This is a genomic window from Noviherbaspirillum agri, assembly GCF_054780595.1.
In genome coordinates this window covers 1-57,671 of record NZ_BAAGWA010000017.1, presented here as the reverse complement: position 1 = coordinate 57,671, position 57,671 = coordinate 1, and the positions used below count along the sequence as shown (strand labels likewise).

The 57,671-nt window shown below is 60.0% G+C and carries 45 protein-coding genes and 1 tRNA gene; 21 read left to right on the top strand and 25 right to left on the bottom strand.

Going from position 1 to position 57,671, the window contains the following annotated elements; translation table 11 throughout:
• Positions 1 to 153: 153 nt before the first annotated feature.
• From ACYVIA_RS19985 to ACYVIA_RS19960, 6 genes are all read right to left on the bottom strand, one after another.
• Positions 154 to 228: transfer RNA gene (locus tag ACYVIA_RS19985), tRNA-Val, on the bottom strand.
• A gap of 37 nt (positions 229 to 265) precedes the next feature.
• Entirely contained in the window at positions 266 to 985 is a 720-nt protein-coding gene (dnaQ, locus tag ACYVIA_RS19980) for a DNA polymerase III subunit epsilon (protein WP_460843934.1), read from the bottom strand.
• Positions 986 to 987: 2 nt separating this feature from the next.
• On the bottom strand, positions 988 to 4,083 hold the full coding sequence (locus ACYVIA_RS19975; RefSeq protein WP_460843933.1) for an efflux RND transporter permease subunit: 3,096 nt from the start codon (positions 4,081 to 4,083) through the stop codon (positions 988 to 990).
• Positions 4,084 to 4,095: 12 nt separating this feature from the next.
• Positions 4,096 to 5,238, bottom strand: a complete 1,143-nt coding sequence (locus tag ACYVIA_RS19970; protein WP_460843932.1) for an efflux RND transporter periplasmic adaptor subunit — start codon at positions 5,236 to 5,238, stop codon at positions 4,096 to 4,098.
• 75 nt (positions 5,239 to 5,313) lie between these two features.
• Positions 5,314 to 5,748 (bottom strand): ribonuclease HI, encoded by a 435-nt coding sequence (gene rnhA, locus ACYVIA_RS19965; protein WP_460843931.1) that lies wholly within the window; start codon positions 5,746 to 5,748, stop codon positions 5,314 to 5,316.
• A 1-nt stretch (position 5,749) separates the two neighbouring features.
• Positions 5,750 to 6,532 (bottom strand): class I SAM-dependent methyltransferase, encoded by a 783-nt coding sequence (locus ACYVIA_RS19960; protein ID WP_460843930.1) that lies wholly within the window; start codon positions 6,530 to 6,532, stop codon positions 5,750 to 5,752.
• Here ACYVIA_RS19960 and gloB point away from each other — a divergent pair, their 5' ends adjacent.
• Entirely contained in the window at positions 6,533 to 7,306 is a 774-nt protein-coding gene (gene gloB, locus ACYVIA_RS19955; protein WP_460843929.1) for a hydroxyacylglutathione hydrolase, read from the top strand.
• Positions 7,307 to 7,434: 128 nt separating this feature from the next.
• A complete protein-coding gene (locus ACYVIA_RS19950; RefSeq protein ID WP_460843928.1) occupies positions 7,435 to 8,973 on the top strand; it encodes a transglycosylase SLT domain-containing protein in 1,539 nt (512 codons plus the stop codon).
• 60 nt (positions 8,974 to 9,033) lie between these two features.
• Here the strand turns inward: ACYVIA_RS19950 and ACYVIA_RS19945 are convergent, their stop codons facing one another.
• The 4 genes from ACYVIA_RS19945 to ACYVIA_RS19930 are packed head-to-tail and all read right to left on the bottom strand — an operon-like array spanning position 9,034 to position 14,518.
• Positions 9,034 to 10,614: an ABC transporter ATP-binding protein gene (locus ACYVIA_RS19945; protein ID WP_460843927.1), complete on the bottom strand. Its 1,581-nt coding sequence runs from the start codon at positions 10,612 to 10,614 to the stop codon at positions 9,034 to 9,036.
• On the bottom strand, positions 10,611 to 11,648 hold the full coding sequence (locus tag ACYVIA_RS19940) for an ABC transporter permease (protein ID WP_460843926.1): 1,038 nt from the start codon (positions 11,646 to 11,648) through the stop codon (positions 10,611 to 10,613). Before ACYVIA_RS19940 ends, ACYVIA_RS19945 begins: the two co-directional genes overlap by 4 nt.
• On the bottom strand, positions 11,645 to 12,703 hold the full coding sequence (locus tag ACYVIA_RS19935; protein ID WP_460843925.1) for a microcin C ABC transporter permease YejB: 1,059 nt from the start codon (positions 12,701 to 12,703) through the stop codon (positions 11,645 to 11,647). The genes ACYVIA_RS19940 and ACYVIA_RS19935 overlap by 4 nt, the downstream gene beginning before the upstream one ends.
• A 15-nt stretch (positions 12,704 to 12,718) precedes the next feature.
• Positions 12,719 to 14,518: an extracellular solute-binding protein gene (locus tag ACYVIA_RS19930; protein WP_460843924.1), complete on the bottom strand. Its 1,800-nt coding sequence runs from the start codon at positions 14,516 to 14,518 to the stop codon at positions 12,719 to 12,721.
• Between the two features lie 342 nt (positions 14,519 to 14,860).
• Between ACYVIA_RS19930 and fabI the strand changes: the two genes are divergently transcribed.
• Positions 14,861 to 15,643 carry an enoyl-ACP reductase FabI gene (gene fabI / locus ACYVIA_RS19925; protein ID WP_460843923.1) on the top strand — a complete coding sequence of 261 codons (783 nt, stop codon included), beginning with the start codon at positions 14,861 to 14,863 and terminating at the stop codon, positions 15,641 to 15,643.
• 342 nt (positions 15,644 to 15,985) lie between these two features.
• On the top strand, positions 15,986 to 17,383 hold the full coding sequence (locus ACYVIA_RS19920) for a DEAD/DEAH box helicase (protein ID WP_460843922.1): 1,398 nt from the start codon (positions 15,986 to 15,988) through the stop codon (positions 17,381 to 17,383).
• Between the two features lie 111 nt (positions 17,384 to 17,494).
• Here the strand turns inward: ACYVIA_RS19920 and senA are convergent, their stop codons facing one another.
• The 3 genes from senA to egtD all read right to left on the bottom strand — a co-directional run bounded on the left by senA (position 17,495) and on the right by egtD (position 21,093).
• The gene (senA, locus tag ACYVIA_RS19915; protein WP_460843921.1) at positions 17,495 to 18,682 is read right to left on the bottom strand and encodes a selenoneine synthase SenA; all 1,188 of its coding nucleotides are present in this window, start codon (positions 18,680 to 18,682) and stop codon (positions 17,495 to 17,497) included.
• Positions 18,683 to 18,846: 164 nt separating this feature from the next.
• Complete coding sequence (gene egtB, locus ACYVIA_RS19910) at positions 18,847 to 20,091, bottom strand: ergothioneine biosynthesis protein EgtB (RefSeq protein WP_460843920.1); 1,245 nt, start codon at positions 20,089 to 20,091, stop codon at positions 18,847 to 18,849.
• Entirely contained in the window at positions 20,092 to 21,093 is a 1,002-nt protein-coding gene (egtD, locus tag ACYVIA_RS19905; RefSeq protein WP_460843919.1) for an L-histidine N(alpha)-methyltransferase, read from the bottom strand.
• 159 nt (positions 21,094 to 21,252) lie between these two features.
• Between egtD and ACYVIA_RS19900 the strand changes: the two genes are divergently transcribed.
• The 7 genes from ACYVIA_RS19900 to ACYVIA_RS19870 all read left to right on the top strand — a co-directional run bounded on the left by ACYVIA_RS19900 (position 21,253) and on the right by ACYVIA_RS19870 (position 29,971).
• A complete protein-coding gene (locus tag ACYVIA_RS19900; RefSeq protein WP_460843918.1) occupies positions 21,253 to 21,915 on the top strand; it encodes an ABC transporter ATP-binding protein in 663 nt (220 codons plus the stop codon).
• Positions 21,912 to 24,461, top strand: coding sequence for an FtsX-like permease family protein (locus tag ACYVIA_RS19895; protein ID WP_460843917.1), 2,550 nt, complete (start codon positions 21,912 to 21,914; stop codon positions 24,459 to 24,461). The genes ACYVIA_RS19900 and ACYVIA_RS19895 overlap by 4 nt, the downstream gene beginning before the upstream one ends.
• Before the next feature lie 101 nt (positions 24,462 to 24,562).
• Complete coding sequence (locus ACYVIA_RS19890) at positions 24,563 to 25,606, top strand: lipocalin-like domain-containing protein (RefSeq protein WP_460843962.1); 1,044 nt, start codon at positions 24,563 to 24,565, stop codon at positions 25,604 to 25,606.
• Positions 25,603 to 27,402 (top strand): ABC transporter transmembrane domain-containing protein, encoded by a 1,800-nt coding sequence (locus ACYVIA_RS19885; RefSeq protein WP_460843916.1) that lies wholly within the window; start codon positions 25,603 to 25,605, stop codon positions 27,400 to 27,402. The genes ACYVIA_RS19890 and ACYVIA_RS19885 overlap by 4 nt, the downstream gene beginning before the upstream one ends.
• 70 nt (positions 27,403 to 27,472) lie before the next feature.
• On the top strand, positions 27,473 to 28,267 hold the full coding sequence (locus ACYVIA_RS19880) for a thymidylate synthase (protein WP_460843915.1): 795 nt from the start codon (positions 27,473 to 27,475) through the stop codon (positions 28,265 to 28,267).
• Positions 28,267 to 28,749, top strand: a complete 483-nt coding sequence (locus ACYVIA_RS19875) for a dihydrofolate reductase (protein ID WP_460843914.1) — start codon at positions 28,267 to 28,269, stop codon at positions 28,747 to 28,749. Before ACYVIA_RS19880 ends, ACYVIA_RS19875 begins: the two co-directional genes overlap by 1 nt.
• A gap of 157 nt (positions 28,750 to 28,906) precedes the next feature.
• Complete coding sequence (locus ACYVIA_RS19870; RefSeq protein ID WP_460843913.1) at positions 28,907 to 29,971, top strand: glycosyltransferase family 9 protein; 1,065 nt, start codon at positions 28,907 to 28,909, stop codon at positions 29,969 to 29,971.
• Here the strand turns inward: ACYVIA_RS19870 and ACYVIA_RS19865 are convergent.
• The 4 genes from ACYVIA_RS19865 to ACYVIA_RS19850 form a co-directional block, all read right to left on the bottom strand.
• Complete coding sequence (locus ACYVIA_RS19865) at positions 29,957 to 30,805, bottom strand: glycosyltransferase family 2 protein (RefSeq protein WP_460843912.1); 849 nt, start codon at positions 30,803 to 30,805, stop codon at positions 29,957 to 29,959. The genes ACYVIA_RS19870 and ACYVIA_RS19865 overlap by 15 nt on opposite strands.
• Entirely contained in the window at positions 30,802 to 31,449 is a 648-nt protein-coding gene (locus ACYVIA_RS19860) for a DUF4254 domain-containing protein (RefSeq protein ID WP_460843911.1), read from the bottom strand. The genes ACYVIA_RS19865 and ACYVIA_RS19860 overlap by 4 nt, the downstream gene beginning before the upstream one ends.
• Positions 31,450 to 31,493: 44 nt before the next feature.
• Positions 31,494 to 31,703 (bottom strand): hypothetical protein, encoded by a 210-nt coding sequence (locus ACYVIA_RS19855; RefSeq protein ID WP_460843910.1) that lies wholly within the window; start codon positions 31,701 to 31,703, stop codon positions 31,494 to 31,496.
• Positions 31,704 to 31,827: 124 nt separating this feature from the next.
• Positions 31,828 to 32,154, bottom strand: coding sequence for a hypothetical protein (locus ACYVIA_RS19850; RefSeq protein WP_460843909.1), 327 nt, complete (start codon positions 32,152 to 32,154; stop codon positions 31,828 to 31,830).
• Positions 32,155 to 32,623: 469 nt separating this feature from the next.
• Here ACYVIA_RS19850 and ACYVIA_RS19845 point away from each other — a divergent pair, with 469 nt between their 5' ends.
• From ACYVIA_RS19845 to ACYVIA_RS19830, 4 genes are all read left to right on the top strand, one after another.
• The gene (locus tag ACYVIA_RS19845) at positions 32,624 to 33,835 is read left to right on the top strand and encodes an SRPBCC family protein (RefSeq protein ID WP_460843908.1); all 1,212 of its coding nucleotides are present in this window, start codon (positions 32,624 to 32,626) and stop codon (positions 33,833 to 33,835) included.
• Positions 33,836 to 33,930: 95 nt separating this feature from the next.
• Positions 33,931 to 35,277, top strand: coding sequence for an erythromycin esterase family protein (locus ACYVIA_RS19840; protein WP_460843907.1), 1,347 nt, complete (start codon positions 33,931 to 33,933; stop codon positions 35,275 to 35,277).
• Between the two features lie 390 nt (positions 35,278 to 35,667).
• Positions 35,668 to 37,917 (top strand): Orn/Lys/Arg family decarboxylase, encoded by a 2,250-nt coding sequence (locus tag ACYVIA_RS19835; protein WP_460843906.1) that lies wholly within the window; start codon positions 35,668 to 35,670, stop codon positions 37,915 to 37,917.
• A gap of 73 nt (positions 37,918 to 37,990) precedes the next feature.
• Positions 37,991 to 38,611, top strand: coding sequence for a carbonic anhydrase (locus ACYVIA_RS19830; RefSeq protein WP_460843905.1), 621 nt, complete (start codon positions 37,991 to 37,993; stop codon positions 38,609 to 38,611).
• A 293-nt stretch (positions 38,612 to 38,904) separates the two neighbouring features.
• Here ACYVIA_RS19830 and dcd read toward each other — a convergent pair whose 3' ends face one another.
• The 4 genes from dcd to hrpA all read right to left on the bottom strand — a co-directional run bounded on the left by dcd (position 38,905) and on the right by hrpA (position 46,121).
• Positions 38,905 to 39,471, bottom strand: coding sequence for a dCTP deaminase (gene dcd, locus ACYVIA_RS19825; RefSeq protein ID WP_460843904.1), 567 nt, complete (start codon positions 39,469 to 39,471; stop codon positions 38,905 to 38,907).
• A gap of 233 nt (positions 39,472 to 39,704) precedes the next feature.
• Positions 39,705 to 41,027, bottom strand: a complete 1,323-nt coding sequence (locus ACYVIA_RS19820; protein WP_460843903.1) for an NAD(P)/FAD-dependent oxidoreductase — start codon at positions 41,025 to 41,027, stop codon at positions 39,705 to 39,707.
• Between the two features lie 145 nt (positions 41,028 to 41,172).
• Complete coding sequence (locus ACYVIA_RS19815) at positions 41,173 to 42,120, bottom strand: XdhC family protein (protein ID WP_460843902.1); 948 nt, start codon at positions 42,118 to 42,120, stop codon at positions 41,173 to 41,175.
• 110 nt (positions 42,121 to 42,230) lie between these two features.
• A complete protein-coding gene (hrpA, locus tag ACYVIA_RS19810) occupies positions 42,231 to 46,121 on the bottom strand; it encodes an ATP-dependent RNA helicase HrpA (protein ID WP_460843961.1) in 3,891 nt (1,296 codons plus the stop codon).
• A 25-nt stretch (positions 46,122 to 46,146) separates the two neighbouring features.
• Between hrpA and argA the strand changes: the two genes are divergently transcribed.
• Together argA and ACYVIA_RS19800 are read left to right on the top strand one after the other, a co-directional pair.
• The gene (gene argA / locus ACYVIA_RS19805; RefSeq protein WP_460843901.1) at positions 46,147 to 47,457 is read left to right on the top strand and encodes an amino-acid N-acetyltransferase; all 1,311 of its coding nucleotides are present in this window, start codon (positions 46,147 to 46,149) and stop codon (positions 47,455 to 47,457) included.
• Between the two features lie 54 nt (positions 47,458 to 47,511).
• On the top strand, positions 47,512 to 47,784 hold the full coding sequence (locus ACYVIA_RS19800; RefSeq protein ID WP_460843900.1) for an oxidative damage protection protein: 273 nt from the start codon (positions 47,512 to 47,514) through the stop codon (positions 47,782 to 47,784).
• Positions 47,785 to 47,899: 115 nt separating this feature from the next.
• Here ACYVIA_RS19800 and rpiA read toward each other — a convergent pair whose 3' ends face one another.
• From rpiA to edd, 3 genes are all read right to left on the bottom strand, one after another.
• Complete coding sequence (rpiA, locus tag ACYVIA_RS19795) at positions 47,900 to 48,571, bottom strand: ribose-5-phosphate isomerase RpiA (protein ID WP_460843899.1); 672 nt, start codon at positions 48,569 to 48,571, stop codon at positions 47,900 to 47,902.
• A 236-nt stretch (positions 48,572 to 48,807) separates the two neighbouring features.
• The gene (gene eda, locus ACYVIA_RS19790; protein ID WP_460843898.1) at positions 48,808 to 49,431 is read right to left on the bottom strand and encodes a bifunctional 4-hydroxy-2-oxoglutarate aldolase/2-dehydro-3-deoxy-phosphogluconate aldolase; all 624 of its coding nucleotides are present in this window, start codon (positions 49,429 to 49,431) and stop codon (positions 48,808 to 48,810) included.
• A gap of 4 nt (positions 49,432 to 49,435) precedes the next feature.
• Positions 49,436 to 51,349, bottom strand: a complete 1,914-nt coding sequence (gene edd, locus ACYVIA_RS19785; RefSeq protein ID WP_460843897.1) for a phosphogluconate dehydratase — start codon at positions 51,347 to 51,349, stop codon at positions 49,436 to 49,438.
• 243 nt (positions 51,350 to 51,592) lie between these two features.
• Between edd and pgi the strand changes: the two genes are divergently transcribed.
• From pgi to tal, 4 genes are all read left to right on the top strand, one after another.
• Complete coding sequence (gene pgi, locus ACYVIA_RS19780) at positions 51,593 to 53,242, top strand: glucose-6-phosphate isomerase (protein WP_460843896.1); 1,650 nt, start codon at positions 51,593 to 51,595, stop codon at positions 53,240 to 53,242.
• Between the two features lie 188 nt (positions 53,243 to 53,430).
• Positions 53,431 to 54,912: a glucose-6-phosphate dehydrogenase gene (gene zwf, locus ACYVIA_RS19775; protein WP_460843895.1), complete on the top strand. Its 1,482-nt coding sequence runs from the start codon at positions 53,431 to 53,433 to the stop codon at positions 54,910 to 54,912.
• Positions 54,913 to 54,915: 3 nt separating this feature from the next.
• Positions 54,916 to 55,785 carry an SIS domain-containing protein gene (locus ACYVIA_RS19770; RefSeq protein ID WP_460843894.1) on the top strand — a complete coding sequence of 290 codons (870 nt, stop codon included), beginning with the start codon at positions 54,916 to 54,918 and terminating at the stop codon, positions 55,783 to 55,785.
• 121 nt (positions 55,786 to 55,906) lie between these two features.
• Positions 55,907 to 56,842 carry a transaldolase gene (tal, locus tag ACYVIA_RS19765; protein WP_460843892.1) on the top strand — a complete coding sequence of 312 codons (936 nt, stop codon included), beginning with the start codon at positions 55,907 to 55,909 and terminating at the stop codon, positions 56,840 to 56,842.
• A gap of 170 nt (positions 56,843 to 57,012) precedes the next feature.
• On the opposite strand, the gene ACYVIA_RS19760 is transcribed toward tal, so the two are convergent.
• On the bottom strand, positions 57,013 to 57,671 hold a 659-nt coding region (locus ACYVIA_RS19760), incomplete at its 5' end, for an FMN-binding negative transcriptional regulator (protein ID WP_460843890.1).

Below are 57,671 nucleotides of genomic sequence, written 5' to 3'. Positions count from 1 at the left end.
CCTTGGGTCATTGTGTCTGCTGGAATCATGGAGGGGAGAACTGAATGCCGGCAGGCGATGCTCCCGATGTACTGCACGGAACAAATTACCCGGCTTCGCATCTGCGAACGCAGAAATGAAAAAACCGGCGATCAGCCGGTTTCTGAGGAATTCTGGTGGACAGTACTGGGATTGAACCAGTGACCCCCGCCGTGTGAAGGCGGTGCTCTACCCCTGAGCTAACTGTCCGGGAAGGTCGGCATTATCGCACAAACGGTGCACGGAATCAATTTGCCGATGCAGCAGGCTCAACACGCCAGACACAGCTGCCCTTGATCTCCTTGTCCAGCCGGTCCAGCAGAGCCTCGTGTTCGGCAAGTTCTGCCTCTGTTGCCTGCAACACGACGATGTCTGCCAGTGGAATTGCTTCCACCGCCTGCGTATCAGCCTGCCCTGCCTGCGGTGCGCCCAGGTCGATCGTGAGACTGTTCTGGCCGCGCGTCATCGCGAGATAGACCTCGGCCAGCAGCTCGGCATCCAGTAGCGCGCCATGCAGCGCGCGGTGCGCGTTCGAAATGCCGTAGCGGTCGCACAGTGCGTCGAGAGAGTTGCGTTTGCCGGGGTGCATCTCCTTCGCCTGTACCAGCGTGTCGGTAATCGAATCGACATGCTCGGCAAAGCGGGGAAAACCCAGCCGCTCGAATTCCGCATCAAGGAAGGCCAGGTCGAATGGCGCATTGTGGATGATGATTTCCGCGTCACGCACATAGTCGCGCAGCTCGTCGGCGACCTCGGCGAACTTTGGCTTGTCGCTGAGGAATTCGGTCGTCAGGCCGTGCACTGCGAGTGCGCCCTCTTCCGAGTCGCGCTCCGGGTTGATATAGGTATGAAAGTTGTTGCCGGTAAGACGGCGGTTGATGATTTCAACGCAGCCGACTTCGATGATGCGGTCGCCCGAACGCGGATTCAGGCCAGTGGTTTCAGTATCGAGAACGATTTGTCGCATGGTTATTCGGCAGTAGCCGGAGTAGGTTCAACGGGAGCGTGTGCGGATGGCGCATGCTCCTTTTTACGAGCAAGGAATGTATAGAAAGTCGGCACGACAAACAAGGTGAGCAGTGTGCCGACCGTCATGCCGCCGACGATGACCCAGCCGATCTGGATGCGGGATTCGGCGCCCGCCCCTGTTGCCAGCGCCAGCGGAAGCGCGCCCAGCACCATCGCGCCGGTGGTCATCAGAATCGGACGCAGGCGCAGCACAGCCGCTTCAACCACCGCCTCTTGCATGCCCCTGCCCTGTTCGCGGAGCTGGTTGGTAAATTCCACAATCAGGATGCCGTGTTTGGTAATCAACCCCACCAGCGTGATCAGGCCGATCTGGCTATAAACGTTCAACGTGCCGCCGCCCAGCTTCAAGGCCGCCAGTGCACCGGCCATCGACAATGGCACCGTCAGCATGATGATGAATGGATCGACGAAGCTTTCGAACTGTGCTGCCAGCACGAGGTAAATGAATGCAAGTGCCAGCACGAACGTCAGCGCGAGGCTGCCGCTCGATGCGCGGTATTCGCGCGAGGAGCCGGACAGATCGGTGGCATATCCTGGCTTGATGATGCGTTTTGCCGTCTCCTCCATGAAGTCGATCGCCTCACCCTGCGTGTAGCCGTTGGCGAGATTGGCCGAGATCACGACCGCGCGCCGCTGTCCGAAGTGGTTCAACTCGCGTGGTGCGACCGCTTCGCGCACTTTCAACAAGCTCGACAGCGGAATCATGTGGTCCTCGCCGCCGTTCGCACCAGCGCCGCGCACGAAAATATTGTTGATGTCATCCGGTGCGTTGCGCTCGCTGGTTTCGATCTGCACGACCACGTCGTACTGGTCGCTGCCTTTCTTGAAGCGGGTCACGTTGCGACCGCCGAGCATGGTTTCCAGCGTGCGGCCGACCGTTTCGATCTGCACGCCGGCATCCGCCGCCTTGTCGCGATCGACCTCGACATTGACCTGCGGCTTGTGAAGCCGCAGGTCGCTGTCGATATTGGTCAGCCCGGGATTCTTGCTTGCCTCCTCGATAATCTGCTCCACTACCTGCTGCAACTCCGCATAGGATGCGTTGGTCATGACGACCAGGCTGACCGGACGCTCACGGATCGATTGGCCGAGTGACGGGGGCGCGTTCGGGAATGCCAGCACGCCGGGAACTTCGGCCATTTTCGGACGCATTTCGCTGATCATGTCCATGGTGCTGCGTTCACGCTCAGACCAATCGACGGTACGAAGGAAGGCTACGGCACGCTCCACCGTCGGGTTGCCGGCAAAGATAAACACGCGGTCAATTTCCGGCGTTGCCTGCGCAATCTGTTCAATCTGGCGCGCGTATTTTTCGGTGTATTCAAGCGAGGCGCCATCGGGACCGGTGATCGATGTAAAGATCGTGCCGCGATCCTCGATCGGCGCGAGCTCCTTTTTCATGCCGCTGGCCAGCCATACCAGCGCTCCGATCACGACCAGATACAGGAGAATTACCAGCCAGCGTGCCGCCAGCGTACGCGCGAGCAACCCGCGATAGGCGGAAGTAAGCGCGTTCAGCCCGCTCTCGATCACACGATATACGACTCCATGCTTTTCCTGATGCTTGAGCAGGACCGAACACATCATCGGCGACAGCGTGAGCGCAACAAAACCGGAAACGATCACTGCGCCGGCCAGGGTGAGCGCAAATTCGATAAACAGGCGCCCGGTACGCCCGGGTGTGAAGGCGACCGGCGCGTAAACGGCAGCCAGCGTCAGCGTCATCGCGACCACGGCAAAACCGATTTCCTTCGCCCCCTTCAGTGCAGCCGCGAACGGCTTCATGCCTTCTTCGATATGCCGGTAGATGTTTTCCAGCACCACAATCGCATCGTCCACCACAAGGCCAATCGCCAGCACCAGTGCGAGCAACGTCAGCGTGTTAATCGTGAAACCGGCAAGCGACATCAAGGCAAACGCGCCAATCAGCGATACCGGTATGGTGACCAGCGGGATGATGGATGCGCGGAAGGAACGCAAGAACACAAAGATGACCAACGCCACCAGCACGACCGCTTCGCCGATCGTGGTGTATACGGACTTGATGGAGCGATCGATGAACAGCGTGTTGTCGACCGAGATATCAATCCGCACGCCCTGTGCGGCAAGTTCCTCGTTCAGTTTCGGCAGCTCTGCCTTCACATAATTGGCCAGCTCCAGCGGATTGGCGGTTGCCTGGCGGATCACGCCGAGCGATACCGCGCTCTTGCCGTTGAAGCGCACCGATGAGCGCTCCGCCGCGGGGCCGATTTCGACACGCGCCACGTCCTTCAACCGCACCGCATAGCCATTCACAGTACGGACAATGATGTCCTCAAACTGGCTCGGTGTGGTCAGGTCCGTCTGCGACACCACCGAGAATTCTCGTTGTTGCGATTCAATGCGACCGGCCGGCACTTCGACATTCTGGCGTCGCAGCGCATCCTCCACGTCGGCGGGTGTGAGACGATAAGACGCGAGTTTGTCACGATTGAGCCAGATGCGCATTGCATACTTGCGCTCGCCGCCGATACGTACATCGGCAGCGCCCGGCAGCAACTGCAGGCGCGGCTTGACGATACGGTTGGCAATGTCGGAGAGGTCCAGCTGCGACATGTTGTCACTGGAGAAGGACAGCCAGATGATGGGATTGGCGTCAGCCTCGACCTTGGCGATCACCGGCTCGTCGATCGTGTCCGGTAGTCGCGCACGTACGCGTGATACCCGATCACGCACATCGTTGGCGCCGGAATCCGGATCCTTGTCGAGCCGGAAGCGCACGGTAATCTGGCTCTGCTCGGCGCGGGAAATGGAGGTGAGCATATCGATGCCGTCAATGCCGGCAATCGAGTCCTCCATGGGCTTGGTGACTTGCGACTCGACGATCTCCGCGCTCGCGCCCGGATAGGCGGTCTGCACCGTGACGACCGGCTCATCGATCTTGGGGTATTCGCGCACCGCGAGTCGGTCGTAGGACACCAAACCGATCAGCACGATAATCAGCGACATCACCGTCGCGAATACCGGACGACGGATACAGATATCGGACAAGACCATGTTGCGCTCCGCCTAGCTCTTTGTCGCGGATGCCGTAGAAGGCGCCGCATTGGCGCCTTGCGCGATGCGCACGGGGGTGCCATCTTTCGACAGTCGGATCTGGCCGGCTGTCACCACAACGTCGTTCAGTGCCAATCCTTGGGTAATTTCAACTTTGGCCGCGCGCCGCAGGCCGGTCTTCACTTCCGTCTTGACGGCATTACCGTCCACCACTTTCCACACCATGACCTTGCTGCCTTGCGGAACAATCGACTCTTCCGGCACTACAAGCGCATTCTCGCGCTCGGCCAGGATCAGTCTGACGCGGGCGAACATGCCGGGTTTCAACCGGCCTTCCGGATTCTCAATGCGACCGCGCAGCAATGCCGAGCGTCCGGCGCTATCGACCTGCGGGTCGACTGCATCCACCTTGGCGCGGAACGGTTTTCCGGGCAGCGCATCGACCATGACTTCGATGGCCTGCCCTTTATAGACCAGATCTGCATATCGTTCCGGCACGCGGAAATCGACCTTGACGCTGGAAACGTCTTCCAGATTGACCAGATCGGTGCCGTCCTTCACGTAATCGCCAACGCTGATGTTGCGGATGCCAACGATGCCGGAGAATGGCGCGCGAATCTCCAGCTTGGACAAGCGTGCCTGTGCCAGTGCCAACTTCGCTTCGAGCACATGGACGTTCGCGAGCGATTCGTCGCGCGCACGGTCCGACATGAACTTTTGCCGGGCGAGATCGACGATCCGCTCGTAGTTGGCGCGCGCAATTCCAAGTTCTGCCTTGGCCTGCTCCACTTCAGCCTGGTTGACGCTGGCATCGAAGGCAATCAGCAGTTGTCCCTTGCTCACACGCTGGCCATCCGCAAAATTGAGCTTCACGATGCGCCCGGAGACTTCCGGCCGGATTACAACGGATTCATTGGACCGCAGGGTGCCAACTGCATTGACATCGTCGACCAATCTGGTGCTGGCAACTCTTGCAACGTCTACCGCCACAGGATCAATTGGGTTTGAGGATGGCGATGCGATAGAGCTTTGTGCGGGAACGGTTTTCTGTTCCGAAGGTTGTTGCGGCTGGCGCTGCACATAATAAGCAACAGTTCCCAGCGCAATAATGCCGACGGCAGCGACACCGGAATACAGAAATCTCCGTGCGTTCATTTGCTTGAATGGTAATTGTTGGTCAGTCAGCAAACGGAATGGTTGCCGACGTGCGAATGTAGCACAACCATACCATCAGGACACGGACTCGACACCAAGGTTGGCAAGTGCATCGGCACGCTCGTTGCCATCGTGACCAGCATGTCCCTTGACCCAACGCCACTGGATCCTGTGCCTGGCCTGCGCGGCGTCAAGGGCTTGCCATAGATCGACGTTCTTTACCGGCTCCTTCGACGCGGTTTTCCAGCCGCGTGCCTTCCAGCCGTGAATCCACTCACTGATACCTTTTTGTACATACTGGCTATCGGTATGCAGCACGATCTCGCAAGGCCGCTTGAGCGCGCCGAGCGCTTCGATCACCGCTTTGAGCTCCATGCGGTTGTTCGTCGTATTCGGCTCGCCGCCGAACAGCTCCTTGCGATGCGCGCCTGCAATCAGCAATGCCCCCCACCCGCCGGGGCCAGGATTTCCCTTGCATGCCCCGTCGGTATAGATTTCCACTTTATCCATGCTATTGATTGTTGTGCTTGTGTGTTTTATTGGTGACCGGCACGCCTTGCGCGACGGTCGCGGCAGGCCGCGTCCAGGCCGGTCCGATCAGGCGCATGCCGCGTACCCGCTTGATAGCTTGCACGATATAGACGGCACCGAGTGGAGGCCACCATCGCTTCCCCGCCTTTTCCATGAATGAAAAGCGGTTCAGCCATTTATCGGATCGACAAGGCGGCGCATAGCAACCGAAGTGCCCCCGATTGACTTCCATACTGAGCAGCTTCAGCCAGTCCTTCAGGCGTGGCAGGCTGATGAATTCACCGTTCTGGGGCAAAAAATGGGCGCCGCTCAAGCGACCGGTGACCTGCCTTAGCCCCCAAAGGCTGGCCGGATTGAAGCCGCAAATGATGACTTGCCCTTCCGGAATCAGGACGCGTTCCACTTCGCGCAGCACCTGGTGCGGTTCATCGGCGAACTCAAGCACATGCGGCAAGACCACTAGGTCCAGGCTTTGCGAAGCAAACGGCAGCTCAGCAAAGTCATGTACGACTACAACATGAGGAGCTTGGCCGTCTTCATCTTTCGGCGGGATGGAGGTATCCGTAAGCCACTTGTTCGGCATGCGGTTTGCCTGCAGGGCTCTAATTTGCGGCAGGCCGACCTGGATCGCATTAAAGCCGAAAATATCCGCCGTCAGCATATCGAGCCGCTCTTGCTGCCAGGCCCGGACATAGTCGCCCGTCGGCGTTTCGAGCCAGGGGCCGAGCGCTATAATGGATTTTTCGCCTGACGGGGACATCATATGTTGAAAGTATTGGCTGTTCCGGCATTCCAGGACAATTACTTATGGCTGATCCACGATGGCGTGCATGCCGCGGTCGTCGACCCCGGCGATGCATCACCCGTTCTGGATGCATTGAAGGCGCACCGGCTTTCCCTTTCCGCTATTCTACTGACACATCACCACGCTGACCATGTTGGCGGCGTACCGACCTTGCTCCGCGCATTCGACGTCCCGGTATTCGGCCCCTCACGCGAAAACATTCCACAGATTACCCGACCACTGCTCGAAGGCGATACCGTTCACGTTCCCGCTCTCGAACTTGCACTCGAAGTAATGGATGTCCCTGGTCATACCCGTGGACATATTGCCTATTTTTCCCCTGATTATTCATGGTTGTTCTGCGGGGATACACTCTTTGCAGGCGGATGCGGACGTCTGTTTGAAGGCACGCCGGAACAAATGGTTGCATCGTTGACAAAACTAGCTTCATTGCCTGATTCAACGCAAATCTTCTGCGCGCACGAATATACCTTATCGAACCTGCGCTTCGCACGCGAGGTCGAACCGGACAATATTGATTTGACAACACGTATACAGCAAGAACAAATCAAGCGTGACCAAGGATTGCCCACCTTGCCCTCTACCCTCGGCATGGAGAAGGCAACCAACCCGTTCTTGCGATTCCGTGAGCCTGGAATTGCTGACCGGCTTATTGCAACGGGACATATTTCCTCAAGGGAACCTATCTCGGTTTTCACTGCCTTAAGGCAATGGAAGAATTCCTACCGTTGAGCCGCGCGTTTCGCTTCCGGAACGTTATCTTTTGTAATTAGTCTTGACGCAGGAAAACGCCTTTACGTAAACTCCATTGACTTACGGGCAACTTATCGTGCCCGCACATTAACAGCACGCGAGGAACCATGCATCCGCTGCAAATAAGAACTTTCTCAATTACAGCGCTTCTCCTCCTGGTCACCCCGCTTCACGCCGCAGATTTATCCCTTCAGTTCCATAACTGGTCCCAGGTTTCCGCATACGCCGCGCCCTACGACCCGAATGATCCGCTCGCGCAGGTACTGGCGATGGAAGAAGTGGATGTATGGGCGCGCATTCGCAAGGGCTTCCGCATTCCGGACCTCGACAATCCGCTGGTGGATAACCACGTCCAGTGGTACGGCTCCCGGCCCGACTATATCGAGCGCACCACGACCCGTGCCTCGCGCTATCTGTTCCACGTCGTGCAAGAGCTCGAAAAGCGCGACATGCCGACCGAGCTGGCGCTATTACCTTTCATCGAGTCGGCATTCAACCCGCAGGCCTACTCCACCGCAAAGGCGGCCGGCATGTGGCAGTTCATCCCGTCCACGGGGCGCGAATACAACCTCACGCAGAGTGTTTTCAAGGATGAGCGCCGCGATGTACTTGCCTCCACGGATGCCGCTTTGACCTATCTGCAAAAACTGTACGGTATGTTCGGCGACTGGCAGCTGGCGCTGGCGGCCTACAACTGGGGCGAAGGCTCCGTGCAGCGTGCAATCAACAAGGCACGCGCCGCCGGTGTGGCAACCGACTTCAATGGCCTGTCCCGGTTCATGCCGGCAGAAACGCGCAATTACGTGCCAAAGCTGCAGGCGGTGAAAAATATCATTGCCAAGCCGGACGACTATGGCATCGCGCTACCCAAAGTCGATAACCAGCCCTACTTCGTCACGATCGGCAAAACCCGCGACATCGACGTGAAAGTCGCGGCACAACTCGCGGAGCTATCGCTTGACGAGTTCAAGGCGCTCAATCCGCAGTTCAATCGTCCGGTAATCCCGGCCGGTAATGGTACCCAGCTCCTTCTCCCGCAGAGCAATGCGGAGAAGTTCAAGGAAAACCTGGCAAAGTGGCGCCGCGCCTTGTCTTCATGGACTGCGCACAAGGTCACGAATGCGCGGGAACGGATCGAGACAATTGCGAAGAAATTCGGCACCACCCCGGAGGTGATTCGCGAAGCCAATAATATTCCACCCAGAACAGTGCTGAAGGCCGGTTCAACCGTGCTGGTGCCCAAGACGGAAAACACGCCGGAAAAAGACATTGCGCCGGAACTGGTCGATACCGCGATGCTGGTCACCGCCCCGGACGTGCCGGATTCACGCAAGGTCTATGTCAAGGTCGGCAAGCGCGACACGTTGGCCAGCATCGCCAAACGCCATCGCGTGAGCGTTGCGCAGATCAAGTCCTGGAACAACCTCAAGCATGAAAAGCTTGCGAGCGGACAGCGGCTCGAGCTGAACCTGCCATACAAGGCAAAGGCGGTCGCCGCAAAGAAAGAGGTACGCCGGGTCGCAAGCAAGGCAACGCCATCCAACCGCAAGGCTGCCCCGGTAGCCGCACGCAAGGCTGCCGGCAGTGCCGGCAAGGAAAAAGCCATCGCGTCGGCGAACAAGACAATCAAGAAACGTCCAAGCTGACCGACACCTGACCAGCATGGCCAAGCAGTGAAGAAGACACTGCATGGCCATTTTCTTTTTTCAGCTCAACGTGGAGTACGTTGCTGCTGCGAGCAGGCGTTTCGTGTAGTCCTGCGTCGGGTTGGACAACACGTCCTCGGCCCTTCCGCTTTCGACGACTTTCCCATCCTTCATCACCATCACCCGATGTGCCATCGCGCGTATAACCGCGAGGTCATGGCTGATGAAAATATATGCGATTCCGTACTTGCGCTGCAGTTCTGCCAGCAACAGCAATACTTGCTGCTGCACCGATACATCCAGCGACGATGTCGGCTCGTCCAGCAGGATCAGTTCGGGCTTGAGCACGAGGACGCGCGCAATCGCGATGCGCTGGCGCTGGCCACCCGAAAACTCATGCGGATAGCGGAACATCATTTCAGGCGCGAGCCCGACCTCCGCCAGGCCTTGCGCAACCGCTCGACGCAACTCGTCTTTGCTGAGATGCGGCTGATGCAGCTCCAGCCCTTCACCGACGATTTGTTCAATGGTGCGGCGGGGTGACAGCGAAGCGAACGGATCCTGGAATACCACCTGCATCTTCGCGCGCATCGGACGCAATGCCATGCTCGACATGTTGCTGATCGGCTGACCTGCGAACGAGATGGCGCCGTCCACATTGGCGGAAGACAGGCGCAACAATGCCATGCCGAGCGTCGACTTGCCGGAGCCGGATTCGCCGACGATGCCCAAGGTTTCATGCGGCTTGAGCTGCACATCGACATTGTCTACGGCGACAAACGGTGTCTTACTGAACCAGCCGCGCTTGATCCAGAACGTGCAACGAATCTTCTCGGCCGACATCAGGGGTCTGGCCGAATCGTCTACCGCGTCGACCGACCGCTCCGGATGACTGGCGAGGAGCTTGCGGGTATACGCTTCACGCGGGTTGGCGAACAGGCCTGCAGTTGTCGCTGTCTCGATCAACCTGCCCTTCTCCATTACGCCGACCCGGTCGGCAAAATGCCTCACCAGGTTCAGATCATGGGTAATCATGAGCACGGCCATGTTTTCTTCACGCTGCAACTGGTTCAGCAGCTCGAGAATCTGCACCTGGATGGTGACATCCAGCGCTGTCGTCGGCTCATCGGCAATCAGCAGTTTCGGTTTGCAGGCGAGCGCCATCGCGATCATTGCACGCTGACGCTGGCCGCCGGAGAGTTGATGCGGATATGCCAGCGCCCGGCGTGCCGGTTCCGGTATACCGGTCTTGTCCAGCAACTCGATGGTCCGTTGTGCGGCAACCTTGGCGCTGATGCCCTCATGCAGCATCAGCACTTCTGCGATCTGATTGCCGATTGTGAACAGCGGGTTCAATGCCGTCATCGGCTCCTGGAAGATCATCGCAACATCCTTGCCGCGCACGGAGCGCATGGCAGCCTCCGGCCGTTTCAGCAAGTCGGCGCCTTCGAAGAGGATCCGCCCGCCATATTGCGCATCTTGATTCAAGCGCAGGATGGACAGCGATGTAACGGTCTTGCCGGAGCCGGACTCGCCTACCAGCGCGAACTTCTCGCCCGGTGCGATGGAAAAGCTCACATCATTGACGACGGTGGAGCTCCCGAATGCGACTCGCAGGTTCTGGACATCAATGAGGTTCATGCCTTCCTCCGCACATCCAGCGCGTTGCGCAGCGCGTCGCCGATATTGGTGAGCAGGAGCAGCGTCATCGTGAGCACAAGGAATGTCGACACCGCGATCCACCAGGCGTCGAGATTGTTCTTTCCTTGCGCAAGCAGCTCGCCGAGACTGGGTGTCGACGGCGGTACGCCGAGGCCGAGGAAATCCAGACTGGTCAGTGCCAGGATGGCCGCACTCATGCGGAATGGCAGGAAGGTCACCACCGGAGTCAGGCTGTTCGGCAGCACATGACGCCAGATAATCTGCCGATTCGACAAGCCAAGCGCGCGCGCAGCCTGTACGTATTCAAGGTTTCGGTTGCGAAGGAAATCAGCGCGCACATAGTCGGACAGCCCCATCCAGCCGAACAGCGACAGCAGGATAAGCAACAGGCCGATGCTCGGTTCAAAGATCGACGCAAAGATGATCAGCAAGTACAACTCTGGCATCGAGCCCCAGATTTCCATGAAGCGCTGGAAGAACAGATCGACCTTGCCCGCAAAATACCCCTGGATAGCACCGGTTACGACGCCGAGGATCACACCCAGGATGGTCAGCGCCATGCCGAAGAGCACGGACACGCGGAAGCCATAGAGCAGGCGGGCAAACACATCCCGGCCGCGGTCGTCGGTGCCGAGCCAGTTGTCCGCCGACGGCGGCGCCGGGTTCGGCGCTTTGGAAAAGTAATTCAGCGTGTCGAAACGGTAATGATTAAGGGGATAAATTGCCCAGTTTCCCTCGCGCTGGAACTGATCCTGGATGAAAGGATCCAGATAGTCTGCCGGTGTATCGAAATCGCCGCCGAACTCCTTTTCAGAGTAAGTCTGGAAGATCGGGAACATGACCTGGCCGTTGTATCGAACTGCGAGCGGCTTGTCGTTCGAAACTACTTCGGCCAGGAGGCTGATTCCGAACAATACAGAGAAAATGATGAGACTCCAGTAGCCGCGGCGATTCTGCTTGAATCGCACCCAGACGCGGCGCCACGGCGAAAGTGAGGTATTCGTCTGCTTCATTGGCTCAGGCTTTCAAACTGGACACGCGGGTCGGCCCAGACATAACAAAGGTCTCCCAGCAACTTGACCACAAGTCCGATCAGGGTAAACAGGTAGAGCGTCCCCATCACCACCGGATAGTCGCGACGGATCACAGACTCATAGGACAAGAGGCCCAATCCGTCGAGCGAGAAAAGCGTCTCGATCAGCAGGCTGCCTGCAAAAAAGGCGCCGATGAATGCCGCCGGAAATCCGGTCACCAGCGGAATCAGGGCATTGCGGAAGACATGTTTGTACAGCACCGTCTTTTCGCTCAGGCCCTTGGCGCGGGCCGTCAGCACGTATTGCTTGCGGATCTCTTCCAGGAAGGTGTTCTTGGTCAGCATCGTCATCACTGCGAACGAACCTGCGACAGATGCGGTCACTGGCAGCGTAATGTGCCAGAGATAATCGACAATCTTGCCGAACCAGGACAACTGCTCCCAGTCGTCCGAAGTCAGCCCGCGTAGCGGGAACCACTGCACGAAACTGCCACCGCCGAACAGCACCAGCAACAGTACGCCGAGTACGAAGCCGGGAATGGAATACCCGATCAGCACCGCGATACTCGTGGTCACGTCGAAGCGACTGCCTTCACGCACCGCCTTCGCTATGCCCAGCGGCACCGAGATGAAATACGTCAGAAAGAAAGTCCACAAGCCGAGACTGATCGATACCGGCAATTTCGACTTCACCAATCCCCACACGTCTTTGTGGTGGTAAAAACTCTGGCCCAGGTCAAAGGTGGCGAAGCCTTTGAGCATTTGCCAGAAGCGCTCCAATGGCGGCTTGTCAAAACCGTACAAGGCCTGGATTTCCTTGACGCGCTCCGCATCGATTCCCTGGCGCCCGCGATAATCGGCCGGACCGCGACTGGACACCTCGCCGGCACCGACCTGCCCCTTCAGCTCAGCCAGCATCTGCTCAACCGGGCCGCCCGGCACAAACTGGATGACGGCAAAAGTAATGGCGATGACGCCGATCAGTGTCGGCAGCATCAGCAGCACGCGCTTGGCAATGTATGCCCATAGATTCATGGCCTGCCTCTCGTCTTATCGGGGGTTCTTTTCCCACCAGGTGGAGATCACGTAGGGATCGGCCTGATAGTACTTCGGTACGGTGTCGGGAATGCCGAAGCGGTTGCGGTAGGCTACCCGATGCGTGCCAGAGTACCAATGCGGCACCGCCAGGTATTTGTGCAGCAGCACCCGGTCCAGGGCGCGCGATGCGCTGACCAGGTCCTTCCAGGTAGTGGCGTGCACCACAGCCTCCACCAGCTTGTCCACGGCCGGATCCTTCAGGCCCCAGACATTGCTGGATCCTTTTTCATCCGCTGCTGCCGAGCCGAAGCGGTCGAACAGCTCATTTCCCGGACTGATGAATGCGCCGAAGTTAATGCTTGTCATGTCGAAGTCGAACTCATCCATGCGCCGCTGGATCAGTGCATAGTCCGCCGTGCGCTGGTTCGCCTGGATCCCCAGCTTTTGCAGGTTGCGTACAAAGACGCTGATGATGCGTGACATCGCCCCCTGGTCGTCGATGATTTCCAGGACAAAGGGCTCGCCCCTGGCATTGCGCAATGCACCGTCCTTGTAGTCCCAGCCTGCTTCCTTGAGCAGCGCCTTGGCTTGCAGCAGGTTAGCGCGCAGCGACGACGGTGGATCGGTAGACGGTGGCACCGGGGCCGCGCCGAACACGACGGGATCGAGCTTCGCACGTAAGGGCTCCAGCAGTTTCAATTCTTCGGGCGTTGGCATGCCGGTGGCAGCCAGCTCACTATTATTGAAGTAGGAATAGATGCGCTTGTACTGACCGTAGAACAGCTGGCGGCTCATCCATTCAAAGTCGAGCGCCAGCCCGATTGCCTTCCGTACGCGCACATCGGCAAATTGCGGGCGGCGCAGGTTCATCATGAAACCCTGCATGCCTGCGCCATTCGAGTGCTGGAGCTCGCGCTTGATGATCTCGCCGCTCCGGAACTTTGGTCCGGTATATGCGCGTGCCCAGTTCTTTGCGCTGTATTCGACGACGACATCAAACTCGCCGGCCTTGAATGCCTCGAGGCGGGCAACATCGTCCTTGTAGAAGCGGTAGTGGATGCGCTCGAAGTTATGCATGCCGCGGCGCGAGGGAACGTCATTTGCCCAGTAGTTCGGATCGCGCTTGTAAACAATCGAGCGGCCAACGTTATAGCGGTCGATCAGGTACGGCCCGCTGGCAATCGGTGGCTCCAGCTGAATCTTGTCGAACGAGGTGCTGGCGCCCCATTTCTTTGAGAACACGGGTACGCCACCGACAATCAACGGCAGCTCGTGGTTGAGCGTCTTGAAATCGAAACGAACGGTACGCTCGTCGACAACCACGCATTGCTTCACATCCGCGAAGATGATCTTGAACTGCGGCGCCCCTTTGGCAATCAGGCTGTCGTAGGAATGCTTGACGTCCGCAGCGGTCACCGGATCCCCATTATTGAAGCGTGCCTTCGGATTGAGACGGAACGTCATCGACATCCGGTCCGGCGCGAGCTGCATGTCTTCCGCAAGCAGTCCATACATCGTTGCCACTTCGTCGGCGGAGGTCACCGCAAGCGTCTCGAACATCAGGTTGGATACGCCGGCGGCCGCTACGCCTTTCAGCGAGAAGGGATTGAACTTGTCGAAACTGGTGCGACGGTCAGGGTTGGCGAGGAACAATTCGCCTCCACGCGGCGCGTCCGGGTTGACGTAGTCGAAATGCTTGAAACCGGCCGGATACTTGGGCGTGTCATACAGCGAGAATGCATGCGCCGCAAAAACGCTGCCACTATATTGAATCAAGCCAACGAGTAGAAACGGTAAGAGATATTTACGCATTCGGCCATGAAATAAAGGTCTGCTGACAAGCGGAAAGCAAAGTCGGGCTATTGTACCGAAAGGGTCTTCGGAATTTATATTTCATTAATGTTTTCTTGCCGACTGGTAAATCGGTCTGCCGTTTTACCATGTCGCCTACTCAATAGAATTGATCTTTCCCATACTCGGAACAATCAGCAAAGAGTTGCCCTAAGAATCAAGCGCCCCTACAATCTTGCCGAGTTTAAAAATTGAGCTCCGGAAAGCGCCCAAAAATGGCGTACTTCTCGCGGCTCATGCTTGCCACAGGTCGTCGTCGCCCTGTAAAGCGATAAAATACGATAAAACCATTTGGAGTCATTCATGGCATTCCTGCAAGGCAAAAAAATCCTGATTACCGGACTGTTGTCCAATCGTTCCATCGCATATGGCATCGCGCAAGCCTGCAAACGTGAAGGCGCCGAACTGGCATTTACCTATGTCGGGGAACGCTTCAAAGACCGTATTACCGATTTTGCGCAAGAGTTTGGCAGCAAGCTCGTGTTCGACTGCGACGTCAGCAGTGACGAGCAGATCAACGCCCTCTTCACCGATCTCGGCAAGTCATGGGACCGCCTGGACGGGATGGTGCATTCGATCGGCTTTGCTCCGCGTGAAGCAATCGGCGGCGATTTCCTCGACGGCCTGTCGCGCGAAGCCTTCCATATTGCACAGGACATCTCCGCCTACAGCTTCCCGGCTATGGCCAAGGCTGCACTGCCGCTGCTGCGCCCGAATTCCTCCCTGCTGACGCTGACCTACCTGGGTGCCGTGCGCGTCACGCCGAACTACAACACGATGGGCCTGGCCAAGGCATCGCTGGAAGCCAGCGTGCGCTACCTGGCCGAATCGCTCGGCCCGAAGGGTATTCGCGTCAACGGTATCTCCGCCGGCCCGATCAAGACCCTTGCGGCGTCCGGCATCAAGGATTTCAGCAAATTGCTGGGCATCGTCGCAGCACATGCACCGCTGCGCCGCAATATCACGATCGAAGACGTCGGCAATACGGCCGCCTTCCTCCTGTCCGACCTCTCCGCAGGCATCACCAGCGAGATCACCTATGTCGACGGTGGCTTCTCGCACGTGATGTACGCACCGGAAGAGTAATCACTCCCGCAGCCTGCAGGACGGCACGACCGCCCTGCAGGCTTGTTCTTTTTGCACCGCACGAAATTCCGCTGCAGTGAATCTGATTCGTCTGTATAATGCGCCGCTGTGCATCGCAACAAGCATGCATATCGCAGCATCGCAAACCCTTTAGCAATAAACGATAAAGCCCTCCCGCCTTTTGGTGTCATCTGTTAAGACACCGTCCCGGCGCAAAGCTTTTGTGCCGAAATCTCTCAGAGTTTTTCTCAGCTGTTTCGTTGGTTGGCGTTGCCTTTTCATCTACGTCTGTGCACCTGCAATGAGTGCGGTCGCGGCGTTGTAATTTACGAAAGAGACTCAATGACTTTTGAAGCACTAGGCCTGCACACGTCCATTCTGAAAGCACTGACAGAAGCCGGCTATACCAAACCGACCCCGGTACAGGAACAAGCGGTTCCCGCGGCAATGCAAGGCCGCGACCTGATGGTGTCCTCGCAAACCGGTTCGGGTAAGACGGCTGCATTCATGCTGCCGGCACTGCACAAGTTCGCGCTGGCTGAACAATCGGCCCAGCCGGGCGGCAAGACCGCCAATCAGGAACGCCAGTCCGCACGTTCACGCGGCGAGCGTCCGCGCTTCCAGCCTGCACAGCCGAAGATGCTGGTATTGACGCCAACCCGTGAACTGGCACTGCAAGTTACCACCGCAACTGCCAAGTACGGCACCAACTTGCGCCGTGTACGCGCGGTCTCGATTCTTGGCGGCATGCCGTATCCGAAACAGATGCAACTGCTGGCGAAAAATCCGGAGATCCTGGTCGCCACGCCGGGCCGCCTGATCGACCATATGGAGTCCGGCAAGATCGACTTCTCGCAACTGGAAATCCTGGTGCTGGACGAAGCGGACCGTATGCTGGACATGGGCTTCATCGAGGACATCGAAAAGATTGTTGAAGCGACGCCGGAATCGCGCCAGACGATGCTGTTTTCCGCCACGCTTGACGGTGTGGTTGGCAGCATGGCCAAGCGCATTACGCGCGATCCGCTGGTAATCCAGATCAACAGTGCCGCGACCAAGCATGAAAACATTCAGCAGCGCGTGCATTTCGTGGATGACCTGTCGCACAAGAATCGCCTGCTCGACCACTTGCTGCGCGATTCGTCGCTCGATCAGGCAGTCGTGTTTACCGCAACCAAACGTGACGCTGACACCATCGCTGACCGCCTGAACATCGCCGGCTTTGCGGCCGCTGCGCTGCATGGTGATATGCATCAGGGCGCGCGTAACCGTACGCTGGACGCACTGCGTCGCGGCCAGGTTCGCGTGCTGGTGGCAACCGACGTGGCTGCGCGCGGCATCGACGTGCCCGGCATCACGCACGTGGTGAACTACGACCTGCCGAAATTCCCGGAGGATTACGTCCACCGTATCGGTCGTACCGGCCGCGCAGGGCGCAATGGCCAGGCAATTTCGCTGGTGAATCACTCGGAAAACATGAACATCAAGCGGATCGAACGCTTTACCAAGCAACTGATTCCGGTCGATGTCATCGAAGGCTTCGAGCCGAAGAAGGCAGCTTCCGCACCGCGCAGCGCCCGCAAGCCGGGCGGCTGGAAACCGGGCGACAATCGCAGCAACAGCAAGCCGGGGCAGCGTACCTTCAGCAAGCCGGGCGCGCCGCGCAAGTCGGGTGGTTTCAGCAAGAGCTCCCATTTCGGTGACAACGGCGGTGGACGCCGCTCCTACGGCGACCGCTGATCGTCAGTCAGACAGGCTGGAAAAACGGCCGGAAAAAATGAAAAGCCGCTCCGGGATCCCGGAGCGGCTTTTTTATTTCCTCTTTCCCTTCTTTTTTCCTCTTCGTACCCGTTACAGCGCACAGGTTCGGAAACCGACGAACATGTCGTTGCGTTCCGGCAGATAGAAATTGCGAAATCGCGGGGAACGCATGCGCAGCCGGGTCGCAAACGACGCGCCGCGAACCGCCTGATGCGACATGAAATGCGGTTCCGAATACTGCCGGTACGCATCGGGTGAAAACCCCAGGTACGGCTCGAACGGCGTAGAAGTCCACTCCCACAGGTCGCCCCAGCGCAGTGCCGGATGACCGGACAACGCAGCATATTCCCATTCGGCTTCTGTCGGCAGGCGACGCCCGGCCCAGCGGCAGTAGGCCTGTGCTTCGAAAAGGTTCACGTGGCGTACCGGCTCATTGGCAGGCAGCGCGATCAGCTTGCCGAAGCGCTGGCAACGCCAGTGCCGTCCTTCTCGCAGCCAGTCGCGCGGTGCGGAGTGGCCTTGTGCCATCAGCCAGTTCAGCCCGGCGGCAGTCCAGAATTGCGGTTTCTCGTAGCCGCCATCGGCTACAAACTCGCTGTACTGCACATTCGAGATAAGTGTCGAGTCCATCTCGAACGGTGGCACGTAGCAGGAATGCGCCCATTTCTCGTTATCGAATACGAAACCCGCATCCGGCGTGCTCCCCTGCTGGAAAGTGCCTCCAGGAAAGCGAATCTCGCCTTGCGCCCAAGAGGCGATTTCCTGGTTGGCAAGCTGCCTCGGCGGCATGACGCTGAGCGTCTGGAGCGTGTGCGCAAGAGCCTCCCCGCGCATGTCCTCATAGGCCAATACAAGCCGGTAGGGATACAGGTCGGCGTGCTCGTTCTTTACGCGGCTCAGCTTATCGAGCACGCGGTCGAGCACTTCGCGGCAATACGTCTTGAGCGCACCGGTACTGGGCAAATCGAGCTTCCACCGTGTGCGGTGAGGCACGGTGTTCGCATCAAACCAGTCGTCTCCCTTGGTGAGCATGGACGTGCGCTGTGCGGAGGCAGGGTCGCTGGACTGCGCTTCGCGCAACACATACCACTCTGCGAACCAGGCGATGTGTCCCAGTTCCCATAGCGGCGGATTGATATGGGGAAGGACCGGCACATTGCTGGCTGCATCCATCCCGGCTGCGGCAAAACAATCCATCAGCGCCAGCGTGTAGTCCCTCGCATCCTGCAGCGCAGCAGCCAGCTCATTCGGCGCGGCTGTTCGGAAAGAAAAATTCATCAGGAATATCCGGTAAGCAGGTATCGAGCTTTGCCATTATCGATTCCGCTCCAGGAAAAGCCAATACCGCTCAGAGATCGACAAAAGGAGGGACTGCCTCCGGCCAGGCGCTTGCATCCTGTTGTTTTCCGCCTTCCTGAGGGAAGCCCGCCAGCGCAGCCCTGTCAGCAACTCCTGGCGAGGCGAATGCCGGAAAACTGCCAACGTGCCGTGGCCGGAAAGAAATTACGGTACGTGGACCGCGCGTGTCCATCCGGTGTCGCGCATGACGACCCACGCAGCACATACTGATTGGCCATGAACTTGCCGTTGTATTCGCCAAGCGCACCGTCGGCGGCACGGTATCCCGGATAGGGAGAATAACTGCTGAGGGTCCATTGCCAGTTCGCGCCGAAGAGTTGATACAGGCCGTCCGCCTGCTGCGGCCCGGGTGCGGCAGGATGCAGCGCGTGCGTACCGAAATCCTCGGCCGCTGCAGCGGCGTGCTCCCATTCCGCCTCGGTGCAAAGGCGCGCTCCGCACCAGCGGGCATAGGCGTCAGCTTCAAAGAACGAGATATGCGTGGCCGGCCGGTTCAAGTCGAGAGACTGCAAGCCATGCAGGGTGAATTCCTTCCAACCGGACGCATCGCGGTGCCAGTACATCGGGTGTGTGACGTGGTTGGTCTGCACCCAGTCCCATCCCTCTGACAGCCAGTGCGCAGGATTGGCATAACCGCCGTCCTCGATAAACGCCAGGTACTCGCCGTTGTTTACCTGACGCGACGCAAGCAGGTACGGTTCCAGAAATTGACGATGGCGCGGCATTTCATTATCGAAGCAAAACCCCGTGCCCGCATGCCCGATCTCGACAATGCCGGCGTCGAAGAATCTCCACGCCATGGCGTCCGCATGTCCGCCCGGTTCCAGCGTCGACGTCGAATACGCCGGAAACAAGGGATTCATCGACAACAGATGCTTAACGTCCGTCAACAACAACTCCTGATGCTGCTGCTCGTGTTGCAGACCGGTCTCCATCAGCGACTGCAATTTTTCATCGTCGCACCGCGCAAGAAGCTCCTCGATGCGCTCGTCCACGTTGCGGCGGTACGCAAGCACCTCGCCGAGTGACGGCCGAGTCAGCATGCCGCGTTGCGGCCTCGGGTGCTTTTCGCCGACGCCGTTGTAATAGGAGTTGAACAGCACGCGAAACGCAGGATGGAACGGCCGGAAGCCGGCTTCATATCGCTCGAGAATGAACGTTTCAAAGAACCACGTCGTGTGCGCCAGATGCCATTTGACGGGGCTGGCGTCAGCCATCGACTGCACACAGCAGTCTTCCTCTGACAGTGGCCGGGCCAGCGCGACAGATTGGCTGCGCACCGTGCGATAGGAAGGCTTCATCATTTCGGTTGACTGCGCCATCTTCATTCATCCGGCACGCGCGTGACACACCATAAACCACTGCTTCGGATCGGTCCAGGTGCGAACCTGGCTGAACCCCGCGCGCTCGAGCAGCTGAAGGAATTTTTCCCTGCTGTACTTGTAGCTGCTTTCAGTATGAATGCTTTCCCCTTGGCGGAAGCGCCGCTCACCGCTTTCCCAGCGCACCGTCACATCGCGGACGGCATCGAGGTGCATTTCAATACAACTTTCTTCGTGGTTGAAACAGCAGCGATGATGCCAGTCCCGCGCATTGAAATCCGTGCCGAGCAAGGCGTTGAGGTGCCGCAGCAGATTCAGATTGAAGGCCGCCGTGAGACCGATCGCATCGTCATAGGCTGGATGGAGAATGTCCGTTCCCTTCAACAAGTCGACGCCGATCAGCAGCCCGCCATCTGTATTGCAGGCATCCCGAATGCGGGCGAGGAATGCCGCCGCCTGGTCCGGGGAAAAATTGCCGATCGATGAACCGGGATAGAAAAACAGCCGGCGCTCTCGGCGTAATGTTTCCGGCAAGTCGAGCGATTCCGAGAAATCCATGCCGAGTCCGCACATCCTGATGTGCGGATAACGGTATCGCAGGTATTCGACCGCCTCGCGCAGGAATTCGACGGAAATATCGATCGGCACATACTGCGCCGGCTGCAGGGCATGGAACAGGCGCTCTGCCTTCTCGCAATTGCCTGCGCCAAGGTCAATCAGCGTCGATCCCTTCCCTGTTGACCTGGCAATGTCGACCAGGTGCTGCTCGAAGATCGCCGCCTCGGTGCGCGTCGGGTAGTACTCGGGCAGTTCGCAGATTGCGGAAAACAGTTTGGAGCCGAGCGCATCGTAGAGATACTTGGGCGACGTATGGGCATGGGGTGCAAGCAGCCCTGCACTGAGTTCTGCGCGGATGGCATCGGTGTTCTTGCGATAGAGCTGGAGGAATCCGGTTTGCAAGATGTCAGTCGGGCACTGCCGATTTGGTTGGCAAATTTTAGCTATCATAGGCGCGTGGTTCGGATGGTCCTTGAGGCGTCACAAGCGAGAACCACGCTTCCCGATACTTTTTCCGGCACGCCACTTTGCAGCCGGCAACCGATCTCGCCTTCGAAAGCTTATTGCGCACATGCATTGTTGCGTTTGAAGGCTCACTGTCTTGAGGCAATGCTAGAGCTGCGCAATCTGAGCAAGTCCTATCCCAACGGCAGGCGCGTATTACATGGCCTGAGTTACCGTATTGAAGACGGGGAATACGTCGCCATCATGGGCGAGTCCGGCGTCGGCAAGTCGACCTTGCTCAACCTGATCGCCGGGCTCGACTCGCCGGACGCCGGCGAGATCGTCATCGATGGCGTCTCGATGTCTGCACTGGATGACGACGGCGCGACGGCCTTGCGGCGAGAGAAGTTCGGCTTCATCTTCCAGGCTTTCCATGTGCTGCCGCACCTGACGCTGGCGCAGAATGTTGCCCTGCCCCTCTTGCTCAACGGCGAAGTACCACAGCGCGCAACGGAGATGCTGGCTGCGGTCGGCTTGCAGGGGCGGGAGCAGGACTTCCCGCGCCAATTGTCCGGCGGCGAATTGCAGCGCGTCGCGATTGCGCGTGCACTGGTGCACCGTCCCAAGCTCCTGCTTGCAGACGAGCCGACCGGCAATCTCGATCCCGATACCGCGCATGAGGTGTTGCTGCTGTTGCGCAACGAGATCAAGTCCAACGGCGCGACCGCCATCATCGTGACCCATTCACCGGCAGCCGCCGCGACGGCAGACCGTACGCTGCTGCTGACCAAAGCCGGCCTGCAGCCGATGGAACTGCCGCGAGGATGAATTACGCCTCTGTCCTCCTATCACGCTGGCTGACGCTGGGCGAGTGGCGCGCCCATCCGGTGCGCACGCTGGTGGCAGTACTGGCCATTGCGCTGGGCGTGGCGCTCGGTTTTGCCATTCACCTCATTAATTCCGCGGCTTACAACGAGTTCTCCGGCGCAATCAAGAGCCTTTCCGGGCAGGCGGACCTGCAAGTGCGCGGAGCACAGCCCTATTTCGACGAATCCTTGTACGGGAAACTCGCGCAGCGTGAGGGTGTCGCGATCGCCAGCCCGGTGCTGGAAGTGGATGCCGCATTGCCGGGGCAGAACGGTGCGTTGAAGGTTCTCGGCATCGATGTATTTCGTGCAGGAGCCATCGCACCGGACCTGATCGGCATACCGGCCGAAGACCGGCCATACGACATGCTGGCGGACGATGCCGTTTTCCTGTCGCCGGCGGCGATGGAATGGTTGCGTGTCGGGCAGGGAGACCGGCTGCAACTGCAGGCAGGAACGGATGCCGTGACACTACGTGTTGCTGGCGGGCTGGTGCGTGCGCGCGCCGGGCAGCGCATCGCCGTCATGGACATTGGCGCGGCGCAATGGAGGTTCCAGCGGCTTGGACGCTTGTCGCGCATCGACCTGCAGCTGACTGCCGGCGTGGATCGTAATGCGTTCAAGGCGGCACTTGCAAAGGAGCTGCAACCGCAGCATCTCGTGACCGAAACCGCGGACCAGGAAGCGCGCACCGCCAACATGTCGCGTGCCTACCGCGTGAACCTGAACGTGCTGGCACTGGTCGCACTCTTTACCGGCGGATTCCTGGTGTTTTCCACACAGGCACTGTCGGTGATCCGGCGACGCAGCCAGCTTTCACTGCTGCGTGTGATGGGCATGACGCGCAAGCGCGTGCTGGCGCAGATCCTCGGCGAAGGCGCGAGCCTCGGCGTCATCGGTTCCATTCTCGGGCTGGCCGGCGGCTATGCGATGGCCGCCGTGGCCTTGCGCTTCTTCGGCGGTGATCTGGGTGGCGGTTACTTTCCTGGCGTGCAGCCTACCGTGCAGTTTTCACCCGCTGCGGCTGCAGTTTTCTTCACTCTCGGCATGCTAGCCGCATTGCTCGGCTGTGCCGGACCGGCCTGGGAAGCTGCTCGCGCGAAGCCGGCGCAGGCACTCAAGTCAGGCAGCGAAGACGTTGCCTTGAGAAGGCTCGCCACACCGTGGCCGGCATTGGCGTGCATCATCATCGGCGCGGCGCTCACACAAATGCCGCCCCTGTTTGAACTGCCAGTCTTCGGCTATATCGCCATCGCGCTACTGCTGATCGGCGGCATTGGCCTTATGCCTCGCCTCGCGGCCATGGTCTTCTCGTCGCTTTCCGCAAAAGCCGGACAGCGAAACCAGCGGAAGGCAGGCGCAGTGGCGACCTTGTCGCTGGCAAGACTGGCAAACGCACCGAACCAGGCCTCCATTGCGCTAGGCGGCGTGCTGTCGAGCTTCAGCCTGATGGTCGCGATGGCGATCATGGTGGCCAGCTTCCGCACCTCGGTCGACGACTGGCTGGCGCGCGTGCTCCCCGCGGATTTATATCTGCGCTCTGCGGCATCGGGCAACACCGGGTCGTTGTCGCGGATCGACCAGGAGCGAATCAAGGCTGCACCGGGCATCCTGCGTGCTGACTTCCTGCGGTCGACGCAACTGGTGCTCGATCCGGGCCGGCCTCCCGTGGCGTTGATTGCACGGCCGATTGAGGTCTCCGATCCGGCTCGCACGCTGCCGCTGGCCGAAGATGCGCTTCCGGTCGACCGCATTCCACCGGGGAGCGTGCCGGTGTGGGTGTCGGAGGCGATGACTGACCTGTATGGCTACCGACTGGGTACCTCAGTACAGTTTTCACTGGGCGGCAAGGCACGGAAATTCTTTGTCGCCGGTATCTGGCGCGATTACGCGCGGCAATCGGGCGCAATCCAGATGCGCCTGTCCGACTACCGTGAATTAACCGGCGACATGGAAGTCAACGATGCCGCACTATGGCTGGCATCCGGTTTTACGGCGGAGAAAGTGACTGCGTCACTGAGGCAGCTGCCGTTCGGCTCGGCACTCGAATTCGCGGAGCCGGGCGAGATCCGCGCCACCAGCCTGCGCATCTTCGACCGCAGTTTCGCGGTCACCTATCTGCTGGAAGTCGTTGCGATTGTCATCGGGCTGTTCGGCGTGGCCGCGACCTTTTCCGCACAAACACTTGCCCGCGCCAAGGAATTCGGCATGCTGCGGCATATCGGCGTCACCCGCCGGCAGATCATGGAAATGCTGGCCGCCGAGGGCGGAATGCTGGCGCTGCTCGGTGTCGCGGCCGGCTTCCTGATCGGCGGGGCGATCAGTCTTATCCTGGTTTTTGTCGTCAATCCACAATCGTTTCACTGGACGATGCAGTTGCATTTGCCATGGACGCTGCTGGCAACCGTAGCTGCCGTGATGCTGGTCGCCGCGTCGTTGACCGCGCTGGTGTCCGGACGGTATGCGGTCTCCGGTGATGCCGTGCGGGCGGTAAAGGAGGACTGGTGAACATGTACGCGACAACTGCACGAAGCGAAGAATCAACCATGGGCCACGGCGCTAGCGTGCAATCCGAGCGGGGCAACATAGTGGCAGCCCTGCTCGTTCTCATGCTCTGGTTAAGTGCGGCGATGGTATTCGCAGCCCCGCCCCAGCTCGCCAATGTCACGCCGGGAAGGCCGCTATCCTTTCCGCACGACTTTGGTTCCCATCCGGATTTCCGGACCGAGTGGTGGTATGTGACGGGCTGGCTCGAAACACCCGACAAGAAGCCGCTCGGCTTCCAGATCACCTTTTTCCGCTCCGCGACCGAACACGACCGCGACAATCCGAGCAGCTTCGCACCGAAGCAGCTGATCATTGCGCATGCCGCCCTGTCCGATCCTTCCGTGGGCAAACTCCTGCATGACCAGCGCAGTGCACGCGAGGGATTCGGCGTGGCTTATGCGAAGGAAGGCAACACCGATGTAAAGCTCGACGCGTGGCATCTGGTCCGCAACGGGAATGCGTACCGCACACGCGTGGCGGCGAAAGAGTTCACGCTGGAATTCAATCTCACGCCGTCCCAACCGCCGATGCTGCAGGGTGAGAATGGATTTTCGCGCAAGGGACCAAGACCCGAGCAGGCGAGCTACTACTACAGCGAGCCACATCTGCAAGTGACCGGCACAGTGACTCGCGAAGGAAAGCCGTTGAAGATCACCGGCAGCGCATGGCTCGACCATGAATGGTCGACCAGCGTGCTGGATCCGGAGGCGGCCGGCTGGGACTGGGTGGGCGCAAACCTGGATGACGGCGCCGCGCTGGTGGCCTTCCGTATCCGTGGCAAGGACGGCGCGACGCTCTGGTCCCATGCGGCGCTGCGCGACAGGAATGGCCGCGTTACCCAGTTTGGTCCCGGCCAGGTGCGATTCATGCTGCAACGCAGCTGGCGCTCGCCGCGCACCAATGCCAGCTATCCCGTCGAGGTGCAGATCGCAGCAGGCGACATGGCATGGCAGCTGACGCCGTTGCAGGACGACCAGGAACTCGACTCGCGCCAGTCGACAGGGTCGGTTTATTGGGAAGGCGCGGTCACGCTTACGCAGGACGGCAGGCGGGTCGGCCGCGGCTATCTGGAACTGACGGGATACGTAAAACCACTGAAACTATGAGCACACCCGCATCGAGAGAACAACAAAAAAGCAGCCTGGCAACGCTCAAGGGATTGCTGCGTTTCCTTGTACCGTACAAGAAGCAGTTCGCGCTCGCCGGCATCGCGCTGGTCATTGCGGCTGCGGCAACGCTGGCTATTCCCTATGCATTCCGCCAGATCATCGACGTCGGCTTCGGCGGTGCCACCGGCGTGCCGGAGCTTGCCGAGAGCGCGCATATCGACCGCTATTTCATTGCACTGTTTGGGGTTGCGTGCGTGCTTGCCCTTGCCACGGCTGCACGCTTTTACATGGTGTCCTGGCTGGGCGAGCGCGTCACTGCCGACCTGCGCAGCGCTGTCTACCGCCATGTCGTCACGCAGAGTCCGCAGTTCTTCGAAACCACGCAGACCGGCGAAGTGCTGTCGCGCCTCACCACCGATACGACGCTGATCCAGGCGCTGGTCGGCACCAGCATCTCGCTGGCCTTGCGCAACATGCTGTTGTTTGTCTGCGGACTCGTGATGCTGTTCGTCACCAGTGCAAAGCTGTCAGCCATCATTGTCGTGATGCTTGCCGGCGTGGTGCTGCCCATCGTGTTCTTCGGCCGCCGCGTGCGCCGGCTGTCGCGCGCTTCGCAGGATCGTGTTGCGGATGCGTCGGCCCTGGCAGGCGAAATCCTGAATGCCATGCCAACGGTACAGGCTTACACGCATGAAAGCCTGGAGTCGCAACGTTTCGGTGAATCGGTTGAACGTGCTTTCGGCACCGCGATGCAGCGCATCCGCGCGCGCTCGCTGCTGACGGTGGTCGCGATCCTGCTGGTGTTTGGCGCGATCGTGTTCGTGCTGTGGCTGGGCGCGCATGAAGTGATCAAGGGCAGCATGACCACCGGCGAACTGGGGCAGTTCATCCTGTATGCGGCACTGGTTGCCGGCGCGATCGGCGCGTTGTCGGAAGTGCTGGGCGAAGCGCAGCGTGCAGCCGGGGCGACCGAGCGCCTGCTGGAACTGCTGTCCGTGCGCTCCCCCATCCAGTCGCCGGCGCAACCGATAGCGCTACCGCCGCGCACTGACAATGGCGCGTCGTTGACGCTGCAGCACGTCACCTTCCACTACCCTTCCCGGCCGGACTCGCCTGCGCTGATCGACCTCTCGCTGGACATCCGTCCCGGTGAAACGGTTGCCGTCGTCGGCCCGTCCGGTGCCGGAAAGACAACCTTGTTTCAGCTACTGTTGCGTTTCTATGATCCGCGGCTTGGCAGCATCCTGCTGGACGGGATCGATATCCGATGCCTCGATCTTGAAACGCTACGCGGTGCGATCGGCGTCGTGCCACAGGACACCATCATCTTTTCCGATAACGCGCTGGAAAACATCCGCTACGGGCGCGCCGACGCTACAGACGAGGAAGTCATTGCCGCGGCAAAGCTCGCTGCCGCGCATGAATTCATCGAGCGCCTGCCGCAGGGATACCAGTCATTCCTGGGCGAGCGCGGCGTGCGCTTGTCAGGCGGTCAACGCCAGCGCATCGCGATTGCCCGCGCGCTGTTGAAGAATCCGCCGTTGTTGTTGCTGGACGAGGCCACCAGTGCATTGGATGCGGAATCCGAGCGGTTGGTACAAGGCGCTTTGGAGGTCGCGATGGAAGGACGCACGACGCTGGTCATCGCGCACCGGCTGGCAACGGTGCAGAGTGCCGACCGCATCATTGTGATGGAACACGGCCGCATTGTGGAAAGCGGCACGCATGCATCGCTGGTGGCCAAGGGCGGCCTGTACGCCAGCCTCGCCGCGTTGCAGTTTTCACAATCCTGACCGGAACGAACACCTGACCTTGGGATCACGGCTTCCTTTAGAATAGCGCGATTCAACGGAAAACAACTCCATGCGCCAATACCTCGACTTCATGCGCCATGTGTACGAACATGGCACCGAAAAAACCGACCGCACCGGCACCGGCACCCGCTCGGTGTTCGGCTACCAGATGCGTTTCAACCTGCAGCAGGGCTTTCCCCTGGTGACCACCAAGAAGCTGCACCTGAAGTCCATCATCCATGAGCTGATCTGGTTCCTCGCCGGCTCCACCAACACGAAATACCTGAAAGAGAACGGCGTATCGATCTGGGACGAGTGGGCGGACGAGAACGGCAACCTCGGCCCGATCTATGGCTACCAGTGGCGCTCCTGGCCGGCACCGAACGGCCAGCATATCGACCAGATCGCGCAGGTCGTCGACCAGATCAAGAACAATCCGGATTCCCGCCGCCTGATCGTGTCGGCATGGAACGTGGCCGATATTCCGCAGATGAAGCTGCCACCCTGCCATGCGTTCTTCCAGTTCTACGTCGCCGATGGCAAGCTGTCCTGCCAGCTGTACCAGCGCAGTGCCGACATCTTCCTCGGCGTGCCATTCAACATTGCGTCGTATGCATTGCTCACGCACATGATGGCGCAACAGACTGGCCTCGACGTCGGTGAATTCATCTGGACCGGCGGCGACTGCCACTTGTATTCCAACCATATGGAGCAAGTGCAGGAACAACTGTCGCGCACGCCGTTCCCGTCGCCCAAGCTGGTCATCAAGCGCAAGCCGGACTCGATATTCGATTACAAGTTCGACGATTTCGAGATCACGGATTACCAGTCCCACGCGCATATCAAAGCACCGGTGGCTGTCTAATGGCGCACCTCACCATCGTCGTTGCGACCGATGCCAAGGGTGGCATCGGCATCAACAACACGCTGCCATGGCGCCTGCCGGAAGACCTCGCCCACTTTAAGCGAGTGACGTCCGGGCATCCGATCATCATGGGCCGCAAGACCTTCGACTCCATCGGACGCCCGCTTCCCAACCGCCGCAACATCGTCGTCACGCGCAACCCCGGCTGGAAACATGACGGCGTGGAAGTGGTGACATCGATCGATGCGGCAATCGCGCTGGTCGGCGACACGCCCGCGCACGTGATCGGCGGTGCGCAAATTTACGCGGAGATCCTGCCGAAGACCGACCGGCTGATCGTCACGGAGATCAGCAAGACTTTCAACTGCGATGCATTTTTTCCCGCTATCGACCCACAGCACTGGAAAGAAGTTTCGCGGGAACAGCACCATTCCGACACGCAGGATCTTGACTACGCGTTCGTTATCTACGAGCGTCACTGATCCGCCTGTATCTTCGCGCTGACCGTTACCCGCCTGTCCCGCCCGCCCTGTCTGTCTGCCCATCCTTGCCCCACGGGTGGACAGGCATAAAATCTGCATCCTCCTCCGGAAATTTGCATCCTGGATCACCAGGAAACGTTTTCCGGAGAAATCGACTGTGACATTTGACGTCAGTCTTGCAGTACCAGGCCGTTCCCTGCCTTTCCCGTTGTTGCTGCACCAACCCCACATCAGGAAAGTCGCTGTATTTCGTGCCCTGCAGCTGGGCGACATGCTGTGTGCGATACCCGCCCTGCGTGCCTTGCGCGCTGCCCTTCCGCTGGCAAACATTACCTTGGTCGGATTACCGTGGGCGCAACAGTTTGCCCGCCGTTTCGCGCGCTATATCGACGATTTCATCGCCTTTCCGGGGCATCCGGAGCTGCCGGAGCAGCCCTTGCGCGAGGAGCTTGTGCCCGATTTTTACCAAGCCATGCGAGCGCAGGAATTCGACGTGGTTTTGCAGTTGCACGGCAGCGGCGAGATCAGCAATCGCATCGCCGCGGATTTTGGCGCGGAGATCATCGCCGGATTCACGCGTCACCATGACGAGGGACTCGAGTCCCACTTCATGGCGTATCCAGAGACAAGCACGGAACCGGAGCGGCTGCTCGGGCTGGTGGAATTTCTTGGCGCACAGCCACTCGGCACGGAGCTCGAGTTTCCGCTGCAGGCAGAAGACGAACAGGAACTGCAGCAGAGCGGACTCAACCTCGGCCTGACACCCGGGCATTACATTTGCGTACATCCCGGTGCACGCAATCGCGCCAAGTGCTGGGCGCCACAACAGTTCGCTCAGGTCGCCGACCAGCTTCATCGCGAGTCCGGCCTGCCTGTCGTGCTCACCGGATCCGCCCAGGAAGCCGACCTGACTGCGACGGTCGCCGCGCATATGCAGGAAAAATCGATCGACGCGGCGGCACCCATCTCCATCGGCGCAATGGCCGCCTTGATGCGCCACGCTCGCCTTTTGGTGTGCAATGACACCGGCGTGTCGCATATCGCCGCTGCGCTGAAGCTGCCGAGCGTTGTGATCTTCACCGCCACCGACATGGAGCGCTGGGCGCCGGTCGATCGCGACCTGCACCGCTGCGTGCACGACCCCCAGGGCACGAAACCTGCCGAAGCACTGCAACAGGCGCGCGCCCTGCTCGCCCGCCACGCAGCATCAAGGTACCACTGAGGGCATCGCCGGAGGTGCCGCTTCTATCGGCAATACCTTTGGCGCATCCACTTCGCGCACCGGTACGGTCGTCGGCAATTCAAGGTGATAGGCGCCGGAGGGGATCATGCCGCAACCGCCATAGCGCTGCATGACACGCAGCTGCGCAAGAACATCCTCGCCCGCATGTTCTACCGGCAGGTCGGGCCAGAAATCGAATCCGCCGCAGGCACGCAGCTTCTCGGTATCGAAGAGCACGCAGCCGCCAATCCACGCAATCCGGTACAGCCTTGTGTCGCTTTCGCGCAGGCCGAGCTTGGTCTGCACATGGTAGAGATTGGCCGCGCTGTGCAGATGATGCCGCGCCCAGGCCGGACTATCCGGCGTGACCACTTCCGGCAAGACTTTGCCTTCCCAGAATTCGATGTGCTGCTGATGGGGGCGAATGTCGTCGATGAAGCTCAGGCCATGCAGCGCACTGCCGACGAAACCGCATGCCTGCTCCGTCAGCACACGGTGCATGCGTTCGAGCATGTCTGTCTCAAGCACCACGTCATCATCGAGGAACAGGCAATAGGGTGCGCGCACCTTCGACAGCAAAAAGGCACGTTGCTCGGCCATCCCGCGGCGCGGCAGGTTCGTGAAGGTCTGCACTTCGCACCCACCGGTGCGCAGGATACGCAGCAGTGCTTTCACTTCCTGCGCATCAAAGACACTTTGCCCTTCCGACTGGTCGGAGATGAAAACTGAAAAACCATCGAAGCATTGCCCGAACAATGCGGTCAGCGTCACCGCCAGGGCGCTTGGACGGTTGCAGGTCGGGATCAGCACGTCGATTTCACGACGCGCCGTCACGATGCCGCCTCCCGGCGCGTTGCCGCCTGTTGCACGTACAGGTACGGATTCAGTGCGGGGTCGTTGTACATCTTGAACTGGCGGTAGACCTTGAAATACGCCATGCCAGCCCTCGCCTCGTCGAGCAGGCGTTGCAGGCAGGATGAGAGATCGGCGCGCTGCGCCATCAGGCGATGCAACTTGTCGCGGCACTTGCGGATGTGGTCCTCGCCCGCATCCATGCGATAGGTCTGCTCCCGCATGTGATGGATCTTCAGCGACAGGATGGAGAGGCGGTCGATCATCGAACCGGCCGTCTCGCTGTTGAGTCGCGCATCTTCCGCGTACGGAGAGTCGGCGAGCGTTGCGAGGATGGCTTCATCCAGCGATTCAACCGCATCGTTGCGCCGCTGGTTGTAACGATCGATCAGGCGTTTGCAGGCCGCGATCTCGCTGTCTGCAACGTCGGTACGCCTTGCCTTGTCTTCCTCACTCCAGAGCAACGTATTGAATCGATGGTTCACTTCGATCCAATGCCATGCGGTGCCGCAAGCCTCGGCCGACATGTCTTTGCCCTCTGTGGCGGGCGTCTCAAGCCACGCAGGATTACTCAGTTTGTTGTCGTGGAATTCTGTGATCGATAACGCATCAGGAAGTTTCTTCATATCGGGCAGATTGCTGCAGGTGGTTGCAGCGTACTGGATCGGCTCTAATCGTCACTGGTATCGGTCGACCGGCGCTGCTGCATCTGGATGTCTTTGCCGAGATATTCGCCGTCGTCGCCAATGTCGTCAGGATGCACGGGCTCGCGTCCGCCACCCACCCACACGCCCTGATCCTGCTTTTCGGGCAGGAGCGCGCTTGACTGCTGGTTGTCGCCTGCCTGCTGTTGCGATTGCTGCGGGGGATTGTGATTCATGATGCGCTCCTTGCGCGCGGCCATGTCCTGCACAACCGCGCAAATTTCCCTGTTGCCGTGTCACTGCTTGTGGTGCCACTGCGTTGCAGATGCGGCAACGAGGCGTCGTCAGTGTCAGGCCACCTCAGTGAAGGCGATGCTTCAGGTCTGCGATCGCGTCGTGCGCCTCACGCACGGCACTCTCAACTTCCCAGTCGATCTTTCCCGACTGCTTGCATGCCTGCATGCTGTGGTCCCCCAGCTTTTCCATCCGGTCTACGCATCGGCGAATGTTCTCCTCGTTCTTTTCCTGCTCCAGCAGCTGGCCTGCTTCATCCGACTCGCGTCCCAATTGGCTCAGGCTGTTGCGCAAATCGTCCGGAATATCCCTGGTGATCTGACACAGTTGCGCCGCGTTATCGATGCACTGTTTAACGTGAGGAAAATGCTCCTTGACCGAACTCGCTTGCATGTTCACTCCTTTCGCTAGAGCCGTTTCAGTCTGACTGGCCGATTGAGGCCGAGGCGACGCGTCGCAGCAGGGCTACGACAAGAAGGCCTCGGCGAGCCCCATGCAACGCTGTGCCGTGGGCAAGGCGGCCGGCATCAACGGTACAGTCAGGCTGAATTGACGCTAAAGGTGAGGTAATTGAGCACCGCGCGAGTTGATAGTTCCGGTCTCGATTGCAAAGAGGCCGGGGAGAAAGCTCTCACTTCCGCCGGGGCAATCTGCAGGCTTGCCGCCCTTGCCTTTTGCCTTTGATGCGCCAAACTGAAAACAAAAACGCAACATCTTCGGCGTACTCCTGTCGAACTGCTTTGTCTCCGGATCTGCCCGGCTTTATGTCGCCATGGTGCGCACAGGAAGGGCGGATTGCTCCATTCAGGCAAGTGCTCCACTTGCCTCATCGATGCTACTAACCCCAAGAAAGGAGATGGTCATGAATCAGGAATCCTCATCTGCTCAGTCATTGGTGAAGTTGTTAGGTGCCGCTGCAGTTGGCGCAGCGGCAATGTACATGACGGACCCGGACCGCGGCCGCCGTCGCCGCGCGCTGGCAACGGACAAGATGCGCAGCCTCGCCGTGAAGACCGGCGGCGCCATCGATGTTGCATCACGCGACCTGAGCAACCGTGCGCATGGCTGGCGGGCGCAAGCGACGCGGATTTTCTCGCGCAAGCAGCAGGAAGCCGACAGCGATGAGCTGATGGTGGCGCGTGTCAGGAAGGAGATCGGACGCGTCGTATCCCACCCGCGTGCGATCAAGGTCAACGTGACGCAAGGCTGCGTCAGCCTGCACGGACCGATCCTTGCAAGCGAGAAAGGGCAACTGCTCGACTGCGTAAAGTCTGTCTCCGGCATCTCCGAGATCGACGACAAGCTGGAAGTGCATGAAAGCGCAGGCGGCATCCCGAGCCTGCAGGGCGAAGGAAGAATGCGGCGTGCAGCTTCTTCCGTCATGCAGGAGAACTGGTCGCCGGCGCTGCGTGCCATTGGAACGGTGGGCGGCGGTGCGCTGAGCCTGTATGGCCTGACGCGCAGGACACCGGCCAGCGTTGCGGTTGCAACACTGGGGGTTGGCCTGATCACGCGCAGCCTGATGAACCGGCCTTTCAACCGCCTGATGGGCCGCCCCTCGGGACAGGTGATCGACCTCAGCAAGAGCATTTATATCGAAGCCTCTCCGGAGGCCGTCTACGACCAGTGGAGCCGTTACGAGAACTTCCCTCACTTCATGTCCAACGTGCAGGAAGTGCGCGATCTCGGAAACGGCCGCTCGCACTGGGTCGTCAGCGGGCCAGCCGGCAGCAAGGTGGAATGGGATGCCGTGATGACGGAATCCGACCGGCCGAATGTACTGGCCTGGAACAGCGAGCCGGGCTCCACGGTGCAGCACAGTGGCAGTGTTCGCTTCCAGCCGTCAGGCAGCGGTACGCGTGTCAGCGTGCACATGGTGTACAACCCGCCGGGCGGTGCGCTGGGCCATGCTTTCGCTTCCCTGTTCAACGGCAACCCGAAGCGCCAGATGGATGAAGACCTGATGAGGATGAAGGAATTCATCGAAAGCGGCATTCCGCCGGGCGATGCCGCACAGCCGATCGGCGGCGCCCAAAGCCTGCAGCAACGAAGTGCCGGCGCCGGACTGCACTGAAAACGTGAACCGTCCCGCGGTCTTGTCCCTCAGCAGCCGCGGGAAGCCGGCGCAAGCAGGATTGTTCAACGCAAACAGTTTTTGCCTGAAACGCCATGTCAACCGTGACCAATTCCCCGTTGAGCGTCGCCATTGCATCGCAGGCGCATATTCTGAATGGCAGCACCGGCGACTACGATCCCCTTCTGCAGCGTGTCGGTGACGCACGTTTCGTGCTGCTGGGCGAAGCGACGCACGGCACGCACGAGTTCTATCAGGAGCGGGCGGAAATCACCAGGCGACTGATCGTGGAGAAAGGCTTCAATGCCGTCGCGGTCGAGGCGGACTGGCCGGACGCCTATCGCGTCAACCGCTACGTGCGCGGTGTGGGCGACGATCCCACGAGTGAGCGCGCACTGGCCGGTTTCGAGCGCTTTCCGACCTGGATGTGGCGTAACACGGATGTGGTCGATTTCGTCGACTGGCTGCGCAGCCATAACGCCGCCCTCACCTCTGCCCAAGGCGGCGATACCGCGTCGCAGGTCGGTTTCTACGGCCTTGATCTCTACAGTTTGTTCACTTCGACGAAGGAGGTGCTGGATTACCTGAACAAGATGGATCCGGAAGCGGCCCGCCACGCCCGCGCCCGCTATGCCTGCTTCGATCACTTTCACCAGGACAGCCAGCGTTACGGGTATGCAACCAGCTACGGCATGTCGCCGAGCTGCGAAGATGCCGTGGTGGCGCAGCTGCGCGACCTGCAGGCCCGCGCCGCGCTGTACCGGGACGGCCAGCTTGCCGACGATGAGTACTTTTATGCGGAGCAAAATGCCCGGCTGGTGAAGAACGCAGAAAAGTATTACCGGACCATGTTCCAGGGACGCATCTCCTCGTGGAACCTGCGCGACCAGCACATGGCAGATACGCTGGATGCGCTCGCCGTCCACCTTTCCCGCCCCGGGAAACCGGCCAGGATCGTCGTATGGGAGCACAACTCGCACATCGGCGATGCCAGGGCGACCGAGCTGGGCTATAAAGGCGAGTGGAACGTAGGACAGCTGGCGCGGGAGCGCTATCGCGACGATACGGTGCTGATCGGCTTTACCACCTACGAAGGAACGGTGACGGCCGCCTCGGACTGGGACGGGCCGGCAGAAACCAAGCAGGTGCGGCGCGCCTTGCCCGGCAGCTACGAAGAGGCGTTCCACCGGACCGGACTGTCGCGGTTCATGCTGCCGTTGCACGATGCGAAGGTCCTTCCATCGAGTGCGCTGCTCGAGCGCGCGATCGGCGTGATCTATGCACCGGCAACCGAAAGGCAGAGCCACTATTTCTATGCCCATCTGGCACAGCAATTCGACATGGTGTTGCACTTCGACAAGACTTCGGCGGTCGTGCCTCTGGAGATCACCGCGCACTGGGAAACCGGCGAAGCACCGGAAACCTACCCGGCCGGCGTGTGAGAGCGGCACCCCGCCGGCGCCGCGGCCTCGTGTTGGCCACCGTGGTCGCGCCAGCATGCCGTACATCCTGCAAATCCCACACTACTTGGCTCTCGTTGCATTTCGGCATGGCCGAGCAGCAATGTTTCGGCCACCGCAGGTACAGCACGGCGCTGCGGCGCAGAGCGCGACGGACGGGTAAACTTCCTCATCAAATTGCCATGATTTCAACGGCTGAAGCCACTCGCTGTCGAAGTCATGTTCGCGTCTCCCATCGATTTCGACCTTTTTCCCCATACCATTTCCATATCTGCGAAAATATCCGGCTTTTTGAGCTTTTCGGCGCGCAAGCGGTTGTTGCAGCGACTTGCCCAGGCGTCTCCCTGAACCATCCTGTTATTGGAGACCTCGATGAAATTCCGCTTCCCCATCGTCATCATTGACGAAGACTTCCGCTCCGAAAACACCTCCGGCCTCGGCATCCGCGCACTGGCCCAAGCAATGGAAAACGAGGGCATGGAAGTCGTGGGCGTCACCAGCTACGGCGACCTGTCGCAGTTCGCGCAGCAGCAATCGCGCGCCTCAGCCTTCATCCTGTCAATCGACGATGAGGAGTTCGGCGGCGGCAGCACCGAAGAAGTCGAATCTGCGCTGAAATCCCTGCGCGCCTTCGTGGAAGAGATCCGCCACAAGAACTCCGACATCCCGATCTACCTGTACGGCGAAACCCGCACCTCGCGCCATATCCCGAACGACATCCTGCGCGAACTGCACGGCTTCATTCACATGTTCGAGGACACGCCGGAGTTCGTCGCGCGCCACATCATCCGCGAAGCAAAGTCCTATCTCGACAGCCTGGCGCCGCCCTTCTTCCGCGCGCTGGTGCATTACGCGAAGGACGGCTCGTATTCCTGGCACTGCCCCGGCCACTCCGGTGGCGTCGCCTTCCTGAAGTCGCCGATCGGCCAGATGTTCCACCAGTTCTTCGGTGAAAACATGCTGCGTGCCGACGTCTGCAACGCGGTGGAAGAACTCGGCCAGCTGCTCGACCATACCGGCCCGGTGGCCGCTTCCGAGCGCAATGCGGCGCGCATCTTCAATGCCGATCACTGCTACTTCGTCACCAACGGCACATCGACCTCCAACAAGATGGTGTGGCACTCGACGGTCGGCCCTGGCGACATCGTCGTCGTGGACCGCAACTGCCACAAGTCGATCCTGCACTCAATCATCATGACCGGCGCGATTCCGGTGTTCCTGATGCCGACGCGTAATCACCTCGGCATCATCGGCCCGATTCCGCTCGAAGAATTCAAGATGGAAAACATCATGAAGAAGATCGAGGCCAACCCGTTCGCACGCGAAGCGAAGAACAAGAAGCCGCGCATCCTGACCATCACGCAATCGACCTACGACGGCGTGGTCTACAACGTCGAGACCATCAAGGAGATGTTGGACGGGAAGATCGACACGCTGCACTTTGACGAAGCGTGGCTGCCACATGCAACCTTCCACGACTTCTACAAGAACATGCACGCGATCGGCAAGGATCGCCCGCGCGCAAAGGAATCGCTGATCTTCTCCACCCAGTCCACGCACAAGCTGCTGGCGGGCCTGTCGCAGGCGTCGCAGATCCTGGTGCGCGATTCGGAAAAAGTGAAGCTCGACCAGGACATGTTCAACGAAGCTTACCTGATGCATACGTCTACGTCGCCGCAATACGCGATCATCGCCTCCTGCGACGTCGCTGCCGCGATGATGGAGCCGCCGGGCGGCACTGCGCTGGTGGAGGAAAGCATCCTGGAAGCGCTCGACTTCCGCCGCGCGATGAAGAAGGTGGACGAGGAATGGGGCCAGGACTGGTGGTTCAAGGTCTGGGGACCGGACGAATTCGGCGAGCACGGCATCGGAAGCCGCGAAGACTGGATGATCCGTGCCGAGGACGACTGGCACGGCTTCGGCAAGCTCGCACCGGGCTTCAACATGCTCGACCCGATCAAGGCAACGATCGTCACGCCGGGCCTGTCGCTGGATGGCCAGTTCGGCCAGACCGGCATCCCGGCGTCGATCGTCACCAAGTACCTGGCGGAGCATGGCGTCATTGTCGAGAAGGCCGGCCTGTATTCGTTCTTCATCATGTTCACCATCGGCATCACCAAGGGCCGCTGGAACACGCTCTTGACTGCGCTGCAGCAGTTCAAGGACGACTATGACAAGAACCAGCCGATGTGGCGCATCCTGCCCGAGTTCGCCGCAGCTAACCCGCGCTACGAGCGCATCGGCCTGCGCGACCTGTGCCACAGCATCCACGACATGTACAAGGCTTACGACGTCGCACGCCTGACGACGGAGATGTACCTATCCGACATGCAGCCTGCGATGAAGCCGTCGGATGCTTTCGCGAAGATGGCGCACCGTGAAATCGAGCGCGTGCCGATTGACGAGCTGGAAGGCCGCGTCACTGCAATTCTGCTGACGCCCTACCCGCCTGGCATCCCGCTGTTGATCCCGGGCGAGCGCTTCAACAAGACTATCGTCGACTACCTGCGTTTCGCACGGGACTTCAACGAGAAGTTCCCCGGCTTCGAGACCGACGTGCATGGCCTCGTGAGAGCGGAGGCTGGCGGCAGGCGCGGCTATTACGTGGACTGCGTCAAGTAACACCGGGGCGCCCACGAGGCGCCCTTTTTGTAGAATGCCTACGAGGCACCAAGATCAACAAGAGGAGAACACCATGATCACAGCACGTGAGGCGCTGGAGCGCCTGCGCGAAGGAAACCGCCGCTTCGTTTCCGACATCAAGAACCTCAACTCCATGCCGAACCATGCACGGCGCATCGAACTCGCCACCGGGCAGGAACCGTTTGCCATCATCCTTGGCTGTTCCGACTCGCGCGTGCCTGCAGAGCTGGTCTTCGATCAGGGTCTGGGTGACCTGTTCGTCATTCGTGTCGCAGGCAATATCGTTGCCCCCTCGCAGATCGGCAGCGTAGAATTCGCCGCCGGCCAGTTCGGCACGCGCCTGGTCGTCGTCCTCGGCCACACCAACTGCGGCGCCATCAGCGCAACCCTCGACGAACTGCGCCGCCCGACAGCAAACCAGTCGCGCAACCTGCGCTCCATCGTCGATCGCGTGCGCCCGTCGGTGGAGACACTGCTGGAAACGGAACTGAAGAACAATCCGCATGCATTGATGCACCAGGCAGTCCGCGCCAACATCCGCGCATCCGCGAACCAGCTGCGCCATGGTTCGGAAATTCTCGAAAACCTGATCCAGAACGAAGGCCTGCTGGTCGTCGGTGCCGAGTATTCGCTGGAAACGGGCGAAGTGGAATTCTTCGACGCCGTGCCGTAATCCCACCTGCCGTGACGGGCATCTAACGGCCCTGTTTCAGCACGGTCAGCCGGTTCCTTGATGTCATTTCCCGCGACAAGAACCGGCCGGTCACTGACCTTCCTTACCCGGCCTTTACCGGCCGCCTGTTTCACAAGTCCATACGGCTGTTGCTGCAAGCGCACCACGATGTCGGACTGAACAGATCGGGCACGGGGCTGTTCGTATAGCCCGTTTAAAGTCAGGCGTACCCTGGAAAAAACATTGGCGGTCCATGGCCGCCAATGTGTGTGGGTAAACGGTTTAACCGGAGATCAAGTCTTCGGCAGTGTCACGCCGCGCTGACCCTGGTATTTGCCGCCACGATCCTTGTACGACGTCTCGCAGATTTCATCGCTTTCGAAGAACAGCACCTGCGCGCAGCCTTCGCCGGCATAGATCTTTGCCGGCAGCGGCGTCGTGTTCGAGAACTCCAGCGTCACGTAACCTTCCCACTCAGGCTCAAACGGGGTCACGTTAACGATAATGCCGCAGCGGGCGTATGTCGATTTACCGAGGCAGATCGTCAGCACACTGCGCGGGATGCGGAAGTACTCCACCGTGCGCGCGAGAGCAAAGGAGTTCGGCGGGATGATGCAGACGTCGCCCTTGAAGTCGACGAAGGATTTCTCGTCAAAGTTCTTCGGGTCGACAATCGTGCTGTTGATGTTGGTGAAGATCTTGAATTCGTCGGCGCAGCGGATGTCGTAGCCATACGACGAAGTCCCGTAGCTGACGATCTTGTGGCCGTCGACATGGCGTACCTGCCCCGGTTCATAGGGTTCGATCATGCCGTGTTCCTGCGCCATGCGCCGGATCCATTTGTCGGATTTAATGCTCATTCTGTTCGCGGAGGATTGGTGAGGAATAGGACAAGCCCAACAGACCGGAGCACCACCTCATCTGCATGGCGCGGGCACGTCGATTGAGCTAAACCCCGCGATTTTACGCGAAAACATCCCCCCGACCACAATTTGCAAGGGACGATTGTCAGTAATCCGCCCTTCGCCGGCGCGAGGGCGGGAGAAACATTGTCGGACTATTCACGGTGCCGTCGACGATCAATGAATGTCGATTAAACGGCCTGCCTGGCGGGCTCGGGCGTACGTCCTCTCGGGTGATAAAAGGCCGATGCCTGATGCACATACTGCTGCTGCACGCATTCGCTGTAGGTTTCCTTGAGCAGTGTCGGATCCCGCAGCAGTCGGTCCTTCCATTCGCCCAGGCGCACCTGCTGATGGATCAGGCCACGGAGAATGGTTGCGTACTCGGTGAGCCCGATCGCATTGCAGCCGATAAGCATGTCCTTGCTGAACTCCAGCCGGAGATACTTGAAATTACGCTCATCGGCGACTTCCGCCCACTGGCCGCCCCTTACCCCTTGCCATTGCCCGAAGGATGAGGAGATAAGACCCATCGTGTCCAGCACGTCAATCTGGCGCACGCCCCGCTGAAAGGCATTCCGGCCGGTCATGTTCAACGCGGCGCAATAAGCCTGGTCGGCAGCGTTCGGCTGCACGCCGGCGATGAAACTGCGGCCACTGACCGTGTCGAAGGTTTCCGCGCAATCGCCGGCGGCGTACACCCCGTCGATATTAGTCTGCATCGATGCATCGACCACAACGCCCTGCAGGCAGCGGATGCCGCTGCCCCGCAGGAAGGAGATGTTGGGCACCGTGCCTGCCGAATACACGATGAGGTCCGCCGGAAGCTGGTCGCCGGTGGACAAGCGGGCAATCCGCGGTGAACCGATGTCATGAAGGCTGGCACCGATTGCCGTCACGCGTGTCGAGGTATGCACCTTGATTCCCTTGCGCTCGCACCAGCGCTGCACCATGTCGCCGGCCGCCTTGCCCATCATATTCGGCAGCATGCGATCCCGTTTCTCGATCACGGTCAGGTCGACACCGCGTTTGGCGAGTGCCTCCATCAGGATGCAACCGGTGAAGCCTGCGCCAATCAGCACAACCCGGGCACGCGGACTCGCCAGCTGCATGATCCGGCGCGCGTCGTCCAGCGTCCAGCAGCCATGCACGCCGGGAAAATCGATGCCGGGAATGGGCGGAGTGCGGAGCGATGCGCCTGTTGCAATCAGGAGTTTGTCGAAGGGAATTGCGCTGCCGTCCTCCATTTTGACTGTCCGGGTCCTGGTGCTGACATGCACGGCACGGCCGTATTTCTGTCCGATACGCAGGCGCGCGAAATGCCCGTTTTCACGACGCAGGTAGGTTCCCGCTTCATTAATGTCGCCGGCGAGGAGATGAGGAATTGCCATGCGGGAATAAGGAGGTGCCGGCTCTTCTCCGATGAGGAGGATGTCGTCATCGGGTGAGTTCTTGCGAATGGTCTCGGCGGCGATTACACCTGCCGGCCCATTGCCGATGATGACATGCCTCATGCAAGCACCTCTCGGGTGCGCGCAATCTTCTGGGCGAAGCGCCTGTTGCATCTTTGCATTTCCATCTCCTTAGGGGCGAGGATGTACAAAAGGCACTATATCGGCGCGAAACTATTATTAATTGAACAATATCAACCGCCCGGCATTATTCAAGGACGCCGTTCCTGACCGCTGTCATCTCTGCAAGGATGGAAATCGCGATTTCGGGAGGGGTCTTGCTGCCAATGAAGATTCCGACAGGGCCGTGCAGCCGCGCGAGCTGCGCGTCGGTGAGGTCGAACAAACGCAGCCGCTCGCGTCGTTTGGCGTTGTTTGCTTGCGAGCCGATGGCGCCCACATAGAAGGCAGGCGACCGTAACGCTTCCATCAAGGCGAGATCATCGAGTTTGGGGTCGTGCGTCAAAGCGACCGCCGCACATCGGTGATCGGGGCGGCGGTCGATGATGAAGTCGTCCGGCATCATGTGCACCACCTCCACGCCGCGCAGGTTCCAGTTGTTCCGATATTCCTCCCGCGGATCGCACACTGTCACGTGGTAATCCATTCCCGTTGCAATCTGCGCCAGGAAACGACTCAGTTGCCCGGCCCCGATGACCAGCAGCCGCCAGCGCGGGCCATGCAGCGTGGTGAGCATCGCCTCGCCGGACTGTACCTGCTGATCCGGGCTGCCTGGCGCAAGACGCACCTCGCCGGTTTTCAGGTTCAATGTGCGGGAAACCAGTTCCTGACGAGATACCTTCTGCAACAACTCGTCAATGCGGCTTTGCGATGAGAGAGGCTCGATGACCAGCCGGATCGTGCCGCCGCATGGCAGGCCGAAGCGATGCGCCTCGTCCGCGGTCACACCATACGTCACCAGCTCCGGCTGCGTGCGACGGATGCCCTCCTTGCGCACACGCTCGATCAGGTCATCTTCGATGCAACCGCCGGACACAGACCCGACTACGGTCCCGTCATCACAAATGGCAAGCATTGCGCCGGCCGGGCGCGGACTTGCGCCCCAGGTCTGGATGACAGTCACCAGCTCGCACTTGCGCCCGCGCGCAAGCCAGTCTTCGCACGCTTTCAGCACTTCCAGATCGATGCTATCCATGGCGGGACGAGTCCGGTTTCAGGTTGGAGAATGCGCATCATAGCGCAGCGTCTCACGCAATCCTTGAGCGGCCGTAAGGGCGCAAGAGGTCTTGCTGCACCCTTGAGCCTCTAGCGCTGCATGGATTCCCAAACCTTTTGCAGGCGCTTGACCGACACGGGCATTGGCGTGCGCAACTCCTGCGCGAACAGGGATACGCGAAGCTCTTCCAGCAGCCAGCGGAACTCGACCATCTTTGGATCATTGCTCCTCTGCCCGTCTTTCGCGCCCCGATCCTTCTGCGCGCGCTGCCACGGCATGGCAACCTGCGCCCACTCGGCCATCAGGCGCGCATCCCGCGCAGGATCGGCTCGCAGCTTTTCCAGGCGCACATTGATCGCCTTCAGGTAGCGCGGGAAGTGCGTCAGCTGCGTATAGTCGTTGTCCGCAATGAAGCGCTTTCCAATCAGCGCCTGCAGTTGCGACTGCATGTCGGCGACGCTTTGCGCATGCGCCTTTGCGCCCTGCAGCTTTTTCGGCAAGGTGTAGTACTCGGCCAGTATCTGCGATGCAAGGCGTGCAATCTCGTTCACCAGCAGTCCAAGGCGCGACTTGCCTTCATCCTTGCGGCGGTTGAACTCCTCCGCATTCTTCGGCAGCGGATCCTGCAGGCAGGCGCGCTCAAGCCCCGCCTGGATGATCTGGTCGCGCAGCTCTTCCTGCGTGCCAAGCGACATGAACTGCATGCCCATCTGCTGCAGGCCGGGGACATTCTTTTCCAGATACTTGAGCTGCTCCTTCAGCTGCAACGCGAAAAGGCGACGCAATCCGATGCGATGCACTCGCGCGGCTTCCGCGGGATCATCGAACACTTCAAGATCGCAATGTGTCGCCTTGTCCACCAATGCGGGGAAGCCGATCAGCGTCTGCTTGCCGCGCTGGATCTCCAGCAATTCTGGCAGCTCGCCAAACGACCAGGTCGTCAGGTTCTGCTGGTCGGTAATGGCTGCACCGTCAGCCGCAGCGGCTTTCTCTATCGCTGCGCCCGGCTTGCCATCGCCGCCGTCAACCGGTGTGACGACGGATTTTTCCGCCAGCTTCTGGAACACTTCGCGCGCCTGTCCGCCAAACTGCGCCTGCAGGCTCGCGAGGTTGCGCCCCATCTCCAGCTGCCGCCCGTGCTCGTCGACGATCTTGAAGTTCATGAAGTGATGCGCCGGCAGCGTTTCCAGCTTGAAGTCGGAGGTCTTGACCATCACGCCGGTTCGTTCACGCACATCGGCGATCAGCGCGTCAATCAGGTTGCCCTTGCCAAACTCTGCCCGCTCGCAAAAACCCGCTGCGTAGTCCGGCAGCGGCACGCAATGGCGGCGCAGCTTCTGTGGCAATGATTTCAGCAGCATGTGCACCTTTTCCTTCAGCATGCCGGGTACCAGCCAGTCGCAACGATCGGCGGACGCCTGGTTCAGCGCATACAGCGGCACGGTCAGTGTCACGCCGTCACGCGGGCTGCCCGGCTCGAAATGATAGGACAGCGTCATCGCCACGCCGGCCACCGTCATCGTCTTCGGGAACAGGTCGGTCGTCACGCCCGCAGCCTCGTGGCGCATCAGGTCGTCGCGATTCAGGTGCAACAGCTTCGGGTTCTTTGCTGTCGCAGCCTTCAGCCATTTTTCGAATGCGGCGCCGTTATGGATTTCCTGCGGAATCAGTTCGTCGTAGAACGCCGCGATCAACTCCTCATCCACCAGTACATCAAGCCGGCGCGACTTGTGTTCGAGGTTCTCGATCTCGCGCACCAGCTTCTGGTTATGCGCGAGGAATGGTGCTCGGGTTTCATATTCGCCCGCCACCAGCCCGCTGCGGATAAAGATTTCGCGCGCCTCTTTCGGATTGATCTGGCCATAGTTGATGCGGCGCTGGCTGTACACCACCAGCCCGTACAGCGTGGCCCGCTCGAATGCGGATACCTGCGCCGTGCGCTTCTCCCAGCGCGGGTCGCCATAGGATTTTTTCAACAAGTGACCGCCCACGCGCTCCAGCCACTCCGGCTGGATCTGCGCAATGGTGCGCGCATACAGTCGCGTCGTTTCCACTAGTTCTGCGGCCATGATCCAGCGGCCAGCCTTCTTCGCCAGAGTAGATCCCGGCCAGATGTGGAACTTGATGCCGCGCGCACCGAGGTACTGCGACTCGTCTTCCATCTTGAAGCCAACGTTGCCGAGCAAGCCGGTCAGCAAGGCGGTGTGCAGCTGTTCATAAGTGGCCGGCAATTCGTTCAGTCGCCAGCCCTGCTCGCGCACCAGCGTCAGCAGCTGTGAATGCACATCGCGCCACTCGCGGAGGCGAAGCTGGGACAGGAAGTTGGCGCGGCAGCTTTCCATCAACTGCTTGTTGGACTTCTTGTGCTCGATCGCTTCCTCGAACCACTTCCAAATCTTCAGGTAGCTGAGGAACTCGGACTTTTCATCGGCAAACTTCTTGTGAGCATTGTCTGCCGCGTCTTGTGCGTCCATTGGACGGTCGCGCGGGTCTTGCACGGAGAGAGCGGCCGCAATAATCAGCACCTCGTTCAGCGCCGCATTGTCGCGCCCGGCAAGGATCATGCGCCCGACGCGCGGATCAAGTGGCAATTTCGCCAGCTGCCGGCCAAGCGACGTGAGCTGATTGCTGTCATCGACCGCGCCCAACTCCTGCAGCAACTGGTAGCCGTCCGCAACGGCTCGCCCCAGCGGCGGCTCAATGAACGGGAAGGTTTCGACATCCGTCAGGCGCAGGGATTTCATGCGCAGGATGACCGCGGCCAGCGAAGAACGCAGGATCTCCGGATCGGTAAACTTCGGCCGCTGCAGGAAGTCCAGCTCTTCATACAACCGGATGCAGACACCGGCGGCGACGCGGCCGCATCGTCCTGCGCGCTGATTGGCGGCGGATTGCGCGATCGACTCAATCTGCAACTGCTCGACCTTGTTGCGATAGCTGTAACGCTTCACGCGTGCAAGGCCGGCATCCACCACATAACGGATCCCCGGCACCGTCAGCGAGGTTTCCGCGACGTTGGTCGCCAGTACTATCCGGCGTGCGTTGGAGGTCTTGAACACGCGCTCCTGTTCCTGCACCGACAGGCGTGCAAACAGGGGCAGGATTTCCACATGGGGCGGATGGTGCTTGCGCAGCGCTTCGGCGGCATCGCGGATTTCGCGTTCGCCCGGAAGGAAGACGAGGACGTCACCGGGGCCGATGCGGGCGAGTTCATCCACCGCATCCACCACCGCATCCATCAAGTCGCGCTGCTCTTTTTGCGCAGAGGGCCGTCCATCCTTGTCGGAGGGCTCCACCGGCCGGTAGCGCACTTCCACGGGATACAGGCGACCTGATACCTCGATCACCGGCGCTGGCATGTCGCCACGCCCGAAGTGGCGCGCGAAGCGTTCCGCATCGATGGTCGCCGAAGTAATGATCACCTTCAGGTCCGGCCGCTTCGGCAGCAACTGCTTCAGGTAACCGAGCAGGAAGTCAATATTGAGGCTGCGTTCATGCGCCTCGTCGATGATGATGGTGTCGTACTGCTTCAGCAGAGGGTCGGTCTGCGTCTCGGCGAGCAGGATACCGTCGGTCATCAGCTTGACCGAGGCTCCTTTCGACAGCGTATCCGTGAAACGCACCTTGAAGCCGACATGCTCGCCCAACTGCGAGCCCAGCTCCTGCGCAATACGCTTGGCAGTGGACGATGCCGCGATGCGGCGTGGCTGGGTATGGCCGATCAGCCCGCGCTGCCCACGCCCAAGTTCCAGGCAGATCTTCGGCAGCTGTGTGGTCTTTCCGGAACCGGTTTCGCCGCTGACGATGACCACCTGGTTCGCGCGCAATGCGTCGGCGATTTCCTTGCGACGGCCGGAAACCGGCAGCTCTTCAGGAAAGGTGATGGGCGGCAGTGGATTGCGTACCGCTGGCGCTTCGGGTTTTCCCTGTGGTTGGCGGGGCTTGGACTGGTTTTTTTGGGCTTGTTCGGGTGCAGACATATCGGGGCGAATTATAATGCGCAACATGGAAAACCCTATTGAGTTCGTACAGTGGCTGCGCTCGGTTGCGCCGTACATTCACGCCTTCCGTGGGAAGACTTTCGTGGTCGCCTTCCCGGGCGAGCTGGTCGTGTCCGGCGCCCTGCCCGTGCTGGCGCAGGACTTGTCCTTGCTGCATGCACTTGGCATCAAGGTTGTGATCGTGCACGGCTCGCGCCCGCAGGTCGAGGAGCAGCTTGGACTGCGCAATCTGAAGGCACGCTATCACAACGGCCTGCGTATTACCGACGCTGCGGCGATGGAATGCGTGAAGGAAGCCGCCGGCGAACTGCGCCTCGATATCGAAGCCGCCTTCAGCCAGGGCCTGCCGAATACACCGATGGCACATTCGGCGATCCGCATCATTTCCGGCAATTTCGTCACTGCACGGCCAATTGGCGTCATCGACGGTGTTGACCTGGAATTTACCGGCGCCGCGCGCAAGATTGCCTATGAGACCATCCATCCGATATTAAGTGCCGGTGGACTGGTTCTTCTTTCCCCGCTCGGCTTCTCCCCGACCGGCGAGGCGTTCAACCTGACGATGGAAGATGTCGCTGTCGCAGCGGCCACTGCGCTGCGCGCCGACAAGCTGATCTTCCTGACCGAGACGCCGATGATGACCGACCGCGAGGGCCGCGACTTGCGGGAGCTGACTTCCGCGCAGGCCGATGCCTTGCTCAAGGGCGGCCATCTGGCGGCAGACGCTGCGTTCTACCTTCAGGCGTGCGTTAAAGCCTGCCGCAGCGGCGTGCCACGCGTGCATATGGTGCCCTTCGAAATGGATGGTTCGGCGCTGCTGGAGATCTTCACGCACGATGGCGTCGGCACGATGGTCAGTACCGAAAACCTCGAGACTTTGCGCGAAGCCACTATTGAAGATGTCGGCGGCATCCTCAAATTGATCGAGCCGCTGGAGTCGGACGGTACGCTGGTCAAACGCGGCCGCGAACTGATCGAACGTGAAATCGAGTATTTCTCGGTGATCGAGCACGATGGCGTCATCTTCGGTTGCGCCGCGCTGTATCCATTCCCCGCCGAAAAGATGGCGGAAATGGCCTGCCTCACCGTCAATCCGGAAGTGCAAAGCCAAGGCGACGGCGAGCGCATCCTGAAACATATGGAGAACCGGGCGCGCGCCGCCGGTTTCACCAAGCTGTTTGTGTTGACGACGCGCACCGCGCACTGGTTCCTCAAGCGCGGTTTTGTCCATGCCACCGTCGACGATTTGCCGAAAGACCGGCAACACATGTACAACTGGCAACGCAAGTCGCTGGTGTTGATCAAGCAACTTTAACGCGCCTGCCTTCTCCAAGCTGGCAGACATTTTGAACAATACGAGGAGTAGAACATGGCCCGTACGATCCACTGCATCAAACTGAACAAGGAAGCCGAAGGCTTGGATTTCCCGCCGTACCCGGGTGAACTGGGCAAGCGGATTTACGAAAACGTGTCCAAGGAAGCCTGGCAAGGCTGGCTCAAGCACCAGACCATGCTGGTGAATGAAAACCGCCTGAACCTGGCCGATGCACGCGCTCGCAAATACCTTGCGACGCAGATGGAGCGGCATTTCTTTGGCGAAGGCGCCGACCAGGCAGCCGGCTACGTGCCGCCGTCCGAATAATCGCGTTTCATCGCAACGAAAAAAGCCCGCTGAAATCACTCAGCGGGCTTTTTGCTTTACGCCGTTGAAAAGACGGTCGAAAACCGCCTTGATCGTCCAGGCAATGCCCAGGCAATCAGAACGTATAGGTTTTCACACCTTCTTCCGTGCCGAGCAACGCGACGTTTGCGCCACGCTGCGCAAACAGACCCACCGTCACCACGCCGGGAATGGCGTTGATCTTCGCTTCCAGTCCGACCGGATCGGTAATCTGCAGACCGGCGACATCGAGGATGTAGCCACCGTTATCGGTAACCATCGGCTTGCCGTCTTTCATCCGCAGGCGCGGCTGGCCGCCAAGCGCAGTCAAGGCGCGACCGACAGCCGCATGTGCCATCGGGATCACTTCGACCGGCAAGGGATACTCGCCCAGCACGTCGACCAGCTTCGAGCCATCGGCGATACAGACAAACGAGGTCGCTACCGAGGCAACGATTTTTTCGCGGGTGAGCGCTGCGCCGCCCCCCTTGATCATTGCGCCATGCGGGTTGATTTCGTCCGCGCCGTCGACATACACGGACATCGATTCCACCTCGTTCAGGTCCAGCACCGGGATCCCGTACGACTGCAGGCGTGCAGCGGTCGCCTCGGATGAGGCGACGGCGCCTTTGATGCGATCCTTGATCTTGCCGAGTTCGTCGATGAAGTAATTGGCCGTGGAGCCGGTGCCGACGCCGATGATCTCGCCTGTGGGCACATATGCGATGGCGGCACGGGCAACCGCCTGTTTCAATTCGTCCTGGGTCATGATGAATTACAAAAGAAGAGTCCGCGTATTTTAAGCGGAGAGCGGCATGCCGCGCCGACTTTTATCGGCTGGATTTTCACTTTGGCATCACGGTGCCTCGTGGCCGCAGAAAGGAGGGTTGCATGCTACCGAAAGACCAATGCATGTTGTGAAGCGCCTTTTGGCGGCAGCATCCCAAGACATAAGGCAGCGGCGAAGTAGCATCTGGCTCAGGCCGATTCTTCCGCCTGGCCCGATTACGGGCGAAGCCTGCTTGCTGCTGCGGCCAATGCAGTGATCTGCGCCCAATCTCCAGCCTGCATGGCACTCTTCGGCGTCAGCCAGGATCCGCCAACACACGCCACGTTTTTACACGCGAGGAACTGCGGTGCCGTCTCCTGTGAAATCCCGCCGGTGGGACAGAACATCACATCCGGCAGAGGGCCGGCAATGGCGTTCAGCATGCCGACGCCACCCGCGGGCACAGCGGGGAACAGCTTCAACTGGCGAAACCCCGCTTCGCGCGCGGCCATCACTTCCGATGGCGACATCACGCCGGGCAAAAGCGGCAGTCCGCTTGAGCGCGCCGCTTCAATCAGTGCCGGAGTCAATCCGGGCGATACGCCGAAGGCCGCACCGGCAGCGCGCGCCTCCTTAAATTCGGACGGCTGCGTCAAGGTGCCGACGCCGACAATCGCTTCCGGCACCGCCTCTGCAATTGCGCGAATCGCGGACAACCCGTGTGCGGTGCGCAGCGTTACCTCCAGCACGCGGATGCCTCCCGTCACGAGCGCCTTTGCCAGCGGAACCGCATGTTGGATGTCGTCGATGGCAATCACCGGGATCACCGGCGACGCGCGCATGATGTCGAGTAGATTCATTTTTTTAACGCCGTGGAATCAAGAAATCTTCGTCGGAGTAGGCCTGCTCCTGCGGCACCGCCAGCGGGTTGTTGTGCTCTTCCGGCATGTGCAGCGGAGGCGGCAGGCCGAATGTCGCCGCGCCCTGCTCCGCCGCACTGATGGTCTTGCGAAATACCGCGAAGAGTTCCCGGCCCATGCCGGTCTGATTGGCCGACAGGTCGGCGGGTTGGTTGTCCCGCTCGGCCCACTCGGCATCCGGCACCAGCGCCTGCAGCACACCCTTCTCCGCGTCGAGCCTGATCATGTCCCCCGTGCGCACACGTCCCAGCGGTCCGCCTGCGAGCACTTCCGGCGACACGTGGATTGCCGCCGGCACCTTGCCGGATGCACCTGACATGCGTCCATCCGTCACCAATGCCACGCGCCGTCCTGCATCCTGCAGACTGCCGAGTGCGGGTGTGAGTGCATGCAACTCCGGCATGCCATTTGCGCGCGGCCCCTGGTAACGCACCACGGCAACGAAGTCGCGGTCCAGCGTGCCTTCCTGGTAGGCGTGCATCAGCTCTTCCTGCGAATTGAACACGATAGCCGGGGCTTCCACCACGCGATGCTGCTGCTTGACAGCCGACACCTTGATCACGGCACGACCAAGGTTGCCGCACAACAGGCGCAAGCCACCGTCCGGCGAAAACGGTTCGGTCAATTTGCGCAGCACATCGCGGTCGCCGCTCACTTCCGGCGATGGCCGCCAGACCACTTTGTCGCCGTCCAGGAAAGGTTCAGTGCAATGCGAACGCAGTCCTTTGCCGAGCACGGTGGTCACATCTTCATGCAGCAGACCGGCATCGAGCAGCTCGCGAATCACGAAGCCGGTGCCACCCGCGGCCTGGAAATAGTTGACGTCCGCATCCCCGTTCGGATAAATGCGCGTCAGCAGCGGCACGGCGGATGACAAGTCATTGAAGTCATTCCAGTCGATCACGATCCCCGCCGCGCGCGCGATTGCGACCAGGTGCAGCGTGTGGTTGGTGGAACCACCGGTCGCGAGCAGCGCGACGATGGCATTCACGATGGCCTTTTCGTCGACCACATGGCCAACCGGGATGTAAGTTTTGCCCTGTTCGCTGATCTCGACCGCGCGCTGTGCGGCCGCCCTGGTCAGCGCATCGCGCAATGGCGTGTTGGGCGTGATGAATGCCGCACCGGGCATGTGCAGGCCCATCACCTCCATCAGCATCTGGTTACTGTTGGCTGTGCCGTAAAAGGTGCAGGTACCGGCGCCGTGATAGGACTTCGCCTCCGATTCCAGCAGCTCGTCACGGCCGACCTTGCCCTGCGCATAGAGCTGCCTGACCTTTGCCTTCTCGGAGTTGGATATTCCGGTGGTCATGGGCCCGCCGGGGATGAACACCGCCGGCAAATGCCCGAAATGCAGCGCGCCGATCAGCAGCCCCGGTACGATCTTGTCGCAGATGCCGAGGTAGACCGCCGCGTCAAACATGTTGTGCGACATCGCAATGGCGGTTGCCATGGCAATGGCGTCGCGCGAGAACAGCGACAACTCCATCCCCGGCTGCCCCTGCGTGACACCGTCGCACATGGCCGGCGTGCCGCCCGCAAACTGTGCCACGCCACCGACTTCCCGCACGGCCTCCTTGATGATCGGCGGGAAGCGCTCGAAGGGCTGGTGCGCGGACAGCATGTCGTTGTAGGCCGAGACAATCGCCACCGAAGGCGCATGCAGCTGCTTGAGCTTCAGCTTGTCGTTGGCCGGGAATGCCGCAAAACCATGCGCGAGGTTGGTACACGCAAGCGCTCCGCGCTGCACACCCTTGAGTCGCGCCGCCTCCAGCCTGGCGAGGTAAGCGGAACGATATGGCCGGCTGCGCTCGACAATACGCGCGGTGACAGTATCCAGTGCCGGATGAAGAGACATGATCTTGCCCTCAGCAATTTTTACGTAATTTTACTACATTAATAGAAGGACCTTCATCTCGATGGGCGTCCAATCCATCCCATAGGTAAAATTCTTCCGTGTAGGGTCGCCGCAAAATCGACAGCGATCCTTCAGTCAATGAGAAAGGTCAAAACTCGTTCAGCGAAACATCGTCAAGCGTAGTGAATTTACCAAAAAGTATTGTATAGTTGGGCAATTCGAATCAGCCGGAAAGCCAGCCCCATGCGCCAACCTGCCCTCACCGACACCCCTGCCTTCCAGGCACTCGCCTCACATTACGCAGAAGCAAAAGCGTGGCAGATGCGCTCACTCTTTTCGCAGCAGCCAGATCGCTTCGAACGCTTTTCTACCGAGGCTGCCGGCCTCCTGCTCGACTACTCGAAAAACCGGCTGAACGAGACCACGATGAAGCTGCTCTTCCAGCTGGCGCGCGAGCGGAACGTGGAACAGCGGCGCGCGGCGATGTTTGCAGGAGAGCGGATCAACAATACCGAACACCGCGCCGTCCTGCATGTCGCGTTGCGCATGCCGCGCCACAGCACGCTGGTTGTGGATGGACAGGATGTGGTGCCAGAGGTTCATGCTGTGCTTGACAGGTTGCAGGCTTTCACCGAGCGCGTTCGCTCCGGTCAATGGCTGGGCTGCACCGGCCTTCCGGTCACGGATATCGTCAACATCGGCATCGGCGGTTCCGACCTCGGCCCGGAGATGGCCTGCCGCGCACTGCGTTCCTTCGTGCATCCCCGCCTCTCGATGCATTTCGTCTCTAATGTCGACGGCCACGACCTCGACGCTACGCTATCCCGAGTCAACCCCGAGACGACGCTGTTCATCATTGCCTCCAAGACATTCACGACGCGGGAAACCATGATGAACGCACAGTCGGCGCGTGAATGGTTCCTGAGCCGGCATGATCCATCCGGCCTGGCAAAGCATTTCGTCGCCGTGTCGACCAATACGGAAGCAGTGCGGTCTTTCGGCATCGATACGGACAACATGTTTCCCTTCTGGGATTGGGTTGGCGGGCGTTATTCGCTATGGTCCGCGATCGGACTGCCGCTGGCACTGGCAATCGGTTTTGACCGGTTCGCGGAATTCCTGTCGGGGGCCCATGCAATGGACCAGCATTTCCTGACTTCCCCGCTGGAACACAACATGCCGGTCATCCTGGCGATGGTCGGCATCTGGCAGCGCAACTTCTTTGGAAGCAATTCTTTGTCGATCGCACCGTATCACCAGGACCTGAGCCAGTTCCCGGCTTACCTGCAGCAGCTCGAAATGGAAAGCAACGGCAAGCAGGTGACCAGCGAAGGTACGCCGGTCGGTGCCGCAACCTGCCCTGTCGTCTGGGGTGACGTCGGGACCAACGGGCAGCATGCCTACTTCCAGCTATTGCATCAGGGAACGGAAATTACACCGGTGGATTTCATCGCCGCTCTGAAACCGAGCCACGATTTGCCGGGCCATCACACTGTGCTGCTCGCGAATTGCTTTGCGCAGTCGGAGGCCTTCATGCGCGGCAAGACGCCTGAGGAAGTGCGTACAGAAATGCGCGCGCAGCAGTTTTCCGAAGAGGAAATCGCCCGCCTGCTCCCACACCGCACTTTCCCCGGCAACCGGCCGAGCAACACGATCCTCATGGATACCTTGGCACCGGCCACGCTGGGTGCGCTGATTGCGCTGTATGAACACAAGGTTTTCGTGCAGGGCGTGGTGTGGGGCTTGAACAGCTTCGATCAGTGGGGCGTCGAATTCGGCAAGGTCTTGGCAAAGAACATCGAATCCGAGCTTTCCGGACATGCCAATCCGCAAGGCCATGATAGTTCCACCAATGGCCTTATTGCACGGGCGAAAGCTGCGCTGAAGGCTTAGTGCAGCAAAAGGGGAAGATCAAGGAGCGAAATCAGGAGCCGAATACAACGCGGATTGCTACTTCAACTGACCGGGTGAACACCTCGAACAATTTCACATCCAAACTACAATAAAAATTTCCTGCCGTTCTGTTTGAATGGCGTTCGAATGGCGTTCGCAAGTGAAGCACTCTACGTACATTTTTCATCATGGCTCTTACCGATTTCGACCTGGTCTTGTTTGGCGGCAGCGGCGACCTGGCAATGCGCAAATTGCTGCCGGCGCTTTACAACCGCGATCGCTCTAATGGCATCCCCTCCACCGCGCGCATCATTTGCGTCGGGCGGCATGAATGGAGCCGGGAAGAATTCCTCAATACGGTCGAGGAAAATTCGAAACCGCATATTCCAGAATCGCAACTCAACGCGCCGGCATGGAGCAAATTCTGCGAGCGCATCAATTACGTTGCGCTCGATGCGACGGACAGCGCCACCTACCAGGCGCTGGCCGACGTGCTACGCAATCCGGGCGGCAGCGCGACCGTCAACCGCGTCTTTTATCTCGCCACGCCACCCAGCCTGTTCGCAACCATCTGCCACAACCTCGCCCAGAACGGGCTGGCAACAGAAAACTCACGCGTCGTGCTCGAAAAGCCGTTGGGCCGCGACCTTGCCAGTGCGCGGCAGATCAATGCCGAAGTCGGTCGAGTCTTCTCGGAATCGCAGATCTTCCGCATTGACCATTACCTTGGCAAGGAAACCGTGCAGAACCTGCTGGCGCTACGCTTCGGCAATGTGCTGTTCGAACCCCTGTGGCGGCGCGAATGGATCTCCGACGTGCAGATCACGATCGCCGAGGAAATCGGCGTCGGCAACCGCATGGACTATTACGAGACTGCCGGTGCGCTGCGCGACATGCTGCAGAACCACCTGCTGCAGCTGTTGTGCATCGTCGCGATGGAGCCGCCCGTCTCCGCCACGCCGGACGCGGTGCGTGATGAAAAGCTGAAGGTACTGCGCTCGCTCAGGCGGTTTACACCACAGACGCTCGCGCAGAACATCATTCGCGGCCAGTACCGCTCAGGGCATGTCGACGGTGTGCCGGTGCCGGGCTACCGGAAGGAACCGAACGCCAATCCCACCTCGCGCACCGAGACCTTCGTTGCCCTCAAGGCCGAGATCGACACCTGGCGCTGGGCCGGCGTGCCGTTTTATCTACGCACCGGCAAGCGCATGGCAGACCAGCTCGCCGAGATCGTCGTGCGCTTCAAGAACATTCCGCACTCGATCTTCGCGCAGCCCTATAACAGCTTTCAGCCGAACAGCCTGATCATCAGCTTGCAGCCGGACGAGGGCCTGCAGCTCAACCTGATGGCTAAAACGCCCGGCGACAGCATGCGGCTACGGCCGGTCGAGCTGGAGCTGGATTTCCGCGAAACCTTCAAGATGCCGCGCATGGATGCCTACGAACGCCTGCTGCTCGATGTGCTGCGCGGCCAGCTGACGCTGTTCATGCGCAGCGACGAACTGGAAGCCGCGTGGGAATGGGTGGAACCGATCCTGAACTACTGGGAACACGAGGGCATAGAGCCGCTGCCGTATACTGCCGGCACCTGGGGTCCGGCCGCCGCCAGTGCGCTCATCGGCCGCGACGGTTTGCAATGGCGCGAGGAAGCGCTGCCCGAAATGTGACCTATGCTGCTCGACTCGATCAAAACCCAACTTGACACCCTCTCCAAGTCAGAAAAGAAAGTCGCCGTCGCCGTCCTCAAGAACCCGGACCTTGCCGTCTCGGGCAACATCACCGCGCTGGCGAAAAGCGCGCAGGTGTCCGAGCCGACAGTAGTCCGCTTCTGCCGCGCGCTCGGTTACGACGGCTGGCACGAGTTCAAGCTGAAGCTGGCACAGACGCTCGCACTGGCCCTGCCGCAGCTGGATGAATCGCCCTTACAGGACGACCTCGCCGCCGATCTCGTCAACAAGATCTGCAGCCGCTCCATCAATGCCCTGCTCGATCTGCGCAACAACCTGAATCCGGCTGCCATCGAAAAGGCGCTCGAACTGCTGGCGCGCGCCAGCAAGATCGAGTTCTGGGGACAAGGCACCTCCGGCATCGTGGCAGCCGACGCGCAGCACAAGTTCTTCCGTTCCGGCGTGCCGACAGTTGCCTATACCGATCCGCACATCCATACGATTTCCGCCGCCCTGCTGAAGAAAGGCGATGTCGTCGTCGCCATTTCCCAGCGCGGCAACAATACCGCGCTGCTGCACAGCGTGCAGCTCGCACGCAAGGTCGGCGCCGATGTCATTGCGCTCACGCCCAGCGGCACGCAGCTTGCCGACATGGCAACCGTGCTGGTACCGATCGACCTCAGCTTCAACATCGACCCCTATACACCGATCTCGGCCCGCCTTGCTCATCTTGTCGTCATTGACATCCTTGCCGTCGGACTGGCGCTCAAGCGCGGGCCGGAATTCCGCAAGAAGATGCAAAACGCACAAAAGGCATTGCAAAAACTGGACATGCAGTTCGACTTCTTCCTGCGGCATCCACCCAAGGCCTGACAGTTTCGCAAGCTGTTGCCCACCCGCGCCGGGACTGATGCAAATCTATCGGGCGCCAGTCTGATGCGGGTATCATTGACCACTTATTGACCACTTCCGCCATCTCATTGCACGCTTTCCGATGAACCAGCTCGAACAACTGAAGCAGTACACCACCATCGTCGCCGACACTGGCGATTTCCAGTCCATGAAGGCCTTCGCGCCGCGCGACGCCACCACCAATCCATCGCTGATCCTCAAGGCCGTGCAGAAGGACGAGTACAAGCCCCTGCTGGAAAAAGCGGTGCGCGACCATGCAGGAAAATCGACTGCCGAGATTATCGACAACCTGCTGGTGGCATTCGGCCTCGAAATCCTCAAACTCGTCCCGGGTCGCGTGTCGACTGAGACCGATGCGCGCCTGTCGTTCGACACGCAAGCCACCATCGACAAGGGTCGCGCATTGATCGCGCTGTACGAGGCTGCAGACATTTCGCGCGAACGCATCCTGATCAAAATCGCGTCCACCTGGGAAGGCATCCAGGCAGCGCAGGTGCTGGAGAAGGAAGGCATCCGCTGCAACATGACGCTACTGTTCGCCCTGCCGCAGGCAATTGCCTGCGCTGACGCGCAAGTGCAGCTCATCTCGCCGTTCGTCGGCCGCATCTACGACTGGTACAAGAAGTCGACCGGACAGGAGTACGTGGGCGCGGACGATCCGGGCGTGCAGTCAGTCAAGCGCATCTACAACTACTACCGCAAGTTCGGCTACAAGACCGAAGTAATGGGCGCGAGCTTCCGCAACACCTCGCAAATCGTCGAACTCGCTGGCTGCGACCTGCTGACCATCAGCCCGGAACTCCTGCAGAAGCTGTCCGAAAGCGACGCGCCGGTTTCGCGCAAGCTGAGCCCCGAATCAGCGCAGGACTCCGACCTGCAGAAACTCACGCTGGACGAAAAGGCCTTCCGTTTCATGCTGAATGAAGACGCTATGGGCACGGAGAAGCTGGCAGAAGGGATCCGACTGTTCTGCGCAGATGCGGTCAAGCTGGAGAAGATGGTTGAAGCGCTGCGCTAACGCGTAACGCGAGTTGAAAAGAACTTTGCGCAGCGTCTGGACGCATGGAATAGAGACAGTCTGTATCCAGCGCTGCGCATGATCGACACACGACACCGGATCAGCCGCAGCTGAAGGCAGGCGCGGAAACGTTCTTCACAACGGCCGGCATCAACGGTTCAGTAATGCGTTCATCGCAAGCGCGCAACCGCATCCGCCATTGCCGCATTACTTTCGCCACCTTTTGTACGTAACGCACACTCCACGCTCTCCCGATTGACGGCCGGCTGGTTCTGGCTCACCTTCCACTTGCCGACCAGGCGTGACACCGGTATCTCGATCCCGACAATCGCCGCCAGCATTTTCTCGATGTAGCTTTCAGGTGCATCGCTGATGCGCCACAAGCCGGCGCCTTCCGGGCCATGGGCGACCGCCTCGTTCGCATTCGTCAGCCGTTCCAGCAAGGCGCGAAGCCAGTCGCGGTCCTCCACGACGCGCAGGGGTCCGTATGCATGGACCGCCATGTAGTTATAAGTCGGCACGACGCGCGGGTCTTTTTGTTTGGTCGCATACCATGAGGGACTGATATAGGCATGTGCTCCCTGGAACACGACCAGAGCTTCCATATCGTTTGCATGCTCGCGCCAGACCGGATTGTTGCGCGCGACGTGCGCACGCAAGGTGCCGAACGGCGCCGGATCGGGATCAATCTCGAACGGGATGTGATTGGCGTTGAGTCCGCTCTCCCCCAACGTCACCAGCGTACCAAGCGGATGCCGGCGTATCAGCTCGTGCATGACTTCAGGACGTGACTCTTCAAAGTGTGATGGTATGTACACGTTGTTACTCC

What these genes read in the sequence shown, in the direction of transcription:
- dnaQ (WP_460843934.1), bottom strand. Translation starts at nt 985, where the DNA reads ATGCGACAAATCGTTCTCGATACTGAAACCACTGGCCTGAATCCGCGT.
- ACYVIA_RS19975 (WP_460843933.1), bottom strand. Translation starts at nt 4,083, where the DNA reads ATGGTCTTGTCCGATATCTGTATCCGTCGTCCGGTATTCGCGACGGTG.
- ACYVIA_RS19970 (WP_460843932.1), bottom strand. Translation starts at nt 5,238, where the DNA reads ATGAACGCACGGAGATTTCTGTATTCCGGTGTCGCTGCCGTCGGCATT.
- rnhA (WP_460843931.1), bottom strand. Translation starts at nt 5,748, where the DNA reads ATGGATAAAGTGGAAATCTATACCGACGGGGCATGCAAGGGAAATCCT.
- ACYVIA_RS19960 (WP_460843930.1), bottom strand. Translation starts at nt 6,532, where the DNA reads ATGATGTCCCCGTCAGGCGAAAAATCCATTATAGCGCTCGGCCCCTGG.
- gloB (WP_460843929.1), top strand. Translation starts at nt 6,533, where the DNA reads ATGTTGAAAGTATTGGCTGTTCCGGCATTCCAGGACAATTACTTATGG.
- ACYVIA_RS19950 (WP_460843928.1), top strand. Translation starts at nt 7,435, where the DNA reads ATGCATCCGCTGCAAATAAGAACTTTCTCAATTACAGCGCTTCTCCTC.
- ACYVIA_RS19945 (WP_460843927.1), bottom strand. Translation starts at nt 10,614, where the DNA reads ATGAACCTCATTGATGTCCAGAACCTGCGAGTCGCATTCGGGAGCTCC.
- ACYVIA_RS19940 (WP_460843926.1), bottom strand. Translation starts at nt 11,648, where the DNA reads ATGAAGCAGACGAATACCTCACTTTCGCCGTGGCGCCGCGTCTGGGTG.
- ACYVIA_RS19935 (WP_460843925.1), bottom strand. Translation starts at nt 12,703, where the DNA reads ATGAATCTATGGGCATACATTGCCAAGCGCGTGCTGCTGATGCTGCCG.
- ACYVIA_RS19930 (WP_460843924.1), bottom strand. Translation starts at nt 14,518, where the DNA reads ATGCGTAAATATCTCTTACCGTTTCTACTCGTTGGCTTGATTCAATAT.
- fabI (WP_460843923.1), top strand. Translation starts at nt 14,861, where the DNA reads ATGGCATTCCTGCAAGGCAAAAAAATCCTGATTACCGGACTGTTGTCC.
- ACYVIA_RS19920 (WP_460843922.1), top strand. Translation starts at nt 15,986, where the DNA reads ATGACTTTTGAAGCACTAGGCCTGCACACGTCCATTCTGAAAGCACTG.
- senA (WP_460843921.1), bottom strand. Translation starts at nt 18,682, where the DNA reads ATGAATTTTTCTTTCCGAACAGCCGCGCCGAATGAGCTGGCTGCTGCG.
- egtB (WP_460843920.1), bottom strand. Translation starts at nt 20,091, where the DNA reads ATGAAGATGGCGCAGTCAACCGAAATGATGAAGCCTTCCTATCGCACG.
- egtD (WP_460843919.1), bottom strand. Translation starts at nt 21,093, where the DNA reads ATGATAGCTAAAATTTGCCAACCAAATCGGCAGTGCCCGACTGACATC.
- ACYVIA_RS19900 (WP_460843918.1), top strand. Translation starts at nt 21,253, where the DNA reads ATGCTAGAGCTGCGCAATCTGAGCAAGTCCTATCCCAACGGCAGGCGC.
- ACYVIA_RS19895 (WP_460843917.1), top strand. Translation starts at nt 21,912, where the DNA reads ATGAATTACGCCTCTGTCCTCCTATCACGCTGGCTGACGCTGGGCGAG.
- ACYVIA_RS19890 (WP_460843962.1), top strand. Translation starts at nt 24,563, where the DNA reads ATGCTCTGGTTAAGTGCGGCGATGGTATTCGCAGCCCCGCCCCAGCTC.
- ACYVIA_RS19885 (WP_460843916.1), top strand. Translation starts at nt 25,603, where the DNA reads ATGAGCACACCCGCATCGAGAGAACAACAAAAAAGCAGCCTGGCAACG.
- ACYVIA_RS19880 (WP_460843915.1), top strand. Translation starts at nt 27,473, where the DNA reads ATGCGCCAATACCTCGACTTCATGCGCCATGTGTACGAACATGGCACC.
- ACYVIA_RS19875 (WP_460843914.1), top strand. Translation starts at nt 28,267, where the DNA reads ATGGCGCACCTCACCATCGTCGTTGCGACCGATGCCAAGGGTGGCATC.
- ACYVIA_RS19860 (WP_460843911.1), bottom strand. Translation starts at nt 31,449, where the DNA reads ATGAAGAAACTTCCTGATGCGTTATCGATCACAGAATTCCACGACAAC.
- ACYVIA_RS19855 (WP_460843910.1), bottom strand. Translation starts at nt 31,703, where the DNA reads ATGAATCACAATCCCCCGCAGCAATCGCAACAGCAGGCAGGCGACAAC.
- ACYVIA_RS19850 (WP_460843909.1), bottom strand. Translation starts at nt 32,154, where the DNA reads ATGCAAGCGAGTTCGGTCAAGGAGCATTTTCCTCACGTTAAACAGTGC.
- ACYVIA_RS19845 (WP_460843908.1), top strand. Translation starts at nt 32,624, where the DNA reads ATGAATCAGGAATCCTCATCTGCTCAGTCATTGGTGAAGTTGTTAGGT.
- ACYVIA_RS19840 (WP_460843907.1), top strand. Translation starts at nt 33,931, where the DNA reads ATGTCAACCGTGACCAATTCCCCGTTGAGCGTCGCCATTGCATCGCAG.
- ACYVIA_RS19835 (WP_460843906.1), top strand. Translation starts at nt 35,668, where the DNA reads ATGAAATTCCGCTTCCCCATCGTCATCATTGACGAAGACTTCCGCTCC.
- ACYVIA_RS19830 (WP_460843905.1), top strand. Translation starts at nt 37,991, where the DNA reads ATGATCACAGCACGTGAGGCGCTGGAGCGCCTGCGCGAAGGAAACCGC.
- dcd (WP_460843904.1), bottom strand. Translation starts at nt 39,471, where the DNA reads ATGAGCATTAAATCCGACAAATGGATCCGGCGCATGGCGCAGGAACAC.
- ACYVIA_RS19820 (WP_460843903.1), bottom strand. Translation starts at nt 41,027, where the DNA reads ATGAGGCATGTCATCATCGGCAATGGGCCGGCAGGTGTAATCGCCGCC.
- ACYVIA_RS19815 (WP_460843902.1), bottom strand. Translation starts at nt 42,120, where the DNA reads ATGGATAGCATCGATCTGGAAGTGCTGAAAGCGTGCGAAGACTGGCTT.
- hrpA (WP_460843961.1), bottom strand. Translation starts at nt 46,121, where the DNA reads ATGTCTGCACCCGAACAAGCCCAAAAAAACCAGTCCAAGCCCCGCCAA.
- argA (WP_460843901.1), top strand. Translation starts at nt 46,147, where the DNA reads ATGGAAAACCCTATTGAGTTCGTACAGTGGCTGCGCTCGGTTGCGCCG.
- ACYVIA_RS19800 (WP_460843900.1), top strand. Translation starts at nt 47,512, where the DNA reads ATGGCCCGTACGATCCACTGCATCAAACTGAACAAGGAAGCCGAAGGC.
- rpiA (WP_460843899.1), bottom strand. Translation starts at nt 48,571, where the DNA reads ATGACCCAGGACGAATTGAAACAGGCGGTTGCCCGTGCCGCCATCGCA.
- eda (WP_460843898.1), bottom strand. Translation starts at nt 49,431, where the DNA reads ATGAATCTACTCGACATCATGCGCGCGTCGCCGGTGATCCCGGTGATT.
- edd (WP_460843897.1), bottom strand. Translation starts at nt 51,349, where the DNA reads ATGTCTCTTCATCCGGCACTGGATACTGTCACCGCGCGTATTGTCGAG.
- pgi (WP_460843896.1), top strand. Translation starts at nt 51,593, where the DNA reads ATGCGCCAACCTGCCCTCACCGACACCCCTGCCTTCCAGGCACTCGCC.
- zwf (WP_460843895.1), top strand. Translation starts at nt 53,431, where the DNA reads ATGGCTCTTACCGATTTCGACCTGGTCTTGTTTGGCGGCAGCGGCGAC.
- ACYVIA_RS19770 (WP_460843894.1), top strand. Translation starts at nt 54,916, where the DNA reads ATGCTGCTCGACTCGATCAAAACCCAACTTGACACCCTCTCCAAGTCA.
- tal (WP_460843892.1), top strand. Translation starts at nt 55,907, where the DNA reads ATGAACCAGCTCGAACAACTGAAGCAGTACACCACCATCGTCGCCGAC.